Below are 57,671 nucleotides of genomic sequence, written 5' to 3' on the forward strand. Positions count from 1 at the left end.
TGGGCTTCAGCGAGTTGGGCGCGCAGAGCGGCGATGTCGTCAGTCATGGTTGTCCTATTCGCGACGGTGGCCATCCTCCGAGGATGAGCACATGATATGGGTCGAGACTAGCGCGAAATGAGCCGATACGAGCGTCAATGGAGGTGCCTGAGCATGTCACGCCGTTCGTGCACAGCCCCGCGTGTGCACACTGCGCTGCCAGTTGCGCCCCTGTCCACAGCCGTACTCGACGAGGAGCACATCCATGGTTGCGCATCGTTAGCGTTTGCCTATGGATCCGATGACGCGCCTGAGGCTCACAAGACTCACTCGCGCCGTCTACCAGCCGGATCCTGCAAGCGGCGCACGCCCTGCCAGGTGCGTGAGATGGCTCCCATCGCCCGCTTCCGCCATAGCTCTCGTCATTGTCCTCGTGTGCGTTACCGGATTCGGGTTGGCGAGGTCGGGGGCATTCGAAGGGGAGGCGCCTCAATCGCCCTCGCCCACCGCACCGACGCAGGACGGGACAAGTGAACAAACGGACAGAATCGACACTGGTCCAGTGTCCCCTTCCCAACAGCGAGCACCAGTCGGCCTCGTCGTCTACGTCACAGGGCGGGTTGGACAGCCCGGAGTCGTCGAACTCGACGCCGGGGCGCGCGTCGGCGACGCCCTTGAGGCAGCTGGAGGGGCGCTCGACGACGCCGACCTCGACTCAATCAACCTCGCGAGGCGACTCGTTGACGGCGAGCACATTACGGTCACCGCAGTGGGGGAAGAGGCTCCCGCGCAGGGGACGACCGGGCGGGACAGCGGTGCTTCGTGTATCGATCTCAATAGTGCATCTGCAGCTGAACTTGAAGCACTCGACGGAGTGGGGCCCTCCCTCGCGAAGAAGATCGTCCAGTTCCGAGACGAATCGGGACCCATTGACAGCGTCGACGACCTCGGCGCGGTGTCGGGCATCGGGCCCGCCGTGATCGCAAAGATCCGAGCAGGAGCATGCCAATGACGATGCCACCACTCGTTTTAGGCGCAGCCGCGAGGGCTCCGCAGATGTCGGACTGGCGTCTGATCCCGTCGGCGTTCGCTGCTTGGACGTGCGCTCTTATCGCAACAGGGGTGTCGATCCCGCCGCCCGTGGTCGTCCTCGTCGTCATATCTTTCGTGCTCGGCGCGTCCGCTGCGCTGTGGTCAAGACAGCGCACCCGGCGCCCTCGGCCCCGCCACGCGCTGACGCCGGGCGGTTCCATCAGACTCGCCTTCGCGCTCGTCCTCATGAGCGCCGTGTGCGCACTCATCACTGGATCAGCGGCGCGCATCGCCCTCGCCCAATCCCCTCTCATCGAGGCAGCGTCGAAGAACCTGCTCATCAGCCTCGACCTGCGAGTGAGGGACGACCCTGCGCCCTTCGCTTCCTCCTTCACAGCGGGCGTCCGCCGCATCCCCTGCGATGTCATCTCCATGAGGCGAGGGCAGACACTCTACGACGAGAGAGCGCCGATCCGCGTGTTCGTCATCGGATCGGGGTGGGAGGACATCGCCCGCGGCGATATTGTCGCAGTGCGCGGCATTATCGACACGTCATTTCATGCGGAGCCCCCGTGGGCGGGAACCCTGCGGGTGGACGACCCCGTCCTCGTGGAACGCCCGGGAGGCTGGCGTGCCCTGGTGCGCACCACCCGCTCCCGCCTCGTTGACGTTGTCGCTCCCCTCGACGCTCAAGGGCGCGCGCTCGTCCCCGGAATGGCGATCGGCGACGACCGCGAACTCGACGACGACCTGGCCGACGCCATGCGAGTGACGTCCCTCACCCACCTGACGGCGGTATCGGGGTCGCATATGGCGATCCTCATTGGATCGGTGAGTCTCCTCGTCCCGGCGACCAAGAGGTGGCGCGGAGTCGCCATCATCGGGACCCTCATCGTCATTGTCGCCCTCGTCGGGCCGCAGGCCAGTGTCCTGCGCGCAGCGTCCACCGTCAGCTTCGGCGTCCTAGCTCTGATGACGGGGCGCGAGGGACAGGCGAAGGCCGCGCTGTCCGCTGTCGTCATCGCCACGGTCGTCGTCGACCCCTGGTCGGCCAGGGACTTCGGGTTCGCGCTTTCCGTTATCGCAACTTTTGCCGTCATCAGCCCCGCACGCGCCACCATCCGATGGTCGCGCGAACATATCCGCACCGACAGCCTTACCGGGCGGGCAGTCGATCGCATCATCGTCGCCACAGCCGTCCCCTTTTACTGCCAGCTCCTGTGCTCGCCGATCCTCATGCTCATGAACGCCCAGACGTCGCTCTATGCGGTCCTCGCCAATGTCATCGCGTCGCCCGCGATCGCCCCGGCGACCATTCTCGCCCTAGCGGCGACCCTACTGGCGCCGTGGGCTCCGGGCGCGGCATACGTCCTCGCGTCATGTGCCAGCACCTTCACCGCGTGGATCGCAGGAACTGCCCGCATCGTCGCGGAACTCCCCGGAGCGGATATCGCGACGCCGGGCGTCGTCGGGGCAGTGATGCTCATCGCTACGGGCGTCCTCGTAGTGGTCCGCGTCGCTGCGCACACGGTGCGCCGGGGTGACAACCCCCACGAAGACGGGGAATCGGGTCGACGCGGAGGCACAGAGGCCGTCACTTAGTGACACACTTGTGCATTGATAGCGCGTGCAGGTGAGGAGGGAACATGCCAGGACGCTCGTCACGGCCCCCACAACCCGCGCGGATCGAACTGGCGCCCCTCGTCCTCATCAAAGGACAAGAGGGCCTGCTCATCGACCGCGCCATTGCGCAACTGCGCCGCCAAGCCCTCGAATCCGACCCCCAGGTCGAGCGGACCCAATTATCGGCCGCCCACTATCAGTCGGGGGACCTAGCGGTACTCACATCCCCCTCGCTTTTCGGCGAAGCCCGACTGATTACGATCCACGACCTCGAGACCGCACCGGCCGCCTTCGTCGACGAGATGCTCGCCTACTTGGACGCGCCCGAACCTGACGTGTGGATCCTGCTCATCCACCCCGGCGGCAATGCGGCCGGGAAGAAGCTCACCGACGCGATCGCCAAAGCGGGCTACCCGGTGATCCCGGCCGCGAAAATCACGAAGGAATGGGAGAAGCTCGACCTCATCAAGACGCAGGTGCGCAATGCGAACCGGCGGATGGAAGCCCCCGCCATGCAGGCCGTCGTCGACGCCCTCGGCGACGATCTACGGGCGATGGTCGCTGCAGTCGACCAGCTCCTCGCCGATGTCGAGGGGAATATCAGCGTCGCCGACGTGCGCCGCTACTACGCGGGCAGGATTGAGGCCAAGGGATTCGACGTCGCCGACGCCGTGGTTTCGGGTGATACGGCGAAGGCGCTGACGCTCTTGCGCCACGCCCTCGCGACGGGGATCGCGGGCCCTGCGATCGTCGGCGCCATCGCGATGAAGATCCGAGTCCTCGCGAAAGTATCGGGGGCTCCCAACGCCTCCGCCGCCCAGCTGAGAATGGCGGACTGGCAGTTGAGGAACGCCCGCAAGGACCTCTCCGGGTGGTCTGATCGGGCGCTCGGACGGGCGATTGAGACTCTGGCGATCACCGACGAGGAGACGAAAGGAGCATCGAGGGATGCCGACTATGCCATGGAGAAGGCCGTCATCACGATCTGTTCCCTGCGTCGGCGCTGATCGCATGCCGGTGATGCGCTCGAGAGGAGAGGACTGAATGACAACCGTCAGGACACTGCTGCGCGCGCTGCGCGAATACACGAGAGCCGCCGTCGAGACGCCCCTGCTCATCACCGGTGAAGTGATCCTCGAGTGCGCTCTGCCCTTCGTCATGGCGATGCTCGTCGACTCGCTCTCCGATGCCGCTGGAATGGGGCCGATTCTGCGGATCGGCGCCGTCCTCGTCGTCATGGCGATGCTCTCCCTGCTCTTCGGAGTCCTCGCCGGCGCGCGGGCCGCGACCGCATCAGCGGGTTTCGCCCGTCACCTGCGCCAAGACCTGTTCTTCAAGGTTCAGGACTTCTCATTCGCGGATATCGACTCCTTCTCATCGGCGTCGCTCGTCACCCGCATGACAACTGACGTGACGAATGTGCAGAACGCCTTCCAGATGCTCATCCGCGTCGCGGTGAGGGTCCCCCTCATGGTGATCTTCTCCGTCGTCATGACCTTCACGATCAATCCGCGCATCGCCCTCATCTTCCTTGCAATGCTCCCCCTCCTGGCAGGCGCGCTCTTCGGGATCGTCTTCTACGTCTTCCCCGTGTTCAAGCGGATCTTCAAGAAATACGACGCCCTCAACAACTCCGTCCAGGAGAACATCGACGCCATTCGCGTCGTCAAGTCCTTCGTCGCTGAAGAGCACGAGAAACAGCGCTTCAGACGCGCCTCGGGGGATGTCGCACAGGACTTCACCTTCGCTGAGAAAGTCCTCGCGCTCAACAACCCGATCATGTCGTTCTTCATCTTCACCGCGATCATGCTCGTCAACGTCGTCGGTGCGCGCATCATCATCGTCACGAACGGAGCGGAGCTCACCACCGGACAGCTCTCCTCCCTCATGACCTACGGCATTCAGATCCTCGTCGCCATGATGATGCTCGCCTTCATCTTTGTCATGACGACCATGGCGGCAGAGTCCGCGAACCGCATCGGGGAGGTCCTCACCCATGAACCCACGCTCACCTCGCCCGTCGACGGGGTGAGCATCGTCGAGGACGGCTCCGTCGTCTTCGAGAACGTCTCATTCGCCTACTCTGCGGACGCCGAGACGAAGGCGCTAACGGATATCTCCCTGTCGATCGAGTCGGGTGAGAGGATCGGCATCGTGGGGGCGACGGGCTCTGCGAAGACGACGCTCATCCATCTCATCTCCCGCCTCTACGACGCCTCCGGGGGACGAGTCCTCGTCGGAGGGACGGATGTGCGCGACTACGATCTTCATGCCCTGCGATCTCAGATCGCCGTCGTCCTGCAGAAGAACGTCCTCTTCTCCGGGACGATCGCCGAGAACCTGCGCTGGGGCGATCCCGATGCGACGGATGAGGAGTTGCACGCCGCATGCGTCCTCGCGAACGCCGACGAATTCATCTCCCAATTCCCCGACGGCTACGACACGATGATCTCCCAGGGCGGCACGAATGTGTCGGGCGGTCAGAAGCAGCGCCTGTGCATCGCCAGGGCGATCCTCAAGAAGCCGAAGGTCCTCATCCTCGACGATTCAACATCCGCGGTCGACACCAAGACCGATGCGCGCATCCGCTCCGCGCTGCGATCCCGCATCCCCGGTACGACGACGATCATCATCGCCCAGAGGCTCTCCTCGGTGGAGGACGCCGATCAGATCGTCGTCCTCGACGACGGGCGCATTGCGGAACAGGGGACCCACGCGCAACTCATGGCCAACCACGGCCAGTATCGGCAGATCTACGACTCCCAGAACCGCTCACACGACGAGGTCGCATCATGACGCCGCACACTTCGGGAAGCTTCGCCAGACTCAACCGCTATCTCTTCGCGCGCTATCCGGTGCGCCTCATTATCGTCGCCGTGTGCATCGTCATCGGCTCAGCCGCGTCGACCGTGTCCATGGTGTTCCTCCAGCGGATCGTTGACGAGGTGATCACGCCCGGCATGACCGTCGGCTACGACGCGGTGTCGGTACTGCTGTGGCGTATCATCGCCATGATGGGCGTCGTCTACCTGCTCGGCGTCGTCGCGAACTTCGTGTATACGAGGATCATGGCGACGGTGACGCAGGGGACCCTCAAACACATGCGCGATGACATGTTCGACCGCATGCAGACGCTTCCGATCAAATATTTCGACACTCACGCCCACGGGTCGATTATGTCGACCTACACGAATGACACGGACGCGATCCGCCAACTCATCGGCCAGTCCCTGCCCACTCTCATCCAATCGGGTCTGACAATCGCGGCCCTCGTCGCCGTCATGCTGTATTTCAGTCTGTGGCTGACGATCCTCGTCGTCCTCTTCTCGATCCTCATGGTGATCGTCACCCGCAGGCTCGGCGGATTGTCCTCGACGTACATGGTCGCCCAGCAGAAGTCCCTCGCCGCCGAAGAGGGATTCATTGAGGAGATGATGGCGGGCCAGAAGGTCATTCAGACCTTCACCCACGAGGACCAGGCGAAAGAGGAATTCCTCGTCTTTAATCATGCGCTCTTCGCAGATGCAGAGAAAGCCAATCAATACGGCAATGTGCTCATGCCAGCGCTCGGCAATATGGGCAACCTGCTGTACGTCCTCGTCGCCGTCGTGGGAGGGGCACTGCTCGAACTGCGGGTGACGAACGTTGGTTTCGCAGGCATGTCCGTCATCACCGTCGGGATCATCGTCTCCTACCTCGGTATGGTGCGACAGCTGTCGCAGACGATCGGCCAGGCGTCCATGCAGGTCGCGCTCATCGCCATGGGCGTTGCGGGTGCGTCGCGCGTCTTCGAGCTTCTCGACCAGGAGGCTGAAACGGATTCGGGCTATGTCGGCCTCATCAACGCCCGTATCACTGACGAGGGCGTGGAGCCTGCCCAGGAGCATACCGGCGAGTGGGCGTGGCGCCACCCGCACAGCGCAGACGGCTCCGTCACCTACACGCCGCTGCAAGGCGAGATCATCTTCGAGAATGTGGACTTCTCCTACGACGGGGAGCACGACGTCCTGCACGACATCTCACTATGGGCAGAACCCGGCCAGAAAATCGCCTTCGTCGGTGCAACCGGTGCTGGAAAGACGACGATCACGAACCTCATCAACCGGTTCTACGATATCTCCTCGGGTAAGATCCGCTACGACGGCATTAACATTTCGAAGATCAACAAGGCGGATCTGCGCAGGTCCCTTGGCGTTGTCCTCCAAGACGTCCGCCTATTCACCGGCACTGTCATGGAGAACATCCGCTACGGGCGCCTCGATGCGACCGATGAGGAGTGCATCCGAGCCGCCGAACTCGCCAACGCCGATAGTTTCATCCGCAGACTCCCCCACGGTTACGACACGGTGCTCACGGGCGGCGGCACGAACCTGTCGCAGGGGCAGGCCCAGTTGCTGTCGATCGCCCGTGCCGCAGTCGCCGACCCGCCGGTCATGATCCTCGACGAGGCGACGAGTTCGATCGACACCCGTACGGAGGCCCTCGTGCAACAGGGGATGGACAACCTCATGAAGGGGCGCACCGTTTTCGTCATTGCACACCGACTGTCAACGGTGAGGAACTCCGATGCGATCATGGTCCTCGACCACGGGCGCATCATTGAGAGGGGCTCGCACGACGAACTGCTTCAGGCGCGGGGCGTCTACCATCAGCTGTACACCGGCGCCTTCGAACTCGAATAGGCGTCGGGACTGCGAAGACAACGAAGTGGGCCGCATCATTGGGGTGCGGCCCACAGTCGTCGACGAAAAAGTAGGTCAGCCGAGCTTGGAAACGCGGCGGGCGAGTTTGGACTTGCGGTTCGCGGCCTGGTTCTTGTGGATGATGCCCTTCGACACAGCCTTGTCGAGCTTGCGGGAAGCGACCCTGAGAGCCTCGACGGCTGCTTCCTTATCGCCGGCCTCAACGGCTTCGCGGGTCTTGCGAACCAGGGTTTTGAGCTCGGACTTGACGGACTGATTGCGCAGACGACGCTTCTCGTTGGTGCGGATGCGCTTCATCTGGGACTTGATATTTGCCACAGTAGGAAAACTCCTCGATTGACGTTCTGACAGGGTCGGTGAGGGCTGAGTCGGAACCGGGACTGGGACGTGGGGACATCCGTGAACGGTTCAGACCAGACCCCCTGCCCGACCAGGCCGGGAGTCCGACTGATAACACTACCAGGCTCCGTCCCACGGATTCACGCTCCTCCTGCGAATCGGCCCGTGAACACTGTCACGTTCAGGCTCGCGCGGACGGCGCAGGGCCGCGCACCGTGACGGCCGGGCCGCTCAGGCGTGCTCGCGCACCGCGTCGACGATCGTCTGCCAGGTGGACCTCGGAAGGATCGCTCCCTCGCGACGCACCTCCGCGGCTTCGACTGCGAGCGCGCGATTGACTCTCACCTCGGAGGGCCGCCCCTTCGGATCCCACGGCCCGGAACCGATATCGAGCCAATAGCGCCCCCAGTGCACCTCAGAAGCGGCATCACGATCGTGGTCCTTCGAGGTGAGTTGGACAACGTACAGGAGCGTCCCATCGCGTCCGAGGACGACGACGGGACGGTCCTTGCCCTGGGTGGCATCCTCTTCGAAGGGAACCCATGTCCACACGATTTCACCGGGGTCCGCGTTGCCGTCTGCGGAGGGGGCGTAGGACAGGTGGGACAGCGCCTCATCGATGCGGACCTCTCGGATCGTCCGAGTAGTGTCGGCTCCCCGACTGCACGAGGACGCCGACGAATGCGCCGATTGGGAGCGATCGGATGAGCGACGCGCTCGTGTAAGGGGCTTCTTCCCCGACTCCTCCAGGGCATCGACGAAAATGCGGCCAACGGTGCGCAGCAGCGACTCGGCTGAGAATGCCATGACGGTCCTTCCGCTCATGCGGGTTCGAGTTGAGTAGGCATCGCCGGTGCGTCGGCGCCCGGCGCGCGTGCGAGGCGGGATCACCGCTTCGTCCACACCCAGATCGTATCCACAGCCGCTCAGATCGGGCGGCAGTTATCCACAGGTTGTCGGCCCCCACTAGCGTTCGGACACGCGGGGAGGCGATGCTCTCGTTATCCGATTCGCAGCCCCAAGGAGGAGCAATGCCACCGCCGTCACAACCGCATCGCGCCCTACTCGAACGCGCCGTCCTCGCAGCACTCGAAGGGGACTACTCGGCGGCTTGCTCCAGCGCCCATACCGTCCTCGAATCCGGTGTCAGCGGCGAAGAGCGATTGAGCGTCTACCGGCTCCTCATCGACTGGAACCGCGCGATCGGCGACGCAGTGGAGTGCAAGAGGCTTGCATCGAGGGCCGTGAGGGAGGGCAGTGAGGATCTCGGGCAGACTCACGAGGCCGTCCTCGTCGCCCGTAACTCCGAGCTCTACTGGATGTGCATGGTCGGATACGACAGCGTCGCCAAGACCCGATTCGCATCCCTCATCAAAGACGTCAAAAAGACCCTCGGAGCGACATCCGACCTCATGTGGGCCGTGCGTGTGAACTCTGCGATGCCCGCGAAGCTGAGCGGCGACTTCAAACGTGCAGCGGCCATCTACCGAGAACTCGCCGCCGATATGGAGAAGGTCGTCGCACCGTCCGACATCGCTCTGCTGACGGTGAGAGACAATCTCGCTGAAGTGCTCGCCCTCGCCGACGACTTCGACGAGGCGAGGGGAGTCTATGCGGCGCTGCTCGACACCCTCGTCGCAGAATTCGGCGAGGAGGATTGGCGGTGCCTGAGGGTGCGCGGGGAGATCGCCGAAATCGACTACTACCGGCTCGGCTACGACCAAGTCCTCGACCAGTGGCTCGACCTTATCGCTGACTATGAGCGTGCGGGCGCACCCGGGAGCGAGAGAGCACTGCGCATGGTGTCCCTCCTCATTGCGGCCGCCATCGAAGCCGAGGACTTTCAGACGGCTAGGACTTGGCTCGCGCGACTCATCGCCGACCCTCCCTCCGAGCTCAACGAGCGCGATGTGGAGGAGCTGGAGGCGATGATGCGCGAATACGACGAGGGACTCGCACCAGCGGGGTGTGCGCGAACTGGCAGCGCGTGAAGTGGCATCCGCGCGGCGAACAATGGGACGATAGGTGCGCATATACCTGGAGGTTCACGTGCCTATCCCCACGCCGACGCAAGAAGCACTGATCCGTCCTGCTCACACCGAGCAGGACCGAATCCGCAACTTCTGCATCATTGCGCATATCGACCATGGAAAGTCGACGCTCGCCGACCGCATGCTTCAACTGACCGGCATCGTCGGACAGCGCGACATGCGCGACCAGTACCTCGACCGCATGGATATTGAGCGCGAGCGCGGCATCACCATCAAGTCGCAGGCAGTGCGCATGCCGTGGGCAGTCGGCGATGACGCCTACGCGCTCAACATGATCGACACCCCCGGACACGTCGACTTCACCTATGAAGTGTCGCGCTCCCTGGCCGCATGCGAGGGCGCGGTCCTGCTTGTCGACGCCGCGCAGGGCATTGAAGCTCAGACACTGGCCAATCTTTACCTCGCGATGGAGAACGACCTCGCGATCATCCCGGTGCTCAACAAGATCGATCTGCCCGGTGCCCAACCCGACAAATACGCCCACGAGGTCGCCCAACTCATCGGCTGTGATGAATCGGAGATCCTCAAAGTCTCCGGCAAGACCGGCGAGGGCGTACCCGAACTCCTCGACCGCATCGTCGAGGTCGTCCCCGCACCCGAGGGCCGACCCGACGCGCCGACTCGCGCAATGATCTTCGACTCCGTCTACGACACGTACCGGGGCGTTGTCACCTACGTGCGAGTCATTGACGGAGAACTGACAACCCGTCAGCGCGTCACTATGATGTCGACGGGCGCCACCCACGAGCTCCTCGAAATCGGCGTCATCTCCCCGGAGCCTACTCCCGCTGAGGGCATCGCAGCAGGCGAAGTCGGCTACCTCATCACCGGCGTCAAAGACGTGCGCCAATCCAGGGTTGGCGATACCGTGACCTCCGCGGTGCGCGGAGCAGACGAGCCCCTGTCGGGCTACCATGATCCGCGCCCCATGGTCTTCTCGGGCATCTACCCGGTCGACGGCTCCGACTTCCCGGATCTTCGCGACGCCCTCGAGCGCCTCCAACTCAACGACGCGGCCCTCACCTTCGAACCGGAGTCCTCCGCCGCGCTTGGCTTCGGCTTCCGCTGCGGCTTCCTCGGCCTGCTCCACCTCGAGATCATCCGCGAGCGCTTAGAGCGCGAATTCAACCTCGATCTCATTGCAACCGCCCCGAATGTCGTCTACGACGTCGTCACCGAGGACGGGACGGTGGTGCGCGTGGAGAACCCCTCGGCCTTCCCCGGGGGCAAGATCTCAGAAGTCCATGAGCCCGTCGTCCAGGCGACGATCCTCACGCCGACGGACTTCACTGGAACGGTGATGGAACTGTGTCAGGAGAGGCGCGGAACCATGAAGGGGATGGACTATCTGAGCGAGGAGCGGGTGGAACTGCACTACCTGCTGCCCCTGGCGGAGATCGTCTTCGACTTCTTCGACCAACTCAAGTCCCGCACCCGCGGCTACGCCTCCCTCGACTACCAGGAGTCGGGCGAGCAGGTGGCCGACCTCGTCAAGGTCGACATCCTCCTCAACGGCGACAGGGTCGATGCGTTCAGCGCGATCGTCCACAAGGACGGCGCCTACGCATACGGCCAGCGGATGACGAAGCGCCTCAAAGAACTCATCCCCCGTCAACAATTCGAGATCCCCGTCCAGGCGGCCGTCGGGGCGCGCGTCATCGCCCGCGAGACGATTAAGGCACTGCGCAAGGACATGCTCGCCAAGTGCTACGGCGGCGACATCACCCGTAAGCGCAAGCTCTTGGAGAAACAGAAAGAGGGTAAGAAGCGCATGAAATCCATCGGACGCGTTGACGTCCCCCAAGAGGCCTTCATTGCGGCACTCACCTCGGATGCGCCGACCGGGAAGAAATAATGATGGCGGATCGGCCGAGCCGGAAGTGTGTGGGGACATCCGCCGAGGGGGTGTACTACGCCCGGACGAAGTCCTTCATCCGCCGCAGTCGTGAACTCCCCGCGAACCTGCAGCGCACGTGGGAGCGTCACGGCGCCGACTACGTCGTCGAGGTCGAGCGGGGAATCGGGCGCACCACCGTTGCCGACTCCGTCCGCCTCGACGTATCCGCACTCTTCGGCCGCGCCGCGCCGCTGACGGTGGAGATCGGCTCGGGAACGGGGGAACAGATCGTCCACTCCGCCGCCGTCCACCCCGATCGCGACTACCTCGCTTTCGAAGTGTGGGTCCCCGGCATTGCGAAACTCATCTCGAAGGCCGTGGCAGCGGGGGTGGGTAACGTCCGCGTCATCGAGGTTGACGCCCAACAGGCGTTCCCCGTTGTCTTCGACGAAGCCGTGGCCGACGAGGTGTGGACCTTCTTCCCCGACCCGTGGCGCAAAGCCCGCCACCACAAGCGCCGCCTCGTTGCCCCGCCCTTCGCTCTCGACGTGGCGAGGGTTCTCGCAGACGGGGGAGTGTGGCGCCTGGCGACCGACTGGGATGACTACGCGTGGCAGATGCGTGACACCATCGAGGACTGCGATGTGTTGGCGAACCCCTACGAGGGCGAGCGCCCCGATCCCCAAGACCCGCAGCCCGACCGCGGGGGCTTCGCGCCGCGCTTCGCCGGACGAATCATCACGCATTTCGAGACCCGCGGCATCGACGCGGGCAGGCGCGCACACGATATCGTGGGCGTCCGCCTGCCCCGCGCCGAGCACGGGGCGGACGGGGAGTCGCGCAGTGTCCGATAGGCCGGTGGTCGCGCGAGAGGCAATGGGGCGGCGATGAGTCCCCGCCAGCCTGACGGCATTCCGTGGCCGCTCAACGGCGCGCTCGATCCGGGCCTCGTTGAAGCGGAGGAGGGCAGGCCGCTGAGCCTTTATCTGCACGTCCCCTTCTGCCGGGTACGATGCGGCTACTGCGACTTCAACACCTACACCGTCGGTTTCGGCCAGGGCGCCGAACCCGGCTCCTATGCGGCGTCGATTGCCCGCGAGGCCCGCTTGGCCGCAGAGGTTCTCGCCGACGCGGGTATGTCCCCGCGGTCCGCGAGCACCGTGTTCATCGGCGGCGGCACCCCGACGTTGCTCGATGCGCGCGAACTCGCCGACATGCTCAGGGCGTGCCGTGATGAGATCGGCATCGCTGAGGGCGCGGAGATCACCGTCGAGGCGAATCCCGATACCGTCGACGCCCGCTCCCTCGAAGTGCTCGCGGAGGCGGGAACAAGCCGCGTGTCCATCGGCATGCAATCCGCCGTCCCCCACGTCCTTGCCGCCCTCGACCGCACCCACACTCCCGCCAGCGTGCCCCGAGCCGTCGAGACCGCCGCATCGCTCGGCCTCGACACGTCGGTCGACCTCATCTATGGGACGCCGGGAGAGTCCCTCGCCGATTGGGAGACGTCCCTGACAGAGGCGATCGCCATGAATCCCGATCACATCAGCGCCTACGCCCTCGTCATCGAGGAGGGGACGAAAATGGGGGCGCAGGTCGCGAGAGGTGAGATCCCAACGCCCGACCCCGATGACGAAGCGGCGAAATACGAGCTCGCGGACCGGCTCCTGGCAGATGCGGGATACCGGTGGTACGAGATCTCGAACTTCGCCCGCGTCGAACCCGGCGAGGAGGACGAGGTCGGCACGCGGCTGGCTCACGCCTCTCGCCACAACCTCGCCTACTGGCGCGACTGGGACTGGTGGGGGATGGGGCCGGGCGCCCACTCCCACATCGGCCGCTACCGCTGGTGGAACGTCACGCACCCGGGCGCATACGCGGTTCGCCTATCCTCGGGCCGGTCGCCGGCCGTAAAGGGGGAGATCCTCGATGCGCCCACGCGCGCCCTCGAGAAGGTGATGCTCGCCGTGCGGACAGCTGAAGGGGCGCGCATTCAGGACGCTCTGGAGGCGCAGGCCGTCGCCCCCCTCATCGCCGAGAAGCTGATTGAGGGGAGTGCTGCGCTGAAGGGGAGGATAGTTCTCACACTTCACGGCAGGCTCCTCGCCGACGCGGTAACACGCCGACTGGCGGGATTCTGAACGGCATCGTTTCATCGCGCGAGGCCGCGACTCAGCACATAGGGTGAGGAGGGACAGGGCCGCAGTGCGGCCGCCATTCAACGTCTCATGGAGGCATCATGACTGTAGATCACGGACCCAATCCTTACGTCGTCGACATCGAGAAGGCGACGGTGGAGAACACGAACTATCGGACGACCCTGTGGACGGGGAAGAACCTGCAGCTCACCGTCATGTCGATCCAGCCCGGCCACGACATCGGCCTCGAGATCCACGATGACCACGACCAATTTCTTCGCATCGAATCGGGGCGCGGGCTCGTCCAGATGGGCCCCGCCAAGGATGATTTGTCCTTCGAGGTGGAGGCCGAGGACGATGATGCGATCTTCGTGCCCGCCGGGTCGTGGCACAATGTGACTGCCCTGGGCGATGAGCCCCTCAAGGTCTATTCCATTTACTCCCCGCCCGAGCACGCCCACTCCACGGTCCACGTCACCTACGAGGAAGCGATGGAGGCCGAGGCCGCCGAGCACGGTCACCACTGACAGGTTCTCCGCCACGGGGCCGCCCGGCGCGCGGGCGGCCCCGTGGCGTATCAGCGCCTAGGGTGAGGCCCGTGGCTTTTCAACCAGTGGATCCCTACGGCACCGATATCTTCAGCTTCGATCCCCATCGTGATGGTCCCGGGGCCCGCCGCCCCCGTTCGCGGGAGGTGCGCATAGCACCCGGTATGGTGCTCGAGGATGTGGCGACCGGGTGGGTCGGCGCCGTTATCCGCGTCGAGAAGTCCGGTGGCGTGCATCTCGTCGAACTCGAAGACCGATGGGGTAGGACCCGCTCATTCCCGCTCGGTGGCGGTTTCTGGCTCGAAGGACGACCGATCGTCGCGCTACCGCCCCTCGCCCGGGAAACGACCCCTGCCGCGATGACCACCCCGGGCGGTAGGGCGGTCACGAATTCGGGTTCCATCGCCGCCCCCAGAACCGGGGCGACAATTGCGAGGCAAAGCCGTATCTGGGTGGAGGGCCGCCACGACGCTCAACTCGTCGAGCACGTGTGGGGAGATGATCTCGCCCACGAGGGAGTTGTCGTTCAACTCCTCGACGGCATCGACAATCTCGAAGACGTACTGGAGGTTTTCGGACCGAACGAACGTGCACGGGCGGGCGTCCTCGTCGATCATCTCGTTTCCGAGTCGAAGGAGTCCCGCATCGCCGCCCGCGTTCACGAGCGCTGGGCGGGCAGCGTCCTCATCGTCGGCCACCCTTATGTCGACATCTGGCAGGCCGTTAAGCCGGCCCGCCTCGGGCTCGACTCCTGGCCCGATATCCGGCGGGGGATCGACATCAAGCGCGGCACTCTTGAGAGCCTGGGGTGGCCGCACGAGACCCGGGCCGATATCGCCAGGGGGTGGCGGAGGATTTTGTCGACGGTGCGCTCCTATAAGGATCTGGAGCCCGCACTTTTAGGCAGAGTCGAGGAGCTCATCGACTTCGTCACAGCGGAGGGAACCCGCTAGGAGAACCGTTGCCCAGCTTTAGGAGTAGTCTTGGCACTCAGGAACTATGAGTGCCAATATCGTGGCGCACAGGACGCGGGAGACGAAAGGGGGCGGCATGAGCGACGATCGTAGGCTCGACGTGCTGCGCGCCATCGTCACCGAATACGTCCACACGAGGGAACCCGTCGGCTCGAAGGTGATCGCCCAGTCCCACGGTCTCAAAGTCTCATCGGCGACGATCCGCAATGACATGGCCCTCCTCGAAGAGGCCGGACTCATCTACCAGCCGCACACCAGCGCCGGTCGCGTTCCCACGGACAAGGGCTACCGGGTGTTCGTCGACCGTCTTGCCTCGCTCAAGCCGATGAGTCCCGCCGAACGCCGCGCCGTCGAAGCGTTCCTCGAGCACAGTTCCGACCTCGACGATGTCGTCGCGCGGACCGTGCGCCTCCTCGCTCAGGTCACCCACCAGGTCGCCGTCGTCGAATACCCGACGCTCACCATTCAAACGCTGCGCCAGGTGGAACTCGTCGATATGGGGCCTACCCGTCTGCTCGTCATCGTCATCTCCAACCAGGGGCGCGTCGTCGAGCGCACCCTGGAATTCGGGGACGACTGTGCCCCCGATACGCTTCTCAGGCTGCGCGCCCTGCTCAATGAGCGCTTCAAGGATTCCACCGGCGACGATGTCGCTGACGCTCTCGACGAGGTCGTGCGCGCTTTCGGTGCCGATGAGCAGACGTTCGCCACCGCGGTCGTGCGCGCCCTCATCGATCTGCTCGCCTCGTCGGACGAGTCTCGCATCATCATGGCGGGCATGTCGAACCTCGCCAGGGGCGCCGTCGACTTCCGCGATATCGCTCCGGTCCTCGACGCCCTCGAGGAGCAGGTCGTCCTCATGAGGCTTTTCTCCGAACTTGAAGCCGATGACGATGTGTATGTCAGCATCGGTGCGGAGAATGCCCACGATGCCCTCACTGAGGCGTCCGTCGTTGCGGGCACCTACCGCGCTTCCCTGTCATCGGGCGACAGCCGTGCCCACCTCGGAGTCGTCGGACCGACGCGGATGGACTATGCGCGAACCATGTCATCGGTGCGCGCAGTCGCCGCGTACCTGTCGAGGTTCTTGAGCCGATGAGCCGCTTCGACACCCCCACTGGACGCGCCCGCACGACTGCGCGTCGCGCCCCACAGACCACCCCGATATCACGAAGGAACACAGACGAGTGAACGACTATTACGAGGTCCTAGGCGTCCCGCGCGACGCCTCTGCGGAAGACATTAAGAAGGCCTACCGCAAGAAGGCCCGTCAGCTGCACCCCGATTACGCGGGCCCCAAGTCCGAAGAGGCGTTCAAAGAGCTGTCCGTCGCTTACGAGACCCTGTCGGACCCCGAGAAGCGCAAGATGTACGACATCGGTGGTCCGGATGCGCTGCGCGGTGGGGGAGGCTCGCCCTTCGGGGGCGCGGGGGGATTCTCCGATATCTTCGATGCGATGTTCTCCGGATTCTCGGGTGCCTCCGCGGGACCCGTCCCCAGGAGCAGGCGCGGACAGGACCAGCTCATCGGTGTAGAGATCACCCTCGAAGAGGCGACCTTCGGCGCGAAGAAGACGGTGTCATTCGGCACCTACGTCGCCTGCGAATCCTGCCACGGGAGCATGTGCGAGCCCGGCACCTCTCCGGTCACCTGCTCGACCTGTGGGGGATCGGGCATCGTCACACGGATCCAGAGCACGATGTTCGGTCAGATGCAGACCCGCGGTGCCTGCTCCGCCTGCCAGGGCCACGGCACTATCATCGCGACGCCCTGCCATGAATGCGCGGGCCAGGGGCGAGTCCGCTCGCGGCGCTCCCTTACCATCGACATCCCTGCGGGCGCCGATGAGGGGACCCGCATCCGCGTGGGCGGCGAGGCCGAAGTCGGCCCTGGAGGCGGCCCGCGTGGCGACCTCTACTTGGAGATCAGCGAGAAGAAGCACCCGACATTCGACCGCCGCGGTGACGACCTGCACACATGGATCACGATCCCGATGACGACTGCGGCCCTCGGCACGGACTTCGAATTGTCGACCCTCGACGGGCTCAGAACGGTGTCCATCCCCGCGGGCACTCAGCCCAACGCCGATATCGTCCTCGAAGACCTCGGCGTCGGGCGCTTGCAGCGGACGGGGCGCGGAGACCTTCACGTCCACATTGACGTCGAGATTCCCAAGAAGCTCGACCCGCGTTCGAAGGAACTCCTCGAAGAACTTGCCAGACTGCGCAAGGAGACTCGCCTGGAGCCGCGCCGCCACGAGCAGCCCCAGTCAGTATTCGGCAAGCTCCGTGAGAAACTCGCAGGTCAATGACGCGACCCGTCTTCTCAGGCGATGATGCCCGCCCCGAACCCGCTGCGTGCGCGGTGGGGGGCGCGGTGCGACTGTCGGGCGACGAGGGGCGTCACGCCGCCGCCGTCCGCAGAATCGGCGCGGGGGAGAGCATCGACATCGTTGACGGCGAGGGCCTACGCCTCACCTGCAGCGTGCTCGCCTCGGATAAGACGGGCCTCGATCTTCGCGTGGACGCAGTGATGACGGAGGAGGAACCCCATCCCCGACTCACTCTCGTTCAGGCGCTCGCCAAGGGCGGACACGACGAGTCGGCGATCGACATGTGCACGCAGATCGGCGTCGACGAGGTGATCCCCTGGCAGTCCGATCGGGCGATCGTGCGCTGGAGCGGGCCGAAACGCGACAAGGGGGCGCTCAAGTGGCGCTCGACATGCCGTGCTGCCGCGAAGCAGGCGCGTCGAGCGCGCTGGCCGATTGTCGCAGAGCCGATGACGACGACGGGTCTGGCCCAGTGGGTGCGTGAACGTGTCGGTGCGGGCGATATCGTCCTCATCTGCCATGAGGAGGCGACTAAGGACGTGATGAGTCTGCTCAGCGCTGACGCCCACCGGTTTACGAGTGCGCGCGGCGTCGCAGTGCTCATCGGCCCCGAAGGGGGCATCAGCTCCGACGAGATCGAAGCGCTCACCGCGGCGGGCGCCGAACTCATCGTCCTGGGGACCAATATCCTGCGCTCGTCCACAGCGGGGGCCGTGGTCCTCGCCCTCATCGCCGGGGCGACCAGGCGCCTGTAGGACACGGCCGACTCAGGCGAGTTGCCCGTGGATTCTGAAGGTCATGGTGTGGGATTCTTCCGGTTCGAGCACGATGAGTCCAAGACCAGAGTTGAAGGCGTTCGGCGCGCAGGTCATCGGTTCGACTGCGACGCCCAAGCGATCGAGGCGCTCGGCTGAGAAGATCTGCAACCACGGCGCATCCGCCGACAGGTTGACACGGCTGTCCGACTGCGGATCGCGGATCGTCACCGTCCATTCGCCCTCGTCGATATCTGTGAAAGCGTGGTCGATGTGCTGGTCGCCGAGGATGCGGCCCTGCCGGTAGTCGTAGTCGAGCTCTTCGACGGGGCGCTTGGCGATCGGCGTCTGCCTCTCATCCGTCTCGAGGACGGATGCTGCGGGGACCGTCAGCTCGTAGGAGGCGTTCGGGGTTTCACCGAGAGTGAGATACGGGTGCGAGGCAACACCATAGGGTGCGGATTCGGAGCCGATATTCTTCGAGGTGATCGTCACCGTTAGGCCACGGGTCTCACTGAGCGCGTAGGTTACCCAGGACTCGAGCGCCCATGGGTACCCGGGGCGGGGGGCGATGAAGGTGCCCAGAGTCGTGGAGTCCGCGTCGGAGTGAACGACGCTCCAATCCACCCAGCTCATGAAGCCGTGGATTGCGGAGCCCGTCCTCGGTTCGGTGATGTCGAGCAGGTACTCGGTGCCGTTAAAAACGTAACGGGCATCGGCGATGCGGTTCGGCCACGGAACGAGTGTGACCCCCTGACACGCCTTCGCGATCGTGTCAGCGTCGTGGCCGAGGATGATATCCGTGTCGTTCAGCTTCAACGATGCCAGGGCGGCTCCCACGGTGACGACCCTCGCCTCGTAGCCCCCCGAGTTTAAAACGATTTCAGTACCGGATGCGCGTCGCTTGGCCAACGTTCCCCCTGGGTGCGTGAATGACGAATACTCTTCCAGTTTAGGGACTTCGGGGCGCTCGGGGCTTGCCGACACGGGGCAGTGCAGATGAGATGCCCAATGAGTGCGAGTAGCATCGGGTCAGTGCCCGCGATCCGGGCAATCCCTGAGCATTCGAAAGGACATTGCAACCACATGGCCGACTCGGTGATGAATCACGGCATCAGCGTCGAACAACTCGATTCCCTCCATGTCACTGCCCGCGATACTGCGGCCCTCATCGCGCGCAATGCGGTGACCGCCTCGGGAGTCGACGCCTCTGCCCTCGACCGGTCCAAGGTATGGGCGACGCCGACCGTCGTCTCGGACCGCCTCGACACATGGAAGGCGACCTCGCAGAAGAAGTCCGGCCGGTGCTGGCTGTTCTCCTCGCTCAACCTGCTGCGCAATACGACGCGCGAGAGGCTCGGCGTCAAAGACTTCGAGTTCTCGCAGAACTACGTGTTGTTCTGGGACAAACTCGAGCGTGCGAACTGGTTCCTCACCGACATGATCGCCTGCGCCGATCAGCCCCTCGACTCGCGCCTCATCCAATTCCTCATGGCGGATGTTCTCGGCGACGGCGGCCAGTGGGATATGGCTGTCTCCCTCTACATGAAGTACGGCCTCGTCCCCAAGGAGGCGATGCCCGAGACTGAGGCGTCGTCGAATACGAGCCGTATGAACACCCAACTTCAGGTTCTGCTGCGCCGCAGCGCCCTCGAACTGCGGGACATGGTCACTCGGGGCGCCCCCGCTGATGAGATCGAAGCGGCCAAGCGCGTCGTCGTGGAGAAGGTGTGGCGCATCCTCACCATCTGCCTCGGTGTTCCGCCGACCAGCTTCGACTGGCAGTGGCGCGACGACGACAATGAATTCCACCGCGATGGCGTCATGACTCCCCACGAGTTCTACGAGCAGTACTGCGGTGTCGACCTCACCGATTACGTCTGCCTCGTCGACGATCCTCGCAGCGCACACCCCAAGGGGGAGGCACTGACCGTGGATCATCTCGGCAATGTGGTCGACGGCCGCGAAATCCGCTACATCAACACCGACATGGCGACGATTAAGCGCATTGCCTCGCAGACGATCCGCGATGGCGAACCCGTGTGGTTCGGAGCGGATGTGTCGCAGCAGATGGATCGCGACTCGGGCCTCCTCGTCGACACCCTGCACGACTACTCGTCGCTCTTCGGCGTGGACCTGTCGACGACGAAGGAACAGCGCGTCACTACCGGCGAGTCTGCGATGAATCACGCGATGCTCTTCACCGGGGTCGATATTGCCGAGGACGGGTCGACCCGCCGGTGGAGAGTCGAGAATTCGTGGAGCGAAGAGCCCGGAGACAAGGGCTTCTTCACCATGGGCGACGAGTGGTTCACTCAGAATGTCTTCGAGGTCGTCGTGCATGCGTCGGTGCTGCCCGATGAGCTGCGCCCGGCGCTGACCTCCGAGCCCCGCCACCTGCCCGCGTGGGACCCCATGGGCACTCTCGCCTGATCGGCTGAATCATCGGCCGAGGGCGGGGCCGCGAGATCCCCATCATGGGAGGCGAGGACGACCCTCGTCCTCTACGGCTTTTGCCAAGGGAGGAAGGGGGCGCCATCGGCTACGCACGGATAGCGCCCGGAGCGGGCCGATGCGCACGGCGCGGCGCTGCCGGGAACCGTATACGGCGCTTCGAGGGCCCGGCTGAGCCGTTCGCGCCTCATCGGTGCCCTCGACGTGTGGCGCAGCGGGCTCGCATCCTTACCGCCTGAGCCCCGTCCGCTCCGATCAGTGGGGTAATGAGCGGATCGCCTCGATGAACGCCGTCGGCTGTTCGACGTGGATGTCGTGTCCGGAGTTGATGACCGTGCGAGTCGCGTGGGGAAGAAGCCTCATCACTCGATCGGAATCCTCATCCGTGTTCGCGGCGAAGAGGGTGCCGTCCTTGCCGTAGTGCGTTTTGGCCTTGAGGTAGACGCTCGGCGCCTGGATCGAGGCCAGCAGCTCATTCTGGTCGATCCCGGACATCCACGATCCCTCGTAGAAGGCTTCGCCGAATGCGAGATCGTAGGAGTCGATATGGTAGAGGGCCGCGATCAAGGAGGGCGGGACCCAATCGAGTTTGAGCGGCTCACCCGGGTGCGTCCGACGGCGCTCCTTCGTCCACTCGACGAGTCGGGACTGTAGGCCTGTGCCGAACAGGGATGTCAGGTAGGAATGGCCCATGTAGTACGCGGGGTAGTCCGTCTCCGCATTCTGTGCGCGGAAGTCGTGGATGACGTGGAATGCGTCCTTCCACACGAAGGTTCCCGCGCCTTCACGCATCTCCTCGGGCGTGACGGAGAAGAAAGGCGGGTCCTCGAGGACGACACCGGTAACGAGATCCGGGGCTCCGGCGGCGACGAGGGCCGCGAGGATCCCGCCCGAGGAATGACCCGAGACGAGGAGTGGTTCATCGATGACACTGCGGGTGAACCACAGGAGGTCATCGCCGATCCTGCGGCCCGTGTACAGCGTCGGATCGTGTGTGGAGTCGCCGTGCCCGTAGTAGTCGACGGCGAATACGCGGTGGTCTGCAGCGAGCTTGGGCAGGACCGCATAGTAGTCCTCCCAGGCCACCTGTTGGCCGTGCAGAAGCAGGAGAGCCGGACCGTTGTCTGGCCCCTCGGCGTAGTTGAGGATCGTGCCTTCGGGCGTTCTCGCCTGCTTCTCGACGAAGCCCGCGTCGCGGACCGCGTCCATGCGCCCGTCGTCGAAGTGGAGATTGTGATGTCGATAAATGCTCAGGCCAGCGCCTGCGACAATGACGAGGACGACGAGGATCGCGCCGCCAATGCGCAGGGAGCGTCGGCCTCGGCGAGGAGGAGTCTGGGCCCGTCCACTGCTTGTTCCGATTCGCACTGCCCTATCCTCCGATCCGTCCTATCCGATCCGTTGACGCCTTGAGAATATGCGAAGCATATCGCAGTCAGAGGCGCGTCGACACTGCCCGACGAGTTGCGTCCGGCGCTCTCCTCCGAGCCCTGTCGCCTGCCCGCATGGGATCCATGGAGACCCTCCCTGAGGCCCGCACGGGGCCCGGCTCAATCGGGCCGGAGTCCCGCGCTGCGGGCATCGACAGGCGGGGCGGCGCTTGTCGACGCCGGTCCCCTGCTCTTGATGAAGGTCGAGGCGAGCTGCTCAGAGCCCCGTGCAAGGATCGAGACGTCGGCTCCGACGAGGATGAAGTCAATGCCCTCATCACGATAAGCATTCGCCAAGACGGGATCGAAAGCGTTTATTCCAATAGGTGTTCCGGCGCGTCTGGCGGCCTCGATCGCACGTTTCACGTGTGCGACGACTGCTGGATGCCCTTGCCGACCGATGAGGCCCAAAGAGGCGGCAAGATCCGAGGGGCCGATGAAGACGCCGTCGACACCGGGCGTTGAAGCGATCTCGAATGCGTTTTCAACGGCTGCGGCTGTTTCGATCTGGCAGATGAGGTTCACGTGTTCGTCATTGGAACGCGTGAGATAGCCGTCGACACGGTTCCAACGCCCGGCGCGTGCGAGGGCGGAGCCGACACCGCGTATGCCCTCGGGCGGATAACGGGTCGCTGAGACGGCCTGTTCGGCCTCCCGGCGCGAATTGATCATGGGAACGAGAAGATTCTGTGCGCCCAGATCGAGATTCTGCTTGATGAGAATCGGATCGTTCCACGGGACACGGACCACCGGGGTGACCGGATAGGCGGCGATTGCTTGGAGTTGACGCTGAACCGACTCGAGGGATTGCGGCGCATGCTCGGAGTCGATGAGGAGCCAGTCGAGTCCGGAGCCTGCGCAGATCTCGGCGACTACAGGGGCGCCGGAGCATACCCACATGCCGACGAGAGGGTGCGCTCGTTGTGCGAGAAGAGTGCCGAATGTCTTCGGAAGAGTCAGGCGAATCGGCATGAAATCGTTCCCAGTTCCCCATAGTCGCAGATGACGCAGTCGCCCCGCTCCACCCGCATGGGACGGGTGAAGGAACCGGCAAGGATGATCTCGCCCGCACCGAGCCGCGCCCCTCCAGCTCGATGTGGGAGTTGAGGACCTCCAGGGCGGGCGTGACGTATTCGGTGGAGCGAAGGACATCGAAGAGTGTGCACCCCGGTCCTTTGAAAGGGGCATTGAGGACGAAGGCCAGTTCGACTTCGATGCGGACATTGATGAAGCGATCGAAGTCGATGGTGGAGCCGCTGTGGTAGACGGTGTCGTCGAACATCACACCGTAGTCGGGTTCAGTGATACCCGTAGCGGCCCGCATCGCCCTGGATGTCAGGCCGATCTTGCGTCCGATGAGGCGCCGCCCCCTCGATGCCTGTTGGTCGCGCGCGATCGAATCCATATCAGTCTGGTTGAGCATGATTTCATGCTGAGCTCTGGTGGTGGTTGCAATGGAGTCTTTGTGAAGGGGGTTCGTTGTGGCTGGTTTTGATTCGTCCAAGCCAAAGGCACCGCTGCGCAAGGAGATCGCATCCCTCATGCGTCAGGGACGCACTCGCAGACGTCCAGTTATGTACAGTCGTCAGGTGCGGCCGCGCTTCAAGGACCCCATGGTGATGATCAGCGAACGATCCGCCAGCGTGGAGGATCAGGCGATACCAGGGCACTGGGAAGGTGACTTGATTATCGGAGTCAAAGGCCAGTCTGCCGTCGGCACACTTGTGGAGCGCTCCACCCGCTACATGGTGCTGCTCCACCTGCCTAACGGACACACCGCCACCGATGTTCATGACGCCATCATCAACAAGCTTGCAGGTTTGCCCCACTCCTTGTGCCTGTTGCTGACCTGGGACCAGGGAAGTGAGTTGGCTCAGCATCGCACGATCGCCTCGGAACTAGGACTCGATATATTTTTGTGATCCGTACTCGCCCTGGCAGCGAGGCACGAACGAGAACATGAACGGGCTGCTGCGCTAATATATGCCCAAAGGCACCGACCTGTCACCCCTGACGGAAGCAGACCTCGACACCATCGCAAACCAACTCAACGACCAGCCCCGCAAAACGCTACACTGAGACACACCCAAGCAGTGCCTCAAACTGCTGCTCAGGGCATAAAACATGTTACAACCACCCCTAGAACCCACCCGTACGACGAGGGGGTGGGGGCGCGCTGTCGCCCCCACCCCCTCTCGCAGGCCTATTTGGCGAGCCTCTCGCGCAGGACGATGTCCATGATCCGCAGGTTCATGACGATGAACTTGCCGAACTGGAGCAGCTTGAACCTGCGGTGGCGGAGTGTCGCAGGCGTGGGCAGGGGGGCGCGGGCGATGCGCTCCTGCTGGGTGGGGTCGAGTTCCTCGATGGAGATTGAGCGGGGCATTGTTCCTCCTGACATGTTGACGACCGGGTCGGGTCACTCGGGGATGAGCGTCCAGCCGATGCGGCCTTTCGCTTTGTGGATGAACAGGTAATGGAGCATGAACTTTATCCAGTGCCCGAACAGGCCGATCTCTCCGCGAGTGTGATACGGGTGACGACCGGTCAACGGGTATTTCTTCTCGTCGGGGACGACCGGGTACATGATCATCGCCGCGGCAGAGCCCCGCATGAGGCTCGCGCCGGTCGACGCGACGCAGGAGGCGCCCATGGCGGCCATCGATGCGCGGCGCGCTGGACGGTTCCTGCCCGTAATGCGATCGACGATCGTCTCGGCGACGGTTCGGCCGATGGTGCCCGAGGGCTGTCCGGTGCGCGGCGGCGCCGGTGCGATCGGAGTGCCGTTCGGGCTCTTACGCGGTTTTGAAATCGGATGCGGCGGGGCGAAGGCGATCCCCGCGGCGAAGATGTTGTCGTATGTGGGGTTCTGGTAGGTGAGCGGCCAGTCCTGTGCGCTCCAGTCCTCGTAGTCGGCGACACCGTAGTTCGCATCCACCTTCATGAATCCGCTGGGTGCGAAGAGGACGGAGGTGATGTCCGAGCCGTCTTTCGCATAGGCTCTCATCTCCACGCCGGAGAATGGGGGCAAGAGCATGGCGAAGTCGAAGTCGAGCTGATGCTCGTGGCCGTCGAGCGTCTCATAGGTGAGCACGCCCTCGTCGACGCGCTTGACTGCTGCGCCGGAGATCGCCTTGACGCCGCGTTCGCGGAACAGGGACTCGGTCCACAGCTGGGACGTCGTCATGAAGCCGTTCTGTTTGAACCGCATGCCGCCGACGCCGAAATCGCCGAGTTCGAACTCGTTCGTCACATAGACGACCTCGCACTTGTCGCGCACACCCGCCTCGCGCAGTTCGAACTCCACGTTGAAGGCGTATTCGAAGGCGGCTCCCTGACAGGTGCAGGTGCCATGGCCGGTTCCGATGACGAGGCGCTGCTCCTTCCCCGATCGGGCGGCTTCAATGATCCTGGCGAGCTCCTTGGACGTCTGGTCGGCGTGGGCGGCGGTGCACACCGACAGGGAGTTCCCGCCGTCGGGGCCCAGGCCCGGCGTTGCGTCGAAATTGAGCTTCGGCCCGGTCGCATTGATGAGATAGTCGTAGCCGATGCGCTCGGTCTGCCCGGCGCGCTCGGGGGAGGTGTACTCCATTTCGACTAGGGGCGTCGGGTCGTCTGCGGTTCCCTCGGGGTAGAGGGCGACAGCCTTCGCCTGGTGGTAGAGGATCCCCTTCTTCTTATAGAGGGGGGCGAGTGGGAAGAGAACCCGGCTCTTGTCCATACGCCCGGTGCCGACCCAGATATTGGACGGGATCCAGTTCCACTGGGAATTCGGGGTGATGACGATCACGTCGTGTTGGGAGTTGAGCATTCGGCGCAGATGCATCGCCGCCGTATGTCCGGCGACTCCGGCGCCGAGAACAACCACTCGTGCCATGGGATGTGTACCTCGGTTCGCATTGGTGGATCACTGACTGCATTGTCGGTGTGAGGATACTGTACAACAGACTAAAGTCCTATGAGAACCCCGGTGAGGCACTCAACACGTCAATGAGTGATCGGCCAATGAGGGGGAGCGGATGTCCGTGGATCGAGTCGCGTAGAAGAGGGCCGCCGCACCCGCGCTGTCATTAAACGCGCCCTTGAATCGTGAGAGCGCGGGGCGCAGGAGCGGCGCGCATACCGGTATCAGTGGACTTCGAAGCCGAGGGAGCGGAAGTAGTCGCGAACCTCTTCAGTGGCCTCCGGCGTTGGGGGCTTCGTGTCCTCCAGCGCGTAGTAGAGGCCGAGGGAGTGCCACTTGTCGCGACCCATCTGGTGGAAGGGAAGAACCTCGACCCTGTCGATGACATTGCGCCACGGGGTGATGATCTCTCCGATCGCCTCGATATTCTCCTTCCCGTCGGTCAGGGCCGGGACGAGGACGAAGCGGATCCATACGCGAGTGTCGCCGCGTGCGGCAAGGCGGTTGCCGAAGTCGATCGTCGGCTGAAGCTCCCCGCCCGTCACCTTCGCGTATGTTTCCGGAAGGCCGGATTTGACGTCCAAGAGGACCAGATCGATGTCGTCAAGCATCGCGTCATCGCAGTTGACGCCTAGGAATCCCGAAGTGTCGAGGCAGGTGTGGACGCCCATCTCTTTCGCGCCGCGAAAGATGCGCCGACAGAACTCGGGCTGCATCATGGCCTCACCGCCGGAGATGGTGATCCCCCCACCGGATGCGCGGAAGATGCGGCGGTATCGGCGAATGCGTCCGAGGATCTCGTCGATGTCGACGGGGGCGCCGTTGCGCATGAGGAAGGTGTCGGGGTTGTGGCAGTACAGGCAGCGCAGACCGCACCCGTTGAGGAAGACGGTCAGGCGCGTGCCCGGTCCGTCGACGGCCGTAACGAGCTCCCAGGAGTGGACGGAGCCGAGGGTGCCCTCGTGCATACGGGCGAGGCGATCGCTCCGCTCGATGTCGGTGAGTTCGACGAGGCCCGCCGTGCCCTGGCCGATGGCGCGCGCAGCAGGCGCCTGGAAGTCCTGATCGCGCAGGCGCGAATCGTCATCGTGCGAACGTTGCCCGGTGGGAACGATGCTGGAGCCGTCTCCCAGCGGTGTGGGCGATGAGGGCAGTGTCATGATTCCTTGTCTGCTGAAAGGGGTGCATAAGCGTGGGGCGCAGGACCTGGTCCTGCGCCCCATCAAGTCACTCGTCTGAGTCGATGAGCGGGACTCAGGCTGAGTGGTGGAAGGTGCGGGAGAGCACGTCGAGCTGCTGCTCGCGGGTGAGCTTGACGAAGTTCACTGCGTAGCCGGAGACTCGAACCGTGAGGTTCGGGTACTTCTCGGGGTGCTCGATGGCATCCTCAAGGGTGGAGCGGTCGAGGACGTTGATGTTCGCGTGGTACAGGCCGTCGGAGGCACCGCGTTCTTCGCGGGCGGCCCTCATATCGGCGAGGCGCTCTTCGTAGGTCTTGGTGGCCATGTGTTTCTCCTTTGTGGGGGCCGGCTGGGCCGGTGGAGGGGCAGAGTTTCCGCCCCTCTGAACGGGTGGTGATTGATCAGTTCTGGAGTTGCGTCTCGCAGGAGTCGTCGGGGACGAATCCTGCGTCGAGGATGCCGACGAGGTTCGAGATCTGCTCGTCCTTCGTGCGGCCAAGTCCCGACGGGGTGATGGTGTTCGTCAGCGAGATGCCGTCGAGAGCGTCGTTGTAGTCGAGCTTGCCGACGGAGAGCATGGAGGCGACCATGCCGTGGGTATCGATGCCGTTCTCGGGGTTGGCGCCCGGTGCGAAGGGGGTGCCCGCCCTGTGGCCCGACGGGAAGCTGCCCGTCGCCTTGCCGTACACGACGTTCGAGGTGATCGTGAGGACCGACTGCGTCGGGATCGCGTCGCGGTACATCGGGATGGCGCGGATCTTCTCCATGATCGTGTGGACGATCGTGGCGGCGATGTCGTCGGCGCGGTCGTCGTCATTGCCGTAGGTCGGGAATTCGCCCTCGGTGATGTAGTCGACGACCAGGCCGGTCTCATCGCGCACGGGCGTCACCTTCGCGTACTTGATGGCCGCCAGTGAGTCGGCGACGATCGACAGTCCCGCGATGCCGCATCCCATGGTGCGGACGATCTCTGAGTCGTGCAGCGCCATCTCAATGGACTCGTAGGCGTAGCGATCGTGGCAGTAGTGGATGATGTTGAGAGCCTCGACGTAGGTGCCGACCACCCAGTCGAGCATGTCCTCGTACTTGGCCCAGACCTCGTCGAAGTCGAGCGGTCCGTCACCCGTGATTCCCTCGAAGCCCGCGACGATCTGCTTGCCGCTCATCTCGTCGCGGCCGCCGTTGATGGCGTAGAGGAGCGACTTGGCGGCGTTGACGCGGGCGCCGAAGAACTGCATCTGCTTGCCGACGCGCATCGGGGAGACGCAGCAGGCGATGGCGGCGTCGTCTCCCCAGTGCTCGCGGATCTGGCCGTCGGACTCGTACTGGATCGACGAGGTCTCGATCGAGATGGCGGCGCAGAACTCCTTGTAGCCCTTGGGCAGGTCCTCGTCCCAGAAGATCGTGATGTTCGGCTCCGGTGCGGGGCCCAGGTTGCGCAGGGTCTGAAGGAGTCGGAAGGAGGTTCTCGTGACGAGGGTGCGCCCGTCATCGCCGAAGCCGGCGTCCGACCAGGTGGCCCAGTAGGGGTCGCCCGAGAAGATCTGGTCGTAGTCGATGGTGCGTAAAAAGCGCGTGATGCGGAGCTTGATGACGAGTGCATCGATGATCTCCTGCGCGTCGGACTCGGTGATGAGACCCTTTTTCAGGTCGCGTTCGAAGTAGCAGTCGAAGAATCCCGACAGGCGCCCGATCGACATGGCCGCGCCGTCCTGGGACTTCACGGATGCGAGGTAGCCGAAGTAGGTCCACTGGACCGCCTCCTTGGCGGTGCGGGCGGGCCCGGAGATGTCGAATCCGTAGTCGGCCGCCATGGTTTTGAGTTTCGTGAGGGCCTTGATCTGTTCGGAGTGTTCTTCGCGGTAGCGGGCCCAGTGCTCGGAGAAGGGCTCATCCGCGTAGCGGTCCTTGGCTGCCTGTTTTTCAGCGATGAGAGCGTCGATGCCGTAGAGGGCGACGCGACGGTAATCGCCGATGATGCGGCCGCGACCGTATGCATCGGGAAGACCGGTGATGATGTGAGAGGAGCGGGCCGCGCGGATGCGGGGGGTGTAGATGTCGAAGACCGCGTCATTGTGGGTCTTGCGGTACTTCGTGAAGATCTTCTTGACCTCGGGGTCAACCTCTTTGCCGGCCTCCTTGAGGGCGGTCTCGACCATGCGCCATCCGCCGTTGGGCATCATGGCGCGCTTGAGCGGCGAATCCGTCTGCAGGCCGACGATCACATCATCGTCTTCGGAGATGAAGCCGGGCTTGAAGGCATCGATGTCGGCGGGGGTGTGGGTGTCGACGTCGAGGATGCGGACCCTGCGCTCCTCGGCCAGATACTTCTGCTCGAGGGTGTCCCAGACACGCAGGGTCTTGTCGGTCGGACCCGCGAGGAAGGAGGCGTCGCCCTCGTAAGGGGTGTAGTTGCGCTGAATGAAGTCGCGGACGTCGATGTCCTCGGTCCATGGGCCGAGGACGAAGCCTTCCCATGCGTCGCGGGTGGGGACGGTAGGAGCGGTCTGCTCTGTCGTCATCATTCCTCTTCTCGATTGCACCGCACTCCACTGTTGGGAATGCGTCTATGGATTCTTCTCCAACTCATGCCTGGTGGGCACCTGTATTCATTGTTGCTCTATCGGGGAGGGTTTTCCACACGGTGCCGACGAGCGTCCTATTACTGTTCTCACACATCCCCTTTCTGCTCGCCGTCGATCAATAAGTACTGGACCTAAAGTCCTATTTCTGTTGAAATTGTTGGGCGCGATCGCTAGGACCAATGGCGTGCGTCACGTGCGGAGCCGAGGGTGAAGAGGGTATGGGCGGCGACTGTCGCTAAACCTTCACCGACCACCTGGACGAGGGCGCCACAGATGATGAGCGAGCCGAATATTAACGGGTGCGGGTGGACCGCGGTGCCGAATGCCGGTGTCGGCGCCTATGCTCTATCGCACACGACGCCGGTGGGCGTCGCCCAGCCGTTCGACATGAAGGAGTAGTAGCCGTGGTCGAGTCACTGCCCACGCTGAAAGTTGGAGTCCTCGGGGCAGGAACCGTCGGTTCACAGGTCATTCGAATCCTCGGTGAGAAGGCCGATGATTTCGCCGCGCGTTCCGGAGCGCGCCTCGAGGTCGGCTCCGTCCTCGTGCGCGACGTCGATGCGCCCCGCGATGCGCCCATTGCACGCGAACTCCTCACGACGGACCCCGCAGCCGCCATCGACGGCTCCGACCTCGTCGTCGAACTCATCGGGGGGGTCGAACCGGCGCGCACCCTCGTTCTTCGCGCACTCACCCGCGGAATCAGCGTCGTCACCGGGAATAAGGCCCTCCTGGCAGCACACGGTCCCGAGCTCTACGCGGCGGCCGCCGAATCGGGTGCCGACCTCTACTACGAGGCTGCGGTCGCCGGCGCGGTCCCCGTCGTCTATGGCTTGCGCGAATCCCTCGCAGGGGACCGCATCACGAAGGTGATGGGCATCGTCAACGGCACGACGAACTTCATACTCGACTCCATGGCGACACGCGGGCTGAGTTACGAGGACGCCCTCGCCGAAGCGCAGGCGCGCGGATTCGCAGAAGCCGACCCCAGCGCCGATGTCAACGGCCTCGACGCGGCGGCCAAGTGCTCCATCCTCGCGTCCCTCGCATTCCACACCCGTGTCGGGATTGACGACGTCGAAGTCGAGGGCATCACCTCGATCACCTCCGAGGACATGGCTGAGGCGGCATTCTTCGGCTACGCCATTAAACTCCTCGCGATCGCCGAGCGCCGCGTCGGCGAGGACGGAATCGAAGGCGTCGCCATGCGAGTCCACCCCGCCCTCGTCCCCCTCGACAACCCCCTGGCCAGCGTCGACGGCGCCTCCAACGCGATCGTCGTCGAAGGCGAGGCCGCGGGGCGCCTCATGTTCTACGGACAGGGCGCTGGCGGCGCCCCCACAGCCTCGGCGGTCCTGTCGGATCTCGTCGCCGCCGCCCACCACCGGGCGTGGGGCGGGCACGCCCCACGCGAATCCGTCTACGCCCACCTGTCGATCCTCGACCCGGGAACGACGCTCACCCGCTACCAGATCCGCCTCCAGGTCGAGGACCGTCTCGGCGTGCTCTCCGACGTGTCGGGGATCTTCGCCCGTCACGGCGTCTCCATCCAATCCGTCCACCAGCGTGACGACAAGGAGCCCGGCGCCTGCGTCATCGTCGTCACGACGCACCTAGCGCGCGAGGCCGATCTGCGCGCTGTCGCCCGCGCCCTCGCCGTCTCCGACGCGGTGCGCGAAGTGACCTCCTCGATCCGAGTCGAAGGAGAGTGAGCGTGCGACTGCGCGATGACTTCGTCGCCGTCCGGGTCCCCGCGACGAGCGCGAACCTCGGCCCCGGCTTCGATTCCATGGGGCTCGCCCTCGACCTGTGGGACGAGGTGAGCGTCCATGCGACTGCAGGACCCTCCTCGGTCGTCATCGAGGGAGAAGGTGCGGACACTGTCGCGCCAGGGGAGTCCAACCTCATCATCCAGGCGCTCCGCCTCGCACTCGACCGGGTCGGCGCGCCCCAGGTGGGCGTGCGCATGCACTGCACGAATCGCATCCCCCATTCGCGGGGTATGGGCTCCTCGGCATCGGCGATCGTCGCCGGAATCGCCCTCGCCCGCGCTCTCATCGGCGACGAGGACGTCCTCGGCCCTGACGACATCCTCGCTCTGGGAACCGAGATGGAGGGCCACCCCGACAATGTCGCCCCCGCCGTCCTCGGCGGCGCAACCGTCGCCTGGTGTGAGGGGGAGCGCGCCGATGCGGTTAAACTGACGCCGCCCGAGGGGATCGCCCCCGTCATCTTCATCCCGGACTTCGAACTGCAGACCTCCACCGCGCGGTCGGCCCTGCCCGACCTCGTGCCCCACATCGACGCGCGCTACAACCTCGCGCGGTCGGCCCTTCTGTCGGCGCTGCTCTCAGGTGCGAGCGAATCCGTCGGCGGACGCTCCTTCCATGAACTGCTGATGGACGCGACGGGGGACCGGCTGCACCAGGAGCAGCGGAGAAGCGCGATGGAGCCCTCACTCGCCCTCGTCGACTGGTTGCGGGCGGGCGGAATGGCCGCCGCCGTGTCGGGCGCGGGCCCCGCCGTCATCTCCTTCGAAGCCGTCCCCGCGCAGGTCAGGCACGATGCGCAGGGCGCGGGCTGGACGGTGATGATGCTCGACGTCGCAGACCGCGGAGTGACGATCACCAGGGGGCGCCTCGCTAGTGCCGGGAGCCGCTCGTAACGAGGGTCGGCACTGCAGGCATCGTCGAGCGGCGCGAGTGTGATGTTTTACTCGCAATCACCGTATTCGTGCGAGATGATGCGCATCTGCTCGGGCGATTGCTATGCTTGCCCCAATGGTCCCCGTGACCGTGCCATTCAGGCATCGTTGCGCGCCGCTTCATCAACCGGGCGCGTATCCCCTCTCAAATTTTTTGGGGAATTGTCATATGCCCGTGCAGGGCAACTTTTCCAGTGAGGAACATTCGTGAGCAACGAACAAGCCGCCCCAGCATCCGCGACGGAGCTCAAGGGCATGAAGCTCGCCGAACTCCAGGCGCTCGCTTCCACTCGTGGCCTCAAAGGCACGTCGAAGATGCGCAAGTCCCAACTCATCGACGTCCTGTCCCAGTCGTCAGCAGACTCCGGGCCCGCAGCCGATGCACCCGCCGCCGTTGAAGCGCCCCGTACCACGCGCCGCCGCGCGGTGAGCGCCGAGGCCGCCGAACCCGCGCCGATGGTTATCGAATTACCCCAGCCCGTCGAGCGCGCAGACAAGGCCGCAGAACAGGCCCCCGAACCCGGCGCGGATGCGCCCGCTCAGGCGCCCCGCAAGTCGCGTCGCCGTCGCGCGGTGAGCGCCGAGGCCGCCGAACCCGCGCCGATGGTTATCGAATTACCCCAGCCCGTCGAGCGCGCAGACAAGGGCGCCGAGCCCCAGGCCGACGCCTCCGCGAAGACTCTCGATGCGATCGAACTACCCGATGGGGATGACGCTGAGGAGCGTTTGAAGGGGCGCCGCGATCGCAATGGGCGCCGTCGCGACCGCAATAATCGGCAAGACCGCTTCGATCGGAACAATCGTCGCGACCGCAACCGTGCTGAGCGCGACGATCAGGTCCGCGAAGACGACCAGTTCGCCCCGATTGCGGGCATTCTCGATATCCAGGACAACCACGCATTCGTGCGCACCTCCGGATACCTCCCAGGCCCCAATGACGTGTACGTGACCCTCGGCAATGTCCGCCGCTGGGGCCTGCGTGGCGGCGACGCCGTTGCGGGCGCCGTGCGCCAGCCCCGCGAGGGCGAGCGCCAGCGCCAGAAGTACAACGCCCTCGTTCGCGTCGACTCCATCAACGGGATGAGCATCGAAGAGGCGCAGGCGCGCCGCGAATTCGGCAAGCTCACGCCGCTGTACCCGACCGAGCAGCTGCGCATGGAGACCTCCGCGAAGGCCTACACGCCGCGCGTCATCGACCTCGTCGCCCCCGTCGGAAAGGGCCAGCGCGGCCTCATCGTCTCCCCGCCCAAGGCGGGCAAGACCATGGTGATCCAACAGATCGCCAAGGCCATCGAACTCAACAACCCCGAGGTCCACCTCATGGTCGTCCTCGTTGATGAGCGCCCAGAAGAAGTCACCGACATGCGCTCCATCGTCAAGGGAGAGGTCATTGCCTCCACCTTCGACCGCCCCGCCTCAGACCACACGATCGTCGCCGAACTCGCCATCGAGCGCGCCAAGCGGCTTGTCGAACTCGGCCAAGACGTTGTCGTGCTCCTCGACTCCCTTACTCGCCTGTCGCGCGCCTACAACCTCGCGGCACCCGCGTCGGGCCGGATCCTCTCCGGCGGCGTTGATGCCTCGGCTCTGTACCCTCCGAAGAAGTTCTTCGGCGCTGCCCGCAACCTCAAAGAGGGCGGCTCCCTCACGATTATTGCCTCCGCGCTGGTCGAGACCGGATCGAAGATGGACGAAGTGATCTTCGAGGAGTTCAAGGGCACCGGCAATATGGAACTGCGCCTGTCCCGCCAGCTCGCCGATCGTCGAATCTTCCCCGCCATCGATGTCAATGCATCGGGCACCCGCCGTGAGGAGATGCTCTTCAACCCCGAAGAACTGCGGATCATGTGGAAGCTCCGTCGCGTCCTGGGGACCCTTGAGCAGCAGTCGGCGCTCGAACTCATCCTTGAGAAGCTCAAGGAAACCCAGTCGAACGCCGAATTCCTCATGCTCGTTCAGAAGACCACTCCGAGCGTCGACTGACCGTCGCCGGGCGCCGGGGTGCCTGAAAGGTCGCGCGTCTCACGCTCGAAGAGGGCCGTGCGCGTGGACCGCGGGCGCCAAGAACTGGCACAATGGCCGAATCGGCCATCGGTTCACCGGTTCGCCGCCGTCGACTTCGGTCGGACGGGAGGGGAGCGATCCGCCAGATGCGGAAAGACCCGCGAATCCGGACCCGGGGCACCAACGAATCCAGGAGAACATCATGAAGAAGGACATCCACCCCACCTACGTGGATACCCTCGTCACCTGCACCTGCGGGAACAGCTTCCACACCCGTTCCACCATCGCCTCCGGCGAGATGCGCGTGGACGTGTGCTCGGCCTGCCACCCGTTCTACACGGGCAAGCAGAAGATTCTCGACACCGGCGGTCGCGTCGCCCGTTTCGAGGCCCGCTACGGCAAGCGAGTCCGCCCCTCCAAGTGAGGCGGCGCCTCGCGCAGTAGTTCTCGTGGCGCCGGTGATCTCGTATCACCGGCGCCGCCGTGCATTCTAACGGCGGCTCCGTCCAGTCGACAGATGAAAAGAGACCCCTGATGGCAGCACATGATGGAACGGATGGCGCGCTTGCGGCCCTCGACCCGCTCTTGGCCGAATACGACGAGGTGGAAGCGCAGATGTCCGCGCCCGAGACCCTCGCCGATCCAAGACTCATGCGCACAGTGGGGCGCCGCTTTGCCGAACTCGGACGCATCCGCGCCGCAGCTGACCGCCTCATCGCTGCACGCGACGACCTTGAGGCCGCTCATGAACTCGCGGCGGAGGACGCGTCCTTCGCCGCTGAGATCCCCGACCTCCAAGCCCTCTATGACGGCGCATACGAGGAACTGGTGACGATCCTCGCGCCGCGCGACCCGGAGGACGCCCTCGACGCGATCCTCGAGATCAAGGCGGGGGAGGGCGGAGAAGAATCCGCGCTCTTCGCCTCCGACCTCGCCCGCATGTACTCCCGCTTCGCCGAGACCAAGGGCTGGTCCGTCACCGAGATGTCGTCGACCCACTCCGATCTGGGGGGCTACAAGGACATCACCCTCGCCATCCGTGCTAGGGGAGTCCCCGCCCCCGACGAGGGCGTGTGGGCCCATCTCAAGTACGAGGGCGGGGTCCACCGGGTCCAGCGCATTCCCGTCACCGAATCGCAGGGGCGCATCCACACGAGCGCCGTCGGAGTCTTCGTCATGCCGGAAATCGACAACGAGGACGAGATCGTCATCGATCCGAATGATTTGCGCATCGACGTGTATCGCTCCTCCGGTCCGGGAGGCCAGTCCGTCAACACCACGGATTCCGCCGTCCGCATCACCCACCTGCCGTCCGGGATCGTCGTCTCCATGCAGAACGAGAAGTCCCAACTGCAGAACAAGGAGGCGGCGCTGCGCATCCTCGCCTCGCGCCTGGCCGCCGAGGCCCGGGCGAAGAGGGAGGCAGAGGCATCGGCCCAGCGCCTCTCCCAGGTCCGTACCGTCGACCGCTCTGAGCGCATCCGGACCTACAACTTTCCTGAGAATCGCATCACCGATCACAGGACCGGTTATAAGGCCCATAACCTCGACCGCGTCCTCGAAGGGGAACTCTCGCCGATCATCGCCTCTCTGCGCGACGTCGACGGGGCGGAGAGGCTTGCGCAGGCGGCGGCACAGTGACGCCATCCAGCGGTCGGCCCCGTGGTGGGGCGGGAGCCCCGCCAGTCGGAGACGACCCCGTACTCCCCTGTGAGCCCGCGCCGGGTGCTCCGGTGAGCGGCCTGCTCGCGTGGGCGAGATCGCGCCTGGCAGGGCTCGAAGCCTCCAACGCGGCGAATGAGGCTCGCGAACTGCTCGAATGGGCATGCGATGCGGCGAGCACCTGGCAGATCCGCGAGCCCGTCGACGAGGACGCCCGCCGTCGCTTCATCGACGCCGTCCTCGCTCGCGAAGCCCATACGCCGCTGCACATCCTCACCTCGCGCATGTACTTCCGCACACTCACCCTCCATGCGCGCCGGGGGGTGTTCGCCTGTCGCCCTGAGACTGAAGTCGTCGCAGGCATTGCCATCGAAGAGGCCCTGCGCCTTTCGCGCACCGGAGGGCGCCCCCGCGTCGTCGACCTGTGCACCGGTTCGGGGGCGATCGCATGCGCCATTGCGGTGGAGGTTCCCGAATCGATCGTTGACGCCGTTGAGATCGACGAGAGCGCGGTCGCGCTCGCCGAGCTCAATGCGCGGACCCTGACGCTGGGGAATATGCGGGTCGTGCATGCCGATGCCACTGCTCGCGACACCCTCTTCGACCTCGATGCCCGCGTCGACATCGTCGTCTCGAACCCGCCCTACATTCCCCAGTCGGAGGCGCCGACCCAGGTGGAGGCGATGAAGGACCCCGCGCGGGCGCTCTACGGCGGGGGAGTCGATGGCATGGACATTCCCCGCAGAATCATTGAGCGCGCCTGCAGGCTTCTGCGCAGGGGGGGGCTGCTCGTCGTCGAGCATTCGCCCAGTCAATCCGCGCTCATGCGCGAGGCTGCCGCTGATGCCGGTTTCGTGGAGGTCTCGACAGGGGCGGACCTGGCCGGATACGACCGGATGCTCCTTGCTCGCACCCCCTGACCCCGCGAAATCATTACCGAAGCTGCCTCGAGGTCATGACCTCCAGTGGTGAAAATGCGCGATGACGAGCCTCGGCATGACAGTGGGGAGCCCCATGGCACAACAGGGGGAGTCTCGCGCCCACCTGCACCCCGCGCGGAATCGGGCCGCATGAGGGAAACTGGATGTGGGGCCGCTCGCACGGGGGCGTGCAGAGGAGGCGGATGATCCGCCCTCGTATCTGGCTCCGAAGAATTCGTCGTGTACCTCCAGGAGGAAGGCTCATGCGCGCCACCTACATGATCGCCCCGGGCAAAGTCGAGGTCCGGGACGTCGACAAGCCCGTCGTCATCGACTCCACCGATGCCGTTCTCCAAGTCGCCGCAGCCTGCATTTGCGGCTCCGACCTGTGGCCCTACCGCGGTGTCACACAGGTTGACAACCAGCCCATGGGTCACGAATACGTCGGGACCATCGTTGAACTGGGTGAGGCCGTCGAAGGACTGGAAATCGGAGACTTCGTCGTTGGATCCTTCTGCCTGTCCGATAACACCTGCGAGATCTGCGCCTCAGGTTACCCGTCGCGCTGCACGACCGCAGCTGAGAGCAGTCCCTTCATCAGCGGCGCCCAAGCTCAGTACCTGCGAGTGCCATTCGCCGACGGAACCCTGGTGAAGGTCCCCGGCGGACGCCCCGAGGATCCTGATGTCCTGGCCTCGCTGCTCGCCGCATCCGACGTCCTAGGCACCGGTTGGTTCGGCGCAGTGGCCGCCGAGGCAGGTCCGGGCAAGACCGTCGTCGTGGTTGGCGATGGCGCGGTGGGCCTGTCCGCAGTGCTGGCCGCGCGCGAGCTCGGCGCTGAGCGCATGATCGCCATGTCGCGCAACCCACAGCGTCAGGCCATCGCCCGTGAATTCGGTGCCACCGACATCGTCGAGGAACGCGGCGAGGCCGGTGTGGCGCGCATCCGCGAGATGACCGGGGGACTGGGCGCCCACAGCGTGGTCGAAGCGGTCGGCTTGCAGGAGTCGATGCTGCAGGCCATCGGGTGCTGCAGGCCCGGCGGACACGTCGGCTTCGTGGGAGTCGCTCACGAGGTCGAGATCCCCGGTATGGTGCTGTTCGGGGCCGAGGTCCACCTCTTTGGCGGCCCGGCACCCGTGCGCTCGTACCTGCCGGACCTGATTGAGCGGATCCTGTCCGGGCGGATCAACCCCGGACGAGTCTTCGACATGAAGATCCCATTAGAGAAGGCCCCCGAAGGATACGTCGCAATGGACGAGCGCCGCGCGATCAAGGTCCTGTTGGAGATGTGAGGTTTGGTCGGAGTGCTATTGGCCAGGGTGGCGGGATTTGAGCCCACGACATCTTCGTCGCGAGCGAAGCGCGCGACCACCATGGAGCACTCGTGAGAGCGAGCGTGGATGTAGCTCAATGGTGGGCCCCTGCCTTCCAAGCAGAGGATGTGCGTTCGATTCCCATCATCCGCTCCAATGAACGAACAATCTCGTGAGATCGGCCCCAACCTGGGAGAAGTCGGAGTGGGGCGGTTTTCTCATGCCTGGTTCATGGATGGGGGTGCAGTGACTCTGTAGGCCTAGCCGGATGCGATCGGATGCTCGTCACCAGGCGTGCGACAATACGGGAGTGAACCCTCGCTTCTTCGACTGCCGGACGGCCTGGGAGAGTGGTGACCTGGCTGACGCGGCCGCCCTCGTGACAGCAGGGGCCGTCATTGTGCTGCCCACCGACACCGTCTACGGCATCGGCACCGCTGCGTCGGAACCGGCTGCCGTCGGCGCACTTCTCGCCACGAAGGGGCGAGGCCGCCAGATGCCGCCCCCCGTGCTCGTCGCCTCGGCGGGGGCGATCGACGAGTTATGCGTCGGCGCCGCCGATGTCGCGCACCGCTTGGCACGAGCCCACTGGCCCGGGGGACTCACCCTCATCCTCGATGCGCGGCCCGGCCTCGGGTGGGACCTGGGAGACACGGGCGGAACGATCGCACTGCGCATGCCCGACCATCCGCGCACTCTCGAACTGCTCGAAGCTGCGGGGCCGATGGCTGTGACCAGCGCGAATCTCACCGGACAAGCGCCTGCGACCAGCGTCGACGAGGCTCACGCCGCCTTCTTGGACGCTATCGACGCCTACATTGACGCGGGTCCGACACCGGGGGCGACGCCCTCGACAATCATCGACCTCGCCCACGGCGCGCCACGAGTGATCCGACTGGGAGTCCTATCCTTAGATCAGGTGTGCGTATCCGCCGGATGCGACATCGCATCACTCGACTGACGGCTCAAGGACACGCTCGGCGCTATGAAGGTCTACATCCTCCTCATGCTCATCGCGATGGGAGTCACCACTGTGCTGACCCCCATCGTTCGCTGGGCGTGCCTGGTGTGGGGGATCGTGCCCGAGGTGAGAGCCCGAGACATCAAGAAGGCCCCGGTCCCCAGGCTCGGCGGCATCGCCATGACGATCGCACTCATCGTGACCCTGCTCGTGGCGAGCAGGATCCCCTATATGGCCCCCCTGTACACGACCTCCGTACCGTGGGCGGTCATGGGTGCTGCAGCGGCGATGAGCCTGCTCGGAGTGATTGACGACGTCATCGAATTGGACTGGGTCACGAAGATGTCGGGGCAGGTGCTCATCGCCGGTCTCATGGCATTCGCGGGCGTCCAACTCGTCACCTTCCCCATCTTCGGGATCACCATCGGCTCGTCGAGGCTCTCACTCATCGTCACGGTCTTCCTCGTCGTCGGCATCGTCAATGCCGTCAACTTCATCGACGGGCTCGACGGCCTCGCCGCGGGGATCATCGCCATCGGCGCCGCGTCCTTCTTCGGATACTCCTACCTGCTCAGCCGCATCATGGGTGCCGCATCCTATGCAACGACTGCCTCCCTCATCGTGGTGGCGCTCGTCGGCGTGTGCCTCGGGTTCCTCTACTTCAACTTCCACCCGTCGTCGATCATGATGGGTGGAGGGGCTGAGACCCTTGGCCTCGTGCTGGCGGCGGCGGCCATCATCGTCACCGGCCAGGTCGACCCATCCGTCCTCGGGCGCCAGCAGCTATTCGTCGGATTCATGCCCATCGTCTTGCCCCTGTCGGTGATGTTCATGCCGATCCTCAATCTCGTCACCGCTTCGACGAGGCGACTGCTGCGCGGCAAGAGTCCGTTCCGCGCGGATAGGACCTCGCACTTCCACGATCGCCTTATCGCGCGCGGACACTCCCACAGGGGCGTCGTCGCCCTCTTGTGGCTGTGGACCGCAGTCATCTGCATCCCGGCAGTGCTCCTGCTGATCGTCGACTGGCAGACGGTGGCGATGGTGACAACTCCGTTCATCCTCGGCGCGCTGTATCTGACGGCGCAGGAGTTCCCCACGGGAATGCATCGCGCACGACCGGGAAAGGAGTCCCCGCATGAGTGACACGGCGGTTGTTGAGGCGCATGAGGATCCATTGCGACGAGCCTCCGCGCGCTTGGGACGACTCCTCGGAATCATTGGCATCGTCCTCGTCATCGGGGAGTGCGCGTGGGCGTCGCGCGTGCCCGTGTCTGTGACACTGCTCTCCATCATGCTCACCATCACAGTATTGAGTGTCCAATGGTGGTGCCTGAATCGGGCGATCCGCTCCGAATCCAAGCGGATGGTGTGGGTGCTCGCCTCATATCCCGCCCGCATCATGCTCTTCGTCATTCTGCTCTATGCGCCGCATCTTGCGGGCATGGATGTCCGCCCTGCTGCGATTGCCGCTGTCGCGACCATATCCGCCTCGATGATCTGCGAAGTCGCAGTCCTGGCAAACATGCGCCAGTTCACTGTTGAAGCGCCCGGCTCTGCGACATGATCGGGTGTATCGGACGCCCTGCACCGCGCTGAACAATAGCGCTGGTACTGCTACCATTGCAGAGTTGCTTGAAAAGGCACTCTGACCGTCCGCCAACGCAGCCCGAGACGCCCAGGAGGATACGCTGTCCACGCAAACACCGTCGTCGTCGGGACGAGGACGCAGCACGAAGCCCTTGTGGTACTGGATCCTTCTCGTCACCCTTATCGTCATCATCGCCGCAACGGCAGTCCCGGCCTTCACACAGCATCCGCATCAGCCCGAACTTGAAGACTTCTTCCCATCGGCCATTTTCGGCGAGGGTACGTTCTTCGAGTTCAACCGGCTCACCCTCGCCCGGGTGATCATGGGCGCACTCGTCTGCCTCATCCTCGTCACCGTCGCGCGCAAGCCGAAACTCGTTCCCGGGCGGGGTCAAATGGCCGTCGAATTCCTCGCCGACTTCGTCCGCACGAATGTCGCCCTTGAGATGCTTGGCCCCACGAACGGACGCAAATACGCCGGTTTCATCGGTTTCTCCTTCTTCTCCGTTCTCTCGATGAACCTTGCGGGCGTCATCCCCGGCATCAACATCGCTGCATCATCGGTCGTCGCAGTTCCAATGGTTTTCGCGATCATCTCCTACGTCACCTTCATCAGTGCGGGTATCAGGGCGCAGGGCGTCGGCCGCTTCTTCGCGTCCCAGCTATTCCCCCCGGGACTGCCGAAGCCGATGTACGTGCTCATCACGCCGATCGAGTTCCTCTCGACCTTCATCGTGCGCCCCGTGACCCTCACCCTGCGACTCCTCGCCAACATGATCGCAGGCCACCTCCTCCTGGGAATGACGTACTTCGGGACGGCAATGCTGCTCCACACCCTGTCTGCGATATCAGCCGCATCAACGCTGACGGGCGCCGCGATGCTCCTCATGACCCTCTTCGAAGTCTTCGTCGCCTTCCTCCAAGCCTACATCTTCACCATCCTGTCCGCCGTCTACATCAAGTTGGCCGTCGAGGCTCACTGAGCACCGACGAAATCCCACGCCCCAGGGCGTTCAACCAGAAGGAAATACACCATGGCAACCGCTGCATTCGCCTACATCGGCTACGGCCTGGCCACCCTCGGCCCCGCCCTCGGCATCGGCATCCTCGTCGGCAAGACCCAGGAATCGACCGCCCGCCAGCCGGAGGTCGCAGGCCGCCTCTTCACCAATATGGTGATCGGTGCGGGCATGGTCGAGGCTCTCGGTCTTATCGGATTCGTCCTTCCGCTCATCGTCAGGTGACGACGATGCGCCAGGTTTTCGCAGCGAGCGAGGAAGCAGTCGGCGGACTCGCCGTCGTCTTGCCCCCGCTCTACGAGATCTTCTGGGCGGCGCTCGTTCTCCTCGTTGTGCTTCTCCTCATCGGACGCTTCGCCCTGCCGCGCCTCTACGCCACCATGGATGAGCGCCAGGCGAGAATCGCCGACGGACTCGCGGCAGCGGATAAGGCGAAGGAAGAGCGCGCTGCGGCCGCTCGGGAGCGCGAGGACATCCTGCGCGCTGCCAATGCCGACGCGCACTCGATCCGCGAAAAGGCGACAGAAGAGGCCGCGGGAATCATCGCCGCCGCGCGCACCGAGGCACAGTCCGAGGCCGCCCGCATCCTCGACGTCGCACAGAGGCAGATCCTCGCCGAGAAGCAGGCGGCACAGATCTCACTGCGCGCCGATGTGGGTCTCCTCGCCACGGAACTCGCCGAGAAGATCGTTGGCGAGCACCTCGCCGATACCGCCCTCACCAGTCGCGTCGTCGATCGATTCCTCGACGATCTCGAGGCCGATACGGCCAGGGCGAGTGAGGTCGGCACTCGATGACAGTCGTCTCAAGGATCGGATCCGTCCCGTATACGTCGAATCTGGATGACGCCCTCGCATTGGTCGACACTGACGCGATGCGCGTGGCGGAGGACTTCTTCGGATTGTCCGACATCGTCAAAGGCGATGTCCGCTTGTCTCGCGCGTTGACAGACCCTGCGCGCAGTGGCGACGACAAGGAGAAACTGGCTCGAGACGCCTTCGGTTCCAGCGTGACCGAGGCGTGCATGACCGTGCTCGTCGCGATCGTGCGCGACCACTGGTCGAAACCCGAGGCACTCCATGATGCTCTCGAAGTTCTCGGGATCCTTTCGGTCCTCACCGACGCCCACCGGGCATCCCGACTCCTCGAGGTCGAGGCTGAGCTCTTCGAGGTTCGCCACTTCCTCGCTGGACAGCGCGAGCTGCGCCTACGATTGTCGGATCTGGGGACGGGAACATCCCACGAGCGCGGCGACCTCGCAACGCGTCTCTTCTCCCAGCACCTGACGGGGTGGACGATGCGGTTGCTCAGGCGCGCGGTCGGACGCTCACGCCACGGGCGCCTGCTCGTGAATCTGCGCCGATTCGCCGAGTGGGCTGCGCGTATGCAGAACAAGCTGCTCGTCACCGTCGAGAGCGCCGTTGAGATGAACGCCGAACAGGCGGCGCGCCTTCGCGCCCTCCTCGAAAGACGATTCAACGCAGACATCTCCCTCGCGATCTCCGTCGACACCTCGGTCGTCGGCGGATTCCGCCTGAGGGCGGACACTACCTCCATCGATGCATCACTCGCCACCAGGATCGCCGATATGCGGCGGGTCTTGGCGAGCTGACCACCACTCACTCACATAGAAGGAATGCTCATGGCTGACCTGTCAATCAGTCCCGAGGAGATCCGCGGAGCACTGGACTCCTTCATGGAGTCCTACCGCCCCTCCGAGGTCGCCTCCGAAGAGGTCGGCCACGTCACAGTGACCGCCGATGGCATCGCCCATGTCGAGGGCTTGCCCGGCACGATGGCGAACGAACTCCTGCGATTCGCCGATGGCACTCTCGGCCTGGCGATGAACCTCGATCAGCGCGAGATCGGCGCCGTTATCCTGGGCGATTACGGCACCATTGAAGAGGGGCAGGTCGTCCACCGCACAGGAGAGGTCCTCTCCGTCCCGGTCGGCGACGGGTATCTCGGTCGCACGGTCGACCCCCTGGGCCGCCCGATTGACGGCCTCGGTGAGATCACAGACATTGATGGTCGTCGCGCCCTCGAATTGCAGGCCCCGGGCGTCATGATGCGTAAGTCCGTGCACGAGCCGCTCGAAACGGGCCTCAAGGCGATCGATTCGATGATCCCCGTAGGGCGGGGACAGCGCCAGCTCATCATCGGCGACCGCAAGACCGGCAAGACGACGATCGCCCTCGACACGATCCTCAACCAGAAGGCGAACTGGGAGTCGGGTGACCCCAAGAAGCAGGTCCGCTGCATTTACGTCGCCATCGGCCAGAAGGGCTCGACGATCGCCTCCGTGCGCTCGACCCTCGAAGACGCGGGCGCCATGAAGTACACGACCATCGTCGCCTCCCCGGCATCCGACCCCGCGGGTTACAAGTACATGGCCCCCTACACAGGCTCAGCCATCGGTCAGCACTGGATGTACCAGGGCAAGCACGTTCTCATCGTTTTCGACGATCTGTCGAAGCAGGCAGAGGCCTACCGCGCGGTGTCGCTGCTGTTGCGCCGCCCGCCCGGGCGCGAGGCCTACCCCGGTGACGTCTTCTACCTGCACTCGCGCCTCCTCGAGCGCTGTGCGAAACTCTCGGATGAACTGGGCGGCGGCTCCATGACGGGCCTGCCCATCATTGAGACGAAAGCGAATGACGTCTCAGCGTACATCCCGACGAATGTCATCTCCATCACCGATGGTCAGATCTTCTTGCAGTCAGATCTGTTCAACTCGAACCAGCGACCCGCTGTCGATGTTGGCATCTCCGTGTCCCGCGTCGGCGGCGACGCGCAGGTCAAGGCGATGAAGAAGGTTGCTGGCACCTTGAAGCTCACTCTTGCCCAGTATCGCTCAATGGCGGCATTCGCCATGTTCGCCTCCGACCTCGATGCGGCGACCCGTCAGCAGCTCACCCGCGGTGAAAGGCTCATGGAGCTGCTCAAACAGCCGCAGTCATCGCCGTATCCGACCGCTGATCAGGTGGCGTCGATCTGGACGGGCACGAACGGATACCTCGACGACATCGACGTTGCGGACGTTCTCCCATTCGAGCACTCCCTCCTCGATCATCTCCACGCCAACTCGGATGTGCTGGAGACGATCGCGACAACGGGGCTGCTCGAGCCGGAGACCGAGGACGAGTTGCGCAAGCAGGTCGAGGCCTTCCACGATCAGTGGATCAGCGCAGGGCGCGGGGCCACCGATCTTGACGATGAAGAAGTGACCGCCCAGCAGACCCGCGAGGAGATCACTCGCGTTCGCGTAACCGGCGAGAAGGCTTGATTCATGGGCGGGCAGCAGAGGATCTACAAGCAACGGATCGCCTCGACGCGCACGCTGGCCAAGGTCTTCCGCGCGATGGAGATGATTGCAGCGTCCCGTATCGGCCAGGCCAGACGAGCCGCCAATGAGCTCGGCCCCTACGAGAAGGCACTCACCCAGGCCGTCGCAGCGGTTGCGGTACACACCGACCTTGACCATCCGCTGACTCGGGAGCGCTTCGACACCCACCGAGTCGCCGTGCTCGTCATCGCCTCCGACCGCGGCATGGCCGGAGCCTATGCGGCGACGATCCTGCGCGAGTCGGAACGGCTTATTGAGCGTCTCAAGGCGGAGGGCAAGGAATCTGTCGTCTACACCTTCGGGCGTCGGGCGAGATCGTACTTCGCGTTCCGCGGTGTACAGATCGAACAGTCCTGGGAAGGTGAATCGGATAGCCCCACGGTGGAGACGACTCGCCTCATCGCGACCGAATTGCTCGAGCGCTTCATGGACCGCGGCAGGGTCACGGGCGTGTCCGAGGTCCACCTTGTCTACACGCGCTTCGTCACCGTCATGAGCCAGGTGCCCGAGGTTCGCCAGATGCTGCCCCTCACTGTCGTTGACGCCCCCGAGGGGGATGTCGAGCGCTCCGGTGAGCGCGGTTTCGCTGATGACCCGGATGCGGCGTTCCCCGAATACCAGTTCATTCCGTCGCCCGAGGCTGTCCTCGATGCGTTGCTCCCGCTGTACGTGGAGTCGCGCATCCACAACGTCCTCCTGCAGTCGGCGGCTTCCGAACTGGCATCGCGCCAGCGCGCGATGCACACGGCGACCGACAATGCGGAAGACCTCATCACCAAGTACACGCGCCTGGCCAATTCGGCCCGCCAGGCGGAGATTACCCAGGAGATCACTGAGATCGTGGGCGGGGCCGACGCTTTGGTCGCGGGGTGACCCATGGACACGGAGAAGAACACAATGACCCAGGAAGAAAAGGCTGCGGAAGGCCGCGTCGCACGAGTCGTCGGACCCGTTGTGGACGTCGAGTTCCCTCCGGATCGCATCCCTCCGCTGTACAACGCTCTCAAGGTCGATGTGGCCTTGAAAGGGCAGGGCGAGGGGGAGGAGTCCTTCACGATGACGCTCGAGGTCGCCCAGCACCTCGGCGACAACCTCGTGCGTACCATCGCCCTCAAGCCGACTGACGGCCTGGTCCGCGGTGCGGCGGTCACCGATACGGGTGCGCCGATCTCGGTGCCCGTCGGCGACATCACCAAGGGACACGTTTTCAACGTCACCGGCGAGCCCCTCAACCTCAAAGAGGGTGAGACCCTCGAGATCACCGAGCGCTGGCCGATCCACCGCCAGCCCCCGGCATTCGACCAGCTCGAAGCCCGCACGAAGATGTTCGAGACGGGCATCAAGGTCATCGACCTGCTCACTCCCTACGTCCAGGGCGGCAAGATCGGCCTCTTCGGAGGTGCCGGCGTCGGCAAGACAGTCCTCATCCAGGAGATGATCCAACGAGTCGCACAGGACCACGGTGGCGTCTCCGTCTTCGCGGGCGTCGGGGAGCGCACTCGTGAGGGCAATGACCTCATCCACGAGATGGAGGAGGCGGGGGTCTTCGACAAGACGGCGCTCGTCTTCGGACAGATGGATGAGCCGCCGGGCACGAGGCTCCGCATCGCGCTGACGGGGCTGACCATGGCCGAGTATTTCCGTGATGTCCAGCACCAGGACGTGCTGCTGTTCATCGACAATATCTTCCGCTTCACACAGGCGGGCTCGGAAGTGTCGACATTGCTGGGCCGCATGCCCTCCGCCGTGGGCTATCAGCCGAACCTTGCGGACGAGATGGGCCAACTTCAAGAGCGCATCACCTCCGCAGGCGGACACTCGATCACCTCGCTCCAGGCGATCTACGTCCCCGCCGACGACTACACGGACCCGGCTCCTGCGACGACTTTCGCCCATCTCGATGCGACGACCGAGCTCTCCCGGGAGATCGCCTCCAAAGGCATCTATCCCGCCGTGGATCCGCTCGTGTCGACCTCGCGAATCCTCGACCCGGCGCTGGTGGGCAGGGAGCACTACGATGTGGCGACCCATGTCAAGGCGATCCTTCAGAAGAACAAGGAGCTCCAGGACATCATCGCGATCCTCGGCGTGGACGAGCTCTCCGAAGAGGATAAGGTGACGGTGTCCAGAGCCCGCCGCATCGAGCAGTTCCTCTCGCAGAACACGTACATGGCGGAGAAGTTCACGGGCGTTCCCGGCTCCACGGTGCCGCTGATGGAGACGATCGAAGCTTTCAAACGCATCGCAGAGGGGCACTACGACAAGGCTCCTGAGCAGGCGTTCTACAACATCGGTGGTATCGACGACCTGGAGCGCAAGTGGCATGAGCTCGAAAAGGACGCGTGATGAGCGGCAGCGTCCTCCAGATTGAGATCGTGTCCCGCGAGGGCAGACTCTGGCACGGAACGGCGTCAGCGGTGCAGATCCCCGTCGTTGACGGCCAACTGGGCATCCTCCCCGGACGCCAGCCGCTTTTGGCGATGCTCAAGGCGGGAATCGTTACCGTAGCGACGCCATCGGGAGTCGAGAGCTTCACAATCGAAGGCGGATTCGCATCAATGGACTCGAATTTTGTGACCGTCGTCGCCGATCACGGTACTGTTTCCTGATAGAGGAGCCCCCGTCCGGAGCATCCGGGCGGGGGCTGCGCTATTACGAGCGTTCGGAGGTCGATCATGAGTCCACTATGGGCTGGTGCGCTGTGGGTTCTGGGGATGGTGCTCGTCGTCGCCCTGGTGATCCTGGCATATATCAATGTCCGTGCGCGCCGACTCGACGGCCAGCTCGGGGCGTTCCGCTGTTGGTCCCGTCCCGATAGACAATCCGGGTGGACCTCCGGCATAGGCCTGTTCGGCGTCGAGACGCTCAGTTGGTTCCCACTCGTCGGTCTGTCTCATAGGCCCGTGTACACCCTCGCCCGTCGCGGTCTCGAGATCTCCTCTCCGATTGATCACTCCTCGGACGGCTCACTGGTCGAAGTCCGACTCAAGAGGGAGGACAAGCGCTATGAGATGGCGGTGACCCGCCACACCTACAACGCCCTCGTCTCGTGGGTGGAGTCGGGGCCTCCGGCGATGCACCGCTAGATCCTGCTAGGCTGCGCCCGTGAGAGTCATCATCGCCACGTGCACCGTCGACTATTCCGGTCGCCTCTCCGCCCACCTCGATCCCGCAAAGCGGGTCATTATGCTCAAGGGGGACGGATCCGTCCTCATCCACTCCGATGGGGGCTCCTACAAGCCGCTCAACTGGATGAATGCGCCGTGCACCGTCACCTCCGAAGTCATCGACGAGGGCGAGGAGGCCGACGGCGTTACCGAAGTGTGGACCGTTCAGGCGGATAAGAGCGATGACAGGCTCGTTATCCGCCTTCACGACATCGTCTCCGATGTCGTCGAGGACCTTGGAGTGGACCCCGGCCTAGTCAAGGACGGCGTCGAGACGCATCTTCAAGAACTCCTCGCCGAGCAGGTCCCCCAGATCTTCGGCGAAGGTTGGAAGCTGGTGCGCCGCGAGTACCCCACTCCGATCGGCCCAGTCGATCTCATGGTGCGCAACCCCGAGGGGGGCAGCGTCGCGATCGAAGTTAAGCGCAGAGGAGGCATTGACGGCGTCGAGCAACTCACCCGGTACGTGTCGCTGCTGTCGCGCGATCCCCTCCTGGGTGAAGTATCGGGAGTATTCGCGGCTCAGGAAATCTCCAAGCAGGCGCGTACTCTCGCCGAGGACCGCGGGATTTCGTGTCTCGTCCTCGATTACGATGCGATGCGCGGTTTCGATGACCCTGAATCGAGGCTGTTCTGAGGCCGCTGCTCAACGAGATGATGGGGAGTCTGAGATGACGGAGGCTCGTCATTGACGAGGCAGGGCGCTGCGCCCTCGAACTCATCGTCGTGCGCGGCCCCCTTACCAGAGCCGACCTCATCGATGCGTGAGAGGAGCGGGGGCTCATGAGGAGCGGGTCCGCGTCTCCGACGAGCAGCGCGATGAGCGACTCCTTCGCCGCTTCACGGTGGAAGCACCATCTGGTGATGATGCTCCACTTCAACGGCATCCTCGCCCAAGGGCCGCGCGGCGGCTGGGCCGAGCGCGAGGTGGCCCGAATACTCGCACGATTGAGCGAGTAGGAGGGGACTTTTCCCGGCCGCACCAATTTGTCTGACAACAGTGGCACAATGAGGTTATGAGTACTTTTGCGCGTCGCGGACGTCTTGTCCTGGAATCCTCCATCATTGAAGACGGCGTTGTCGTCATCGACTCCGATCGCATCACCCACGTGATTGATGTCGAAGCCCCCGCCACCGACGACGAACGCTCGATCGTCGAGTCCACCGAGCCCACGGGGGTGACGATTCTGCCCGGCCTCGTCGATGTTCACTGCCACGGCGGAGGCGGAGAGTCCTTCCCCAACGCCCGCACCCCCGAGCAGGCGTTCGTCGCCGTCATGGAACACCGTCGCCACGGCACGACCTCCCTCGTCGCCTCGCTCGTCACAGCCGACGCGGACACGCTCAAGGCGCGAGCCGCCACCCTCACCGAACTCGCCAAGCGGGGCGAGATCATCGGCACACACTTCGAGGGCCCCTTCGTGTCGCATGAGCGCTGCGGTGCTCAGGACCCCGAGTTCATCATCGACCCCGACCCGGAGCTCACCGCCGAACTTATCGATATCTGCGACTCCACCGCCGTGTCCATGACTATCGCACCCGAACGGCCGAAGGCCTGGGGCGAGGGCTCCGTCGCCGAGGTCCTCATCAGGGGAGGGGCGCTCCCATCCTGGGGCCACACTGACGCGGGCGCAGAGCCCGCCAGGGCGGCCCTCGAGTTCTCGCGCGCCATGTTCGACCGGGTCGACGGGCCGCGCAGTCCGCATGCAACGATCACCCACCTCTTCAACGGCATGAGGCCGCTGCACCACCGCGATACTGGCCCGATTGCCGAATTCCTCTCTGATGCCGCCCGTGGCGGAGTCATCGCCGAAATGATCTGCGACGGCATTCACCTCGCACCCTCGCTGGTCCGCGACGTCTACGAGATGCTCGGGCGTGACGCCTGTGTCTTCGTCACCGACGCGATGGCGGCAGCGGGCATGGCCGATGGTGACTACCAGCTCGGCCCGCAGGCCGTCTCCGTGCGCGACGGGATTGCGCGGCTCACCGGCCAGGACACGATCGCCGGGGGTACTGCGCACCTGCTCGACTGCGTGCGCGTCGCCGTGACCCGCGGCGGTATCCCCCTCGTCGACGCGGTCTTCATGGCCTCGGCTCAGGGGGCGCGCATCATCGGTGATCCTTCAATCGGCAGACTCGCCGTGGACGGGAGGGCCGACCTCGTCGAGGTCGATGACGAGCTGCGGCCGCTGGGCGTATGGCGCAAGGGCGAAGCGGTGCGCTGATGGGAAGACGCAGCTCGAAGCGCCCCTGGTCGGGGCCTCACCGCGAGCTCGACATGAGTGCCCTCGCATCCATGCCGCGCTCCGAGCGCGGTCCCGACGGTTCGACGTACCAGGTGCGGCGTTTGAGATCGGCTGAGAAGGAATACACCTGCCCGGGGTGTCTGCGCCCCATCCCGACGGGCAGCCCGCATGTTGTCGCCTGGCCCGACGAGAGTGCATTCGGAATGCCTCAGGGGGTGGAGGCGCGGCGGCATTGGCACTCGGAATGCTGGAGGCGAGGACTGCGCCCCTCCTGAGGCTCCGAAGACGCTGCCGAAGCGCCCGGAGTGGATGCGATTTGTCACGAGCCCACAAATTAACGCGCTCATGAGGCTGTTTCCCCGTATCGTTAAACGGATAGTGACATCGCGCCGTCAAGGAGAGAACTCGCGTGGAACGCCTCAAGCAGTATTCTGCCGCCGCGGTCGCTGCGGTATTGGCACTGATCTTCCTGGTCGTCGCCGTGCTGGCATTCACGGTGTTCAAGCCCGCTCAGGAGCTGTCATCTTCCGTGAATCCGGACCAGTCGCTCGTCATGACCCGTGATGGGGTTCTGCCGCTCGTCAGCTCTGAAGTGACGGTGAATGCGACCTCCGCATCGGGCGCGAAGGTGACGCTTGCAGTGGGAACGCCCGGCGACGTCATCGGATGGATCGGCGCGGACCCTTACACCGAGATCGTTGGATTGACGTCCGACCGCAGCGTCCTCAAGGTGGAAGAGCACGCGGGCACAGTGCGAGTGGACGCCCAATCGGGTGCCCAATCGGGTGCTCAATCGGGCGAGCAGGACTCGGCTCCCGTATCCGATCCCGAGGCGGCCCGAATCGTCTCCGAGGTCACCGCCTCCGATATGTGGCTCGACTCCGCTGAGGGAACCGGTTCGGCCTCCCTGTCCCTAAGGGGCATCTCTTCGGGCCGCTCCTTGATCGTCGCCTCCGCAGCAGGATCGGGAGACTTGACACTGACGCTGACCTGGCCGATGCAGCGCACGAATACTCTCGCGATTGTCACGGTGCTCCTCGCTGTCGTCTCCGCCCTGCTCGCAGTGGTTCTATTCCTGTCACGGCGTCAGATTCTGCGCCACCGCGCCGAGCGCGCCCGCAAGATCGCCGAGCGCAAGGGCGCCGACGCCACCGACACCCAGACGATCGACACGATGAAGATCGCTGAACTCGTCGAGGCGCAGCGAGACGAGGAGTCGAGCAACGACTCCGCCGACGAAGAGGCGGTCGAGCCGGAGGACGAGACTCCCGAACGCGTCCGCACGGAAGACGTCTCATCCGACTTCCCGGTTGATGAGGCATCCGACGGCAACGACTCCGCATCCGACGATGAGCCCGTCGACGCGTGCGAGGATGACGCGCCGGCTGATGAAGACTCACAAGACACCGACCGCGAGGACTCTCGCGCCGACGAAGAAGACCATCAGGATGTCCCTGCAGACGATGCTGATGGTTCGGGAACCGATGATGGTGCAGAAGGCGACGAAGAGGCGATACCCCAGGTGAGCGGCCGCCACGGAGAATACATGGGGACCGAGGACGAAGACCCGCCCCAGAAGGTTCCCACTGATACGGGCATCATCGACCTAGGCGCGGTCCGCCCCGGAGCATCCCTCCCGAGTCGACGGGCGCTCCGCGAAGCGCGCGAGCGCGGAGAGCAGACACTCATCGTCGACGGTCGCGAATTCGACACCGGTCTCATCCCCGTGGTGTCGGTGGACGCTTCGCCCGCCGAGGCTCAACAGGCGCCAGACGGAAAAGAAGAGGATACTCACGAGCAGACCGAGCAGCCGGAGAGCCGCGCGCAGACGAGCGCATGGACGTCAATCATGTCTGGCTGGTTGAAGAAGCGCGACTGAAAGGACGAGTTGTGAAACGACACCTCGGAATCGCCGCCCTCGCCCTCGTACCCCTCGTGGGCCTGTCCGCCTGCTCCAATGGCGAACTCGTCGCGACGGATGCCCTCGGAGCACAATCGGCTCAAGACCCCAACCTCGACTCCCAACGGATCGAGGAGGTCCTCCAATCCACGCAAGCGGCCCTCGATGAGGCGGACGCTGCCTTTGACTCGTCGATCCTCAACGGCCGCGTCACCCAGGGAGCCGCGCGCGTGCGCGCCGCCCAGTACGCGTATGCGAAGGCGTCGGGGGAGACTCTCGCCCCCCTGGATCTGACCGCCGAGCACATCGCAGTGACGAATTCGCAGTCGTGGCCGCGTGCCATCCTCAACATCCGACAGTCCAGCGGCTCGGGCCTTCCGGTCGTCCAGGTGTTCGTCCAAGACGATGCGCGCTCCTCCTACTCCCTGACCAATTGGTGCCGCATGCTTGGCGGCACCTCCGTCACCATCCCCTCCATCGACGAGGGCTCGGCCTATGTGTCGGATGATTCCACGGGCTTCGTCATGACGCCGAAAGAAGCTCTGCAGGAGTACGTCGACATGCTCAACGCGAGCCTCGCCTCGAATGAGCGCTTCGCCACGGACGAGTTCACGACGAACTACCTCGATACCGTGTCGACGCTGTCGACGAACCTGGAAGCAGCCGGTTCCATTACTGCTGAGGCCGCCGTCAGCGAGTATCCAATCTCAGGTGTCGTCGTTCAGGACGGCTCGGCCCTCGTCGCTGCGAACTTCACGTACACCCTCACTTATTCAAGGACGGTCGCGGGTTCCACGATGAGGCTCGGCGGCCAGACCGCTACCCTCAACGAGGGGAGGGAGGACACCGTGAAAGGGACCGCCGTCGCCACCTACGTGGCGACCGTCCTCATCTCGATCCCCTCGATGACCCAGGGCGGAGTCGCCCGAATCGTCGGAGCCGATCGCAATATCGAATCCATTACCCTCGACGACTCGACGAATCCCGACAGAAACTGAATGGTGCGCGATGCGCGCACAGGAAGAAGGAGACGCAGTGACCACTGGCGAACCGCAGATGATGGCCGCCGACTCCCGAGGAGCAGTCGATCTGACCGCGCACGGGGCCGATGCCCCCTCGATGAAATCCGAAGAACCGGCGCCCACGGGGCTCAACCTGCCGCTCGTCGTCGTAGGGACGGAGGAGAACTTCCACTCCGTCATGACGACATCGCAATCCCTGCCCGTCGTCATCGTCATGTGGTCGGGACGCTCACTCGAGTCCAAACCCCTCGTCGGCGCCGTCGAGGAACTGGCCCGCGATTACGGGGGAGCATTCCAGGTCGTCACCATTGACGTCGATGCGGCCCCGCAGATCGTCCAGGCCTTCCAAATTCAAGGAGTTCCCGCAGTCGTCGCCCTCATCGGCGGGCGTCCGCTGCCGCTGTTCCAGGGGAGCGCCGCAAAAGACCAGATCAAGCAGATTATCGATCAGGTGCTGGAGGCTGCCCGATCAATGGGCGTCACAGGGCGCATCGCAGTGACGGCCGAACAGACTCAAGCGCCGACGCCGCCCGAACATGAGGCCCCGCTCGCCTGCGAGGCCGACGGCGATATCGAGGGCGCAATCACCGCATGGACGAAGGTCATCGACCTCAATCCCCGCGATGAGGCTGCGAAGTCCCACCTAGCCCGCCTGCGCCTCGCCGCCCGAGCCAGCGCCGACGACCAGTCTGACCCCGCAGCAGTCGCAGACGCGCTCTTCGAGCGCGGACAGCACACGCAGGCTTTTACGATCCTCCTCGACATCATCCGGGACGCGACAACGCCCGAAGAGCGCGATAGCGCGCGTCTGCGCCTCCTCGACCTGTTCCGTGTCGCAGGCAATACCCCTGACGTCATGAAAGCGCGTATGGTCCTGTCGACGCTCGTCCTCGTCTGAGAACCTCCCCGGGTCTCAGGAACGGGAGAGGATCGATTTGATGCCCTGAACGGGGATGTCGATCCATGCGGGACGATTGCGGGCCTCGTAGACGGCCTCGTAGAGGGCCTTGTCGAGTTCGAGCGCCCCGATGAGTACCTCTCGTCTGTTCTGCGCCTGAGCATCGGCCCCACTCGCGCGGACGTATCCGTCGAGGAACGCCTCCCTCATGTCATCGCGCCAACGCGGATCCGTTGCCCTGCCAACCGCGGCGGCGTAGTCGAAGGAGCGGAGCATCCCCGCGACATCGCGCATCGGCTGATCCGGCATGGACCGCTCCGCGAGCGGGCGCAGCGGCTCCCCTTCGAAGTCGAGGACGAACCACTTCGCCTCGTCGACGGGTACGCCCAGCTCGTGGAGAACCTGGCCGAGGTGATAGTCACCGTGGATCCTCGTCGCATCGTCGAGACGGTCGAGTGCTTCGAGCCGGGTGTACAGCGCCTCCGCCGAGGCGCGCAGGCCGGGCACTGCGGATTCGAGGAACGCGAGTTCAGCGAACGCCCATTGTGCGCGTTCGCGCAGCGCTTGGGCGAGCACACCGGGAGCGGGGGGTGTGGAGGAGCCGAGCGCGCGGGCGAGGTGATGGTGCATCTGGGCGGTCGTCGTGCCCAGGGAGTGGGCGAGGAAGCGGGAGCGTTCGCGTACGGCGCCCCCCGAACCGTCATCGTTTGAGCCGAGGCGGCAGAATAGTTCGAAACCGTCATCCGCTTCGGGGATGAATGTACAGGCGACCGCCGAGTCCGCTTCAACGTTCCCTCCCGTAGCGGGGTCGGCCCATGTGAGCGTCGACCAGGCGACGGGGGTGCGCACACAGTCCCATCCGTCGGCCGCCAGGGCTGCGGAGATCTCCACATCGGGGTTGCGTCCTGGAGCGAGGACGCGGAAGAGTTTGACGACGAGGTCGGGCACCCCTGAATCCGCTGCGGCCGTCATGACGACATTCGTATTCGACTGCTCCCCGGTCATGACCCGCCCATCGGGGGCTCGCTCGATGATCGCGCGCACCCCCTCGTCTCCTATGACGGTTCCCGCATCGAGTGCGCGCGTCGCCCACGCCCTCCAAAAAAACGGATGGTGCGGACCGTCGACGAGGGCGGGGCCGTCGGGCATGCAGAAGCCGTGCGAGCCCTCGGTTTCCCCCTCGACCGCGAAGGAGTCGAGGGCGTCGGGGGCCTCAAGGACGAGGGGGACATGAATGAGGACGGGCGCGGCGAGTGGATCGTCGCCGCGACGCGCCGCGATGAGGAGGTCGCGCACGCGCGGGGAGTAATTCAGGGAGGCGGTGATCGCTAATGCGCCCACCTTTGGTGCGGCGTCGCCCTTGAGGGGGAACCAGCGGCGTTCGACGAGCCACGGCTGCAGGGCGGAGAGGAGTGCCTCATCGTCGGGCCACAGGAACTCTGGGGACGGGTGGGGTGTTGGCGATGTCATAGGGCCTCACGATCGAAACGGGCGCTGGGGCCGGTGGCAATCGTCGCCACCGGCCCCGCTGTCATTGATGGGTCTCAGTTCTCCTGAGACTTCGGTGCAAGCCACAGCGCGCCGAGCGGCGGCACGCGCAGTTCAACCGAGTAGGGGCGCCCGTTCCAGGGGATCTCCTCGGCGATGACCCCGAAGGGATTGGTGACGCCGGAACCGCCGAACTCTTCGGCATCGGTATTGAGGATCTCCGTCCACTCGCCGCCGAAGGGAAGACCGACGCGGTAGCCCTCGTGGGGGTTGCCCGCGAAGTTAGCGACGCAGGCGACGACGGGCTGGCCATCGCCGGTGCGCGCCCCCTTGCGCAGGTATGAAATGAGGTTGTGGTCTCCGTCGGAAGCGTCGATCCACTCGAAACCGGTGTAGTCGTCGTCCCAGAAGGCGCCGTGCGTCGTGTAGATCCGGTTGAGCTCTGCGACGAGTTTCTGGACTCCGGCGTGCCCCTCGAATTGGGTGATCCACCAATCGAGGGAGTAAGATTCGTTCCACTCTTGGCGCTGACCGATCTCCTGGCCCATGAAGATCAGCTGCTTGCCCGGATGCGACCACTGGTAGGCGTAGAGGACCCTCAGGCCTGCGAATCGCTGCCAGTCGTCGCCGGGCATCTTCTCAACGAGCGACTGCTTGCCGTGGACGACCTCGTCATGGGAGAGAGGCAGGACGTAGTTCTCGGAGAAGGCGTAAACGAGGGAGAAGGTGAGTTCCCCATGGTGCCAACGCCTGTTCACCGGGTCTTCGGCGAGGTAGCGCAGGGTGTCGTTCATCCATCCCATGTTCCACTTCATTCCGAATCCGAGGCCGCCTCCCGAGGTCGGCGCGGTGACGCCCGGCCATGCCGTTGACTCTTCAGCGATCATGACGATGCCGGGGTGGCGCCGATAGGCGGTCGCGTTGGCCTCTTGGATGAACTCGATGGCCTCAAGGTGTTCGCGCCCACCGTACTGGTTGGGGCGCCACTGGCCGTCTTTGCGTGAATAGTCGAGATAGAGCATCGAGGCGACTGCGTCGACGCGCAGACCGTCGATGTGGAAGTCCTCGAGCCAGTACAGGGCGTTGGCGACGAGGAAGTTGCGCACCTCGCGGCGCCCGAAATTGAAGACGTAGGTACCCCAGTCGGGGTGCTCTCCGCGCAGCGGATCCGGATCCTCGTACAGGGGAGTTCCGTCAAAGCGGGCGAGTGCCCATTCATCCCTCGGGAAGTGGGCGGGGACCCAGTCGAGGATGACGCCAATACCGGCCTTATGGAACTCGTCAACGAGGTAGCGGAAGTCGTCGGGGGTGCCGAAGCGCGATGTGGGAGCGTAGTACGACGTCACCTGGTAGCCCCATGAGCCGCCGAAGGGATGTTCGGCCAACGGCATGAACTCAACGTGAGTGAATCCCATCTCTTTGACGTAGGGGACGAGTTCATCGGCGAGGCCGCGGTATCCCAGGCCCTGCTTCCACGATCCCGCGTGAACCTCGTAGATAGACATCGGGCCGGAGTGGACATTGCGCTGGGCGCGCGACTTCATCCACTCGTCGTCGGTCCA

General features: G+C 64.5%; 56 protein-coding genes (2 of these 56 cut by a window edge). 43 read left to right on the plus strand and 13 right to left on the minus strand.

Translation table 11 applies throughout. The annotated features are described in order from the left end of the window. A protein-coding gene (locus BQ7471_RS04475) for a helicase HerA-like domain-containing protein (RefSeq protein WP_076464562.1) crosses the window boundary here: on the minus strand, window positions 1–47 show its 5' portion. It extends 1,864 nt beyond the left edge of the window; 47 of the gene's 1,911 nt are visible here — the first part of the coding sequence; the start codon lies at window positions 45–47; its stop codon lies beyond the left edge, outside the window. Between the two features lie 494 nt (window positions 48–541). Here BQ7471_RS04475 and BQ7471_RS11335 point away from each other — a divergent pair, with 494 nt between their 5' ends. Genes BQ7471_RS11335 through BQ7471_RS04500 form a run of 5 tightly spaced genes read left to right on the plus strand, consistent with a single transcriptional unit; the run spans window position 542 to window position 7,316 of the window. Beyond that, window positions 542–991, plus strand: coding sequence for a ComEA family DNA-binding protein (locus tag BQ7471_RS11335; protein WP_159438515.1), 450 nt, complete (start codon window positions 542–544; stop codon window positions 989–991). Next, window positions 988–2,613: a ComEC/Rec2 family competence protein gene (locus tag BQ7471_RS04485; protein ID WP_159438516.1), complete on the plus strand. Its 1,626-nt coding sequence runs from the start codon at window positions 988–990 to the stop codon at window positions 2,611–2,613. Before BQ7471_RS11335 ends, BQ7471_RS04485 begins: the two co-directional genes overlap by 4 nt. A gap of 44 nt (window positions 2,614–2,657) precedes the next feature. Beyond that, complete coding sequence (gene holA / locus BQ7471_RS04490; protein ID WP_076464567.1) at window positions 2,658–3,641, plus strand: DNA polymerase III subunit delta; 984 nt, start codon at window positions 2,658–2,660, stop codon at window positions 3,639–3,641. A 37-nt stretch (window positions 3,642–3,678) separates the two neighbouring features. Beyond that, on the plus strand, window positions 3,679–5,430 hold the full coding sequence (locus BQ7471_RS04495) for an ABC transporter ATP-binding protein (RefSeq protein WP_076464568.1): 1,752 nt from the start codon (window positions 3,679–3,681) through the stop codon (window positions 5,428–5,430). Beyond that, complete coding sequence (locus BQ7471_RS04500; RefSeq protein ID WP_076464570.1) at window positions 5,427–7,316, plus strand: ABC transporter ATP-binding protein; 1,890 nt, start codon at window positions 5,427–5,429, stop codon at window positions 7,314–7,316. The genes BQ7471_RS04495 and BQ7471_RS04500 overlap by 4 nt, the downstream gene beginning before the upstream one ends. 75 nt (window positions 7,317–7,391) lie before the next feature. On the opposite strand, the gene rpsT is transcribed toward BQ7471_RS04500, so the two are convergent. Then, window positions 7,392–7,655, minus strand: a complete 264-nt coding sequence (gene rpsT, locus BQ7471_RS04505; RefSeq protein WP_076464572.1) for a 30S ribosomal protein S20 — start codon at window positions 7,653–7,655, stop codon at window positions 7,392–7,394. A gap of 252 nt (window positions 7,656–7,907) precedes the next feature. Beyond that, window positions 7,908–8,483 (minus strand): type II toxin-antitoxin system PemK/MazF family toxin, encoded by a 576-nt coding sequence (locus BQ7471_RS04510; RefSeq protein WP_076464573.1) that lies wholly within the window; start codon window positions 8,481–8,483, stop codon window positions 7,908–7,910. Window positions 8,484–8,707: 224 nt separating this feature from the next. Between BQ7471_RS04510 and BQ7471_RS04515 the strand changes: the two genes are divergently transcribed. The 9 genes from BQ7471_RS04515 to BQ7471_RS04555 all read left to right on the plus strand — a co-directional run bounded on the left by BQ7471_RS04515 (window position 8,708) and on the right by BQ7471_RS04555 (window position 18,312). Then, the gene (locus BQ7471_RS04515) at window positions 8,708–9,667 is read left to right on the plus strand and encodes a hypothetical protein (protein ID WP_076464575.1); all 960 of its coding nucleotides are present in this window, start codon (window positions 8,708–8,710) and stop codon (window positions 9,665–9,667) included. Window positions 9,668–9,725: 58 nt separating this feature from the next. Continuing rightward, the gene (lepA, locus tag BQ7471_RS04520; protein ID WP_076464577.1) at window positions 9,726–11,582 is read left to right on the plus strand and encodes a translation elongation factor 4; all 1,857 of its coding nucleotides are present in this window, start codon (window positions 9,726–9,728) and stop codon (window positions 11,580–11,582) included. Beyond that, entirely contained in the window at window positions 11,582–12,418 is an 837-nt protein-coding gene (gene trmB, locus BQ7471_RS04525; RefSeq protein ID WP_076464578.1) for a tRNA (guanosine(46)-N7)-methyltransferase TrmB, read from the plus strand. The genes lepA and trmB overlap by 1 nt, the downstream gene beginning before the upstream one ends. 33 nt (window positions 12,419–12,451) lie before the next feature. Beyond that, window positions 12,452–13,705, plus strand: coding sequence for a radical SAM family heme chaperone HemW (gene hemW / locus BQ7471_RS04530; RefSeq protein ID WP_076464580.1), 1,254 nt, complete (start codon window positions 12,452–12,454; stop codon window positions 13,703–13,705). 98 nt (window positions 13,706–13,803) lie between these two features. After that, on the plus strand, window positions 13,804–14,229 hold the full coding sequence (locus BQ7471_RS04535) for a cupin domain-containing protein (RefSeq protein WP_076464581.1): 426 nt from the start codon (window positions 13,804–13,806) through the stop codon (window positions 14,227–14,229). Between the two features lie 71 nt (window positions 14,230–14,300). Continuing rightward, the gene (locus BQ7471_RS04540) at window positions 14,301–15,203 is read left to right on the plus strand and encodes a DUF3097 family protein (protein WP_076464583.1); all 903 of its coding nucleotides are present in this window, start codon (window positions 14,301–14,303) and stop codon (window positions 15,201–15,203) included. A gap of 97 nt (window positions 15,204–15,300) precedes the next feature. Then, window positions 15,301–16,323, plus strand: coding sequence for a heat-inducible transcriptional repressor HrcA (hrcA, locus tag BQ7471_RS04545; protein WP_076466147.1), 1,023 nt, complete (start codon window positions 15,301–15,303; stop codon window positions 16,321–16,323). Window positions 16,324–16,411: 88 nt separating this feature from the next. Further along, complete coding sequence (gene dnaJ, locus BQ7471_RS04550; RefSeq protein ID WP_076464584.1) at window positions 16,412–17,536, plus strand: molecular chaperone DnaJ; 1,125 nt, start codon at window positions 16,412–16,414, stop codon at window positions 17,534–17,536. After that, window positions 17,533–18,312: a 16S rRNA (uracil(1498)-N(3))-methyltransferase gene (locus BQ7471_RS04555; RefSeq protein WP_076464586.1), complete on the plus strand. Its 780-nt coding sequence runs from the start codon at window positions 17,533–17,535 to the stop codon at window positions 18,310–18,312. The genes dnaJ and BQ7471_RS04555 overlap by 4 nt, the downstream gene beginning before the upstream one ends. A gap of 12 nt (window positions 18,313–18,324) precedes the next feature. Here BQ7471_RS04555 and BQ7471_RS04560 read toward each other — a convergent pair whose 3' ends face one another. Next, the gene (locus BQ7471_RS04560; RefSeq protein WP_076464587.1) at window positions 18,325–19,224 is read right to left on the minus strand and encodes an aldose-1-epimerase; all 900 of its coding nucleotides are present in this window, start codon (window positions 19,222–19,224) and stop codon (window positions 18,325–18,327) included. A 189-nt stretch (window positions 19,225–19,413) separates the two neighbouring features. Between BQ7471_RS04560 and BQ7471_RS04565 the strand changes: the two genes are divergently transcribed. Continuing rightward, window positions 19,414–20,745, plus strand: a complete 1,332-nt coding sequence (locus BQ7471_RS04565) for a C1 family peptidase (protein ID WP_076466148.1) — start codon at window positions 19,414–19,416, stop codon at window positions 20,743–20,745. Window positions 20,746–21,021: 276 nt separating this feature from the next. Here BQ7471_RS04565 and BQ7471_RS04570 read toward each other — a convergent pair whose 3' ends face one another. Together BQ7471_RS04570 and BQ7471_RS04575 are read right to left on the minus strand one after the other, a co-directional pair. Further along, window positions 21,022–22,134, minus strand: coding sequence for an alpha/beta fold hydrolase (locus BQ7471_RS04570; protein ID WP_205408252.1), 1,113 nt, complete (start codon window positions 22,132–22,134; stop codon window positions 21,022–21,024). 182 nt (window positions 22,135–22,316) lie between these two features. After that, entirely contained in the window at window positions 22,317–23,168 is an 852-nt protein-coding gene (locus BQ7471_RS04575; RefSeq protein ID WP_076464589.1) for an HpcH/HpaI aldolase family protein, read from the minus strand. A 124-nt stretch (window positions 23,169–23,292) separates the two neighbouring features. Between BQ7471_RS04575 and BQ7471_RS11485 the strand changes: the two genes are divergently transcribed. Both BQ7471_RS11485 and BQ7471_RS04580 read left to right on the plus strand, forming a co-directional pair. Continuing rightward, window positions 23,293–23,691, plus strand: a complete 399-nt coding sequence (locus tag BQ7471_RS11485) for a hypothetical protein (RefSeq protein WP_205408253.1) — start codon at window positions 23,293–23,295, stop codon at window positions 23,689–23,691. Next, window positions 23,678–24,118, plus strand: coding sequence for an IS30 family transposase (locus BQ7471_RS04580; protein WP_129583360.1), 441 nt, complete (start codon window positions 23,678–23,680; stop codon window positions 24,116–24,118). Before BQ7471_RS11485 ends, BQ7471_RS04580 begins: the two co-directional genes overlap by 14 nt. A 281-nt stretch (window positions 24,119–24,399) precedes the next feature. On the opposite strand, the gene BQ7471_RS04585 is transcribed toward BQ7471_RS04580, so the two are convergent. The 5 genes from BQ7471_RS04585 to BQ7471_RS04605 form a co-directional block, all read right to left on the minus strand. Beyond that, the gene (locus tag BQ7471_RS04585; RefSeq protein WP_076464592.1) at window positions 24,400–24,582 is read right to left on the minus strand and encodes a hypothetical protein; all 183 of its coding nucleotides are present in this window, start codon (window positions 24,580–24,582) and stop codon (window positions 24,400–24,402) included. Window positions 24,583–24,615: 33 nt separating this feature from the next. Next, entirely contained in the window at window positions 24,616–26,073 is a 1,458-nt protein-coding gene (locus BQ7471_RS04590; protein ID WP_076464594.1) for an NAD(P)/FAD-dependent oxidoreductase, read from the minus strand. A gap of 251 nt (window positions 26,074–26,324) precedes the next feature. Beyond that, window positions 26,325–27,260 (minus strand): pyruvate formate-lyase-activating protein, encoded by a 936-nt coding sequence (gene pflA / locus BQ7471_RS04595; RefSeq protein WP_083663263.1) that lies wholly within the window; start codon window positions 27,258–27,260, stop codon window positions 26,325–26,327. A gap of 94 nt (window positions 27,261–27,354) precedes the next feature. Further along, window positions 27,355–27,606, minus strand: a complete 252-nt coding sequence (grcA2, locus tag BQ7471_RS04600) for an autonomous glycyl radical cofactor GrcA2 (protein WP_076464595.1) — start codon at window positions 27,604–27,606, stop codon at window positions 27,355–27,357. A 76-nt stretch (window positions 27,607–27,682) separates the two neighbouring features. Continuing rightward, window positions 27,683–29,803 (minus strand): pyruvate formate lyase family protein, encoded by a 2,121-nt coding sequence (locus BQ7471_RS04605; RefSeq protein WP_076464597.1) that lies wholly within the window; start codon window positions 29,801–29,803, stop codon window positions 27,683–27,685. A gap of 467 nt (window positions 29,804–30,270) precedes the next feature. On the opposite strand from BQ7471_RS04605, the gene BQ7471_RS04610 reads away from it, so the two are divergent. The 26 genes from BQ7471_RS04610 (at window position 30,271) to BQ7471_RS04735 (ending at window position 54,621) form a co-directional block, all read left to right on the plus strand. Continuing rightward, window positions 30,271–31,578 carry a homoserine dehydrogenase gene (locus tag BQ7471_RS04610; protein ID WP_076464598.1) on the plus strand — a complete coding sequence of 436 codons (1,308 nt, stop codon included), beginning with the start codon at window positions 30,271–30,273 and terminating at the stop codon, window positions 31,576–31,578. A 2-nt stretch (window positions 31,579–31,580) separates the two neighbouring features. Then, complete coding sequence (gene thrB / locus BQ7471_RS04615; RefSeq protein ID WP_076464600.1) at window positions 31,581–32,531, plus strand: homoserine kinase; 951 nt, start codon at window positions 31,581–31,583, stop codon at window positions 32,529–32,531. A 246-nt stretch (window positions 32,532–32,777) separates the two neighbouring features. After that, complete coding sequence (rho, locus tag BQ7471_RS04620) at window positions 32,778–34,553, plus strand: transcription termination factor Rho (protein ID WP_076464601.1); 1,776 nt, start codon at window positions 32,778–32,780, stop codon at window positions 34,551–34,553. A 223-nt stretch (window positions 34,554–34,776) separates the two neighbouring features. Further along, complete coding sequence (gene rpmE, locus BQ7471_RS04625; protein ID WP_076464603.1) at window positions 34,777–34,998, plus strand: 50S ribosomal protein L31; 222 nt, start codon at window positions 34,777–34,779, stop codon at window positions 34,996–34,998. Window positions 34,999–35,108: 110 nt separating this feature from the next. Beyond that, window positions 35,109–36,215 (plus strand): peptide chain release factor 1, encoded by a 1,107-nt coding sequence (prfA, locus tag BQ7471_RS04630; protein ID WP_076464604.1) that lies wholly within the window; start codon window positions 35,109–35,111, stop codon window positions 36,213–36,215. Between the two features lie 92 nt (window positions 36,216–36,307). Then, window positions 36,308–37,156 (plus strand): N5-glutamine methyltransferase family protein, encoded by an 849-nt coding sequence (locus BQ7471_RS04635; protein WP_076464606.1) that lies wholly within the window; start codon window positions 36,308–36,310, stop codon window positions 37,154–37,156. Window positions 37,157–37,419: 263 nt separating this feature from the next. Continuing rightward, entirely contained in the window at window positions 37,420–38,451 is a 1,032-nt protein-coding gene (locus BQ7471_RS04640; RefSeq protein ID WP_076464608.1) for a zinc-binding dehydrogenase, read from the plus strand. A gap of 331 nt (window positions 38,452–38,782) precedes the next feature. Next, a complete protein-coding gene (locus BQ7471_RS04650; protein ID WP_076466153.1) occupies window positions 38,783–39,433 on the plus strand; it encodes an L-threonylcarbamoyladenylate synthase in 651 nt (216 codons plus the stop codon). Window positions 39,434–39,457: 24 nt separating this feature from the next. Next, entirely contained in the window at window positions 39,458–40,579 is a 1,122-nt protein-coding gene (locus BQ7471_RS04655) for an MraY family glycosyltransferase (protein WP_076464610.1), read from the plus strand. Then, window positions 40,572–41,000, plus strand: a complete 429-nt coding sequence (locus BQ7471_RS04660) for a hypothetical protein (protein WP_076464611.1) — start codon at window positions 40,572–40,574, stop codon at window positions 40,998–41,000. Before BQ7471_RS04655 ends, BQ7471_RS04660 begins: the two co-directional genes overlap by 8 nt. Before the next feature lie 124 nt (window positions 41,001–41,124). Continuing rightward, on the plus strand, window positions 41,125–42,006 hold the full coding sequence (gene atpB, locus BQ7471_RS04665; RefSeq protein ID WP_076464613.1) for a F0F1 ATP synthase subunit A: 882 nt from the start codon (window positions 41,125–41,127) through the stop codon (window positions 42,004–42,006). 51 nt (window positions 42,007–42,057) lie between these two features. Further along, a complete protein-coding gene (gene atpE, locus BQ7471_RS04670) occupies window positions 42,058–42,267 on the plus strand; it encodes an ATP synthase F0 subunit C (protein ID WP_076464614.1) in 210 nt (69 codons plus the stop codon). Between the two features lie 5 nt (window positions 42,268–42,272). Continuing rightward, the gene (gene atpF / locus BQ7471_RS04675; protein ID WP_076466154.1) at window positions 42,273–42,839 is read left to right on the plus strand and encodes a F0F1 ATP synthase subunit B; all 567 of its coding nucleotides are present in this window, start codon (window positions 42,273–42,275) and stop codon (window positions 42,837–42,839) included. After that, window positions 42,836–43,654: a F0F1 ATP synthase subunit delta gene (locus BQ7471_RS04680; RefSeq protein ID WP_076464616.1), complete on the plus strand. Its 819-nt coding sequence runs from the start codon at window positions 42,836–42,838 to the stop codon at window positions 43,652–43,654. The genes atpF and BQ7471_RS04680 overlap by 4 nt, the downstream gene beginning before the upstream one ends. Before the next feature lie 30 nt (window positions 43,655–43,684). Continuing rightward, on the plus strand, window positions 43,685–45,325 hold the full coding sequence (gene atpA, locus BQ7471_RS04685) for a F0F1 ATP synthase subunit alpha (protein ID WP_076464617.1): 1,641 nt from the start codon (window positions 43,685–43,687) through the stop codon (window positions 45,323–45,325). A 3-nt stretch (window positions 45,326–45,328) separates the two neighbouring features. Then, window positions 45,329–46,258, plus strand: coding sequence for a F0F1 ATP synthase subunit gamma (locus BQ7471_RS04690; RefSeq protein WP_076464619.1), 930 nt, complete (start codon window positions 45,329–45,331; stop codon window positions 46,256–46,258). 24 nt (window positions 46,259–46,282) lie between these two features. Further along, window positions 46,283–47,731, plus strand: a complete 1,449-nt coding sequence (gene atpD / locus BQ7471_RS04695) for a F0F1 ATP synthase subunit beta (RefSeq protein WP_076466156.1) — start codon at window positions 46,283–46,285, stop codon at window positions 47,729–47,731. Further along, the gene (locus BQ7471_RS04700; RefSeq protein ID WP_076464620.1) at window positions 47,728–47,994 is read left to right on the plus strand and encodes a F0F1 ATP synthase subunit delta/epsilon; all 267 of its coding nucleotides are present in this window, start codon (window positions 47,728–47,730) and stop codon (window positions 47,992–47,994) included. Before atpD ends, BQ7471_RS04700 begins: the two co-directional genes overlap by 4 nt. A 105-nt stretch (window positions 47,995–48,099) precedes the next feature. Further along, entirely contained in the window at window positions 48,100–48,471 is a 372-nt protein-coding gene (locus BQ7471_RS04705; protein ID WP_407922691.1) for a DUF2550 family protein, read from the plus strand. A 19-nt stretch (window positions 48,472–48,490) separates the two neighbouring features. Beyond that, window positions 48,491–49,189: an endonuclease NucS gene (gene nucS, locus BQ7471_RS04710; protein WP_076464623.1), complete on the plus strand. Its 699-nt coding sequence runs from the start codon at window positions 48,491–48,493 to the stop codon at window positions 49,187–49,189. A 146-nt stretch (window positions 49,190–49,335) separates the two neighbouring features. Continuing rightward, window positions 49,336–49,512: a hypothetical protein gene (locus BQ7471_RS11340; RefSeq protein ID WP_159438518.1), complete on the plus strand. Its 177-nt coding sequence runs from the start codon at window positions 49,336–49,338 to the stop codon at window positions 49,510–49,512. 56 nt (window positions 49,513–49,568) lie between these two features. Next, the gene (locus BQ7471_RS04715; protein WP_076464625.1) at window positions 49,569–50,780 is read left to right on the plus strand and encodes an N-acetylglucosamine-6-phosphate deacetylase; all 1,212 of its coding nucleotides are present in this window, start codon (window positions 49,569–49,571) and stop codon (window positions 50,778–50,780) included. Window positions 50,781–50,833: 53 nt separating this feature from the next. Next, on the plus strand, window positions 50,834–51,076 hold the full coding sequence (locus tag BQ7471_RS04720; RefSeq protein ID WP_076466158.1) for a hypothetical protein: 243 nt from the start codon (window positions 50,834–50,836) through the stop codon (window positions 51,074–51,076). 134 nt (window positions 51,077–51,210) lie between these two features. Beyond that, the gene (locus BQ7471_RS04725; RefSeq protein WP_076464626.1) at window positions 51,211–52,680 is read left to right on the plus strand and encodes a hypothetical protein; all 1,470 of its coding nucleotides are present in this window, start codon (window positions 51,211–51,213) and stop codon (window positions 52,678–52,680) included. Window positions 52,681–52,691: 11 nt separating this feature from the next. After that, window positions 52,692–53,699: a hypothetical protein gene (locus BQ7471_RS04730; RefSeq protein ID WP_205408254.1), complete on the plus strand. Its 1,008-nt coding sequence runs from the start codon at window positions 52,692–52,694 to the stop codon at window positions 53,697–53,699. 61 nt (window positions 53,700–53,760) lie between these two features. Continuing rightward, a complete protein-coding gene (locus BQ7471_RS04735; RefSeq protein ID WP_076466159.1) occupies window positions 53,761–54,621 on the plus strand; it encodes a tetratricopeptide repeat protein in 861 nt (286 codons plus the stop codon). Between the two features lie 15 nt (window positions 54,622–54,636). Here BQ7471_RS04735 and BQ7471_RS04740 read toward each other — a convergent pair whose 3' ends face one another. Then, window positions 54,637–56,091: a phosphotransferase gene (locus tag BQ7471_RS04740; RefSeq protein ID WP_076464629.1), complete on the minus strand. Its 1,455-nt coding sequence runs from the start codon at window positions 56,089–56,091 to the stop codon at window positions 54,637–54,639. Window positions 56,092–56,165: 74 nt separating this feature from the next. Beyond that, window positions 56,166–57,671: the 3' portion of a 1,4-alpha-glucan branching protein GlgB gene (glgB, locus tag BQ7471_RS04745; protein WP_407922680.1), read on the minus strand. The gene runs 678 nt beyond the window's last position; 1,506 of the gene's 2,184 nt are visible here — the last part of the coding sequence; the start codon falls outside the window, past its right edge; its stop codon occupies window positions 56,166–56,168.

The organism is Actinomyces mediterranea (genome assembly GCF_900155595.1).
GTDB classification, from domain to species: Bacteria; Actinomycetota; Actinomycetes; order Actinomycetales; family Actinomycetaceae; genus Pauljensenia; species Pauljensenia mediterranea.

Excerpts from the sequence above, each read along its gene's own strand:
- BQ7471_RS04655 (WP_076464610.1), top strand. The coding sequence starts at position 39,458 with ATGAAGGTCTACATCCTCCTCATGCTCATCGCGATGGGAGTCACCACT.
- BQ7471_RS04535 (WP_076464581.1), top strand. The coding sequence starts at position 13,804 with ATGACTGTAGATCACGGACCCAATCCTTACGTCGTCGACATCGAGAAG.
- BQ7471_RS04485 (WP_159438516.1), top strand. The coding sequence starts at position 988 with ATGACGATGCCACCACTCGTTTTAGGCGCAGCCGCGAGGGCTCCGCAG.
- atpE (WP_076464614.1), top strand. The coding sequence starts at position 42,058 with ATGGCAACCGCTGCATTCGCCTACATCGGCTACGGCCTGGCCACCCTC.
- atpF (WP_076466154.1), top strand. The coding sequence starts at position 42,273 with ATGCGCCAGGTTTTCGCAGCGAGCGAGGAAGCAGTCGGCGGACTCGCC.
- BQ7471_RS04575 (WP_076464589.1), bottom strand. The coding sequence starts at position 23,168 with ATGCCGATTCGCCTGACTCTTCCGAAGACATTCGGCACTCTTCTCGCA.
- rpmE (WP_076464603.1), top strand. The coding sequence starts at position 34,777 with ATGAAGAAGGACATCCACCCCACCTACGTGGATACCCTCGTCACCTGC.
- holA (WP_076464567.1), top strand. The coding sequence starts at position 2,658 with ATGCCAGGACGCTCGTCACGGCCCCCACAACCCGCGCGGATCGAACTG.
- grcA2 (WP_076464595.1), bottom strand. The coding sequence starts at position 27,606 with ATGGCCACCAAGACCTACGAAGAGCGCCTCGCCGATATGAGGGCCGCC.
- BQ7471_RS04605 (WP_076464597.1), bottom strand. The coding sequence starts at position 29,803 with ATGACGACAGAGCAGACCGCTCCTACCGTCCCCACCCGCGACGCATGG.
- BQ7471_RS04565 (WP_076466148.1), top strand. The coding sequence starts at position 19,414 with ATGAATCACGGCATCAGCGTCGAACAACTCGATTCCCTCCATGTCACT.
- atpD (WP_076466156.1), top strand. The coding sequence starts at position 46,283 with ATGACCCAGGAAGAAAAGGCTGCGGAAGGCCGCGTCGCACGAGTCGTC.
- BQ7471_RS04660 (WP_076464611.1), top strand. The coding sequence starts at position 40,572 with ATGAGTGACACGGCGGTTGTTGAGGCGCATGAGGATCCATTGCGACGA.
- BQ7471_RS04590 (WP_076464594.1), bottom strand. The coding sequence starts at position 26,073 with ATGGCACGAGTGGTTGTTCTCGGCGCCGGAGTCGCCGGACATACGGCG.
- pflA (WP_083663263.1), bottom strand. The coding sequence starts at position 27,260 with ATGACACTGCCCTCATCGCCCACACCGCTGGGAGACGGCTCCAGCATC.
- BQ7471_RS04585 (WP_076464592.1), bottom strand. The coding sequence starts at position 24,582 with ATGCCCCGCTCAATCTCCATCGAGGAACTCGACCCCACCCAGCAGGAG.
- BQ7471_RS04555 (WP_076464586.1), top strand. The coding sequence starts at position 17,533 with ATGACGCGACCCGTCTTCTCAGGCGATGATGCCCGCCCCGAACCCGCT.
- BQ7471_RS04705 (WP_407922691.1), top strand. The coding sequence starts at position 48,100 with ATGGTGCTCGTCGTCGCCCTGGTGATCCTGGCATATATCAATGTCCGT.
- hrcA (WP_076466147.1), top strand. The coding sequence starts at position 15,301 with ATGAGCGACGATCGTAGGCTCGACGTGCTGCGCGCCATCGTCACCGAA.
- BQ7471_RS04500 (WP_076464570.1), top strand. The coding sequence starts at position 5,427 with ATGACGCCGCACACTTCGGGAAGCTTCGCCAGACTCAACCGCTATCTC.
- BQ7471_RS04690 (WP_076464619.1), top strand. The coding sequence starts at position 45,329 with ATGGGCGGGCAGCAGAGGATCTACAAGCAACGGATCGCCTCGACGCGC.
- BQ7471_RS04680 (WP_076464616.1), top strand. The coding sequence starts at position 42,836 with ATGACAGTCGTCTCAAGGATCGGATCCGTCCCGTATACGTCGAATCTG.
- BQ7471_RS04735 (WP_076466159.1), top strand. The coding sequence starts at position 53,761 with ATGGCCGCCGACTCCCGAGGAGCAGTCGATCTGACCGCGCACGGGGCC.
- BQ7471_RS04640 (WP_076464608.1), top strand. The coding sequence starts at position 37,420 with ATGCGCGCCACCTACATGATCGCCCCGGGCAAAGTCGAGGTCCGGGAC.
- hemW (WP_076464580.1), top strand. The coding sequence starts at position 12,452 with ATGAGTCCCCGCCAGCCTGACGGCATTCCGTGGCCGCTCAACGGCGCG.
- BQ7471_RS11340 (WP_159438518.1), top strand. The coding sequence starts at position 49,336 with ATGAGGAGCGGGTCCGCGTCTCCGACGAGCAGCGCGATGAGCGACTCC.
- atpA (WP_076464617.1), top strand. The coding sequence starts at position 43,685 with ATGGCTGACCTGTCAATCAGTCCCGAGGAGATCCGCGGAGCACTGGAC.
- BQ7471_RS04510 (WP_076464573.1), bottom strand. The coding sequence starts at position 8,483 with ATGGCATTCTCAGCCGAGTCGCTGCTGCGCACCGTTGGCCGCATTTTC.
- prfA (WP_076464604.1), top strand. The coding sequence starts at position 35,109 with ATGGCAGCACATGATGGAACGGATGGCGCGCTTGCGGCCCTCGACCCG.
- BQ7471_RS04715 (WP_076464625.1), top strand. The coding sequence starts at position 49,569 with ATGAGTACTTTTGCGCGTCGCGGACGTCTTGTCCTGGAATCCTCCATC.
- BQ7471_RS04495 (WP_076464568.1), top strand. The coding sequence starts at position 3,679 with ATGACAACCGTCAGGACACTGCTGCGCGCGCTGCGCGAATACACGAGA.
- BQ7471_RS04740 (WP_076464629.1), bottom strand. The coding sequence starts at position 56,091 with ATGACATCGCCAACACCCCACCCGTCCCCAGAGTTCCTGTGGCCCGAC.
- BQ7471_RS04515 (WP_076464575.1), top strand. The coding sequence starts at position 8,708 with ATGCCACCGCCGTCACAACCGCATCGCGCCCTACTCGAACGCGCCGTC.
- trmB (WP_076464578.1), top strand. The coding sequence starts at position 11,582 with ATGATGGCGGATCGGCCGAGCCGGAAGTGTGTGGGGACATCCGCCGAG.
- BQ7471_RS04720 (WP_076466158.1), top strand. The coding sequence starts at position 50,834 with ATGAGTGCCCTCGCATCCATGCCGCGCTCCGAGCGCGGTCCCGACGGT.